Annotated in this window: 44 protein-coding genes and 1 tRNA gene (1 of these 45 cut by a window edge); 18 read left to right on the forward strand and 27 right to left on the reverse strand. The window is 69.7% G+C overall.

Features of this window, described 5'->3' with window-relative positions:
* Positions 1–1281 carry the 3' portion of a pentapeptide repeat-containing protein gene (locus tag CRT60_RS32705; RefSeq protein WP_098741151.1) on the forward strand. The gene continues 72 nt to the left of window position 1, outside the view, so only the last 1281 of its 1353 coding nucleotides appear in the window; its start codon lies off the left edge, out of view; it ends in the stop codon at positions 1279–1281.
* 25 nt (positions 1282–1306) lie between these two features.
* On the opposite strand, the gene CRT60_RS32710 is transcribed toward CRT60_RS32705, so the two are convergent.
* The 4 genes from CRT60_RS32710 to CRT60_RS32725 form a co-directional block, all read right to left on the reverse strand.
* Positions 1307–1951 (reverse strand): hypothetical protein, encoded by a 645-nt coding sequence (locus tag CRT60_RS32710; RefSeq protein ID WP_098740542.1) that lies wholly within the window; start codon positions 1949–1951, stop codon positions 1307–1309.
* A 145-nt stretch (positions 1952–2096) separates the two neighbouring features.
* Positions 2097–2729, reverse strand: a complete 633-nt coding sequence (locus CRT60_RS32715; RefSeq protein ID WP_098740543.1) for a hypothetical protein — start codon at positions 2727–2729, stop codon at positions 2097–2099.
* Positions 2730–2760: 31 nt separating this feature from the next.
* On the reverse strand, positions 2761–4089 hold the full coding sequence (locus CRT60_RS32720) for a DUF2336 domain-containing protein (protein ID WP_098740544.1): 1329 nt from the start codon (positions 4087–4089) through the stop codon (positions 2761–2763).
* Positions 4086–5813 carry a sensor domain-containing diguanylate cyclase gene (locus CRT60_RS32725; protein WP_098740545.1) on the reverse strand — a complete coding sequence of 576 codons (1728 nt, stop codon included), beginning with the start codon at positions 5811–5813 and terminating at the stop codon, positions 4086–4088. The genes CRT60_RS32720 and CRT60_RS32725 overlap by 4 nt, the downstream gene beginning before the upstream one ends.
* A gap of 235 nt (positions 5814–6048) precedes the next feature.
* Here CRT60_RS32725 and CRT60_RS32730 point away from each other — a divergent pair, with 235 nt between their 5' ends.
* The 4 genes from CRT60_RS32730 (at position 6049) to CRT60_RS32745 (ending at position 9646) form a co-directional block, all read left to right on the forward strand.
* Entirely contained in the window at positions 6049–6804 is a 756-nt protein-coding gene (locus CRT60_RS32730) for a pyrimidine 5'-nucleotidase (RefSeq protein ID WP_098741152.1), read from the forward strand.
* Positions 6805–6941: 137 nt separating this feature from the next.
* Complete coding sequence (gene dapD, locus CRT60_RS32735; RefSeq protein WP_098740546.1) at positions 6942–7784, forward strand: 2,3,4,5-tetrahydropyridine-2,6-dicarboxylate N-succinyltransferase; 843 nt, start codon at positions 6942–6944, stop codon at positions 7782–7784.
* Between the two features lie 121 nt (positions 7785–7905).
* Positions 7906–9054 carry a succinyl-diaminopimelate desuccinylase gene (dapE, locus tag CRT60_RS32740; RefSeq protein WP_098740547.1) on the forward strand — a complete coding sequence of 383 codons (1149 nt, stop codon included), beginning with the start codon at positions 7906–7908 and terminating at the stop codon, positions 9052–9054.
* 22 nt (positions 9055–9076) lie between these two features.
* Positions 9077–9646 carry a hypothetical protein gene (locus CRT60_RS32745; protein WP_098740548.1) on the forward strand — a complete coding sequence of 190 codons (570 nt, stop codon included), beginning with the start codon at positions 9077–9079 and terminating at the stop codon, positions 9644–9646.
* A 52-nt stretch (positions 9647–9698) separates the two neighbouring features.
* Here the strand turns inward: CRT60_RS32745 and cobT are convergent, their stop codons facing one another.
* Positions 9699–10724, reverse strand: coding sequence for a nicotinate-nucleotide--dimethylbenzimidazole phosphoribosyltransferase (gene cobT / locus CRT60_RS32750; RefSeq protein WP_098740549.1), 1026 nt, complete (start codon positions 10722–10724; stop codon positions 9699–9701).
* Between the two features lie 82 nt (positions 10725–10806).
* Complete coding sequence (locus CRT60_RS32755; RefSeq protein WP_098740550.1) at positions 10807–11853, reverse strand: transglycosylase SLT domain-containing protein; 1047 nt, start codon at positions 11851–11853, stop codon at positions 10807–10809.
* Positions 11854–12081: 228 nt separating this feature from the next.
* Between CRT60_RS32755 and CRT60_RS32760 the strand changes: the two genes are divergently transcribed.
* Together CRT60_RS32760 and CRT60_RS32765 are read left to right on the forward strand one after the other, a co-directional pair.
* A complete protein-coding gene (locus tag CRT60_RS32760) occupies positions 12082–13878 on the forward strand; it encodes an acyl-CoA dehydrogenase (RefSeq protein WP_098740551.1) in 1797 nt (598 codons plus the stop codon).
* A gap of 516 nt (positions 13879–14394) precedes the next feature.
* Positions 14395–14841 (forward strand): GFA family protein, encoded by a 447-nt coding sequence (locus tag CRT60_RS32765; protein ID WP_098740552.1) that lies wholly within the window; start codon positions 14395–14397, stop codon positions 14839–14841.
* A 9-nt stretch (positions 14842–14850) separates the two neighbouring features.
* On the opposite strand, the gene CRT60_RS32770 is transcribed toward CRT60_RS32765, so the two are convergent.
* From CRT60_RS32770 to ykgO, 9 genes are all read right to left on the reverse strand, one after another.
* Positions 14851–16167 carry a hydroxyacid-oxoacid transhydrogenase gene (locus CRT60_RS32770; protein WP_098740553.1) on the reverse strand — a complete coding sequence of 439 codons (1317 nt, stop codon included), beginning with the start codon at positions 16165–16167 and terminating at the stop codon, positions 14851–14853.
* A gap of 83 nt (positions 16168–16250) precedes the next feature.
* Positions 16251–19088: a DUF2339 domain-containing protein gene (locus tag CRT60_RS32775; protein ID WP_098740554.1), complete on the reverse strand. Its 2838-nt coding sequence runs from the start codon at positions 19086–19088 to the stop codon at positions 16251–16253.
* A 133-nt stretch (positions 19089–19221) separates the two neighbouring features.
* Positions 19222–19971: a DUF72 domain-containing protein gene (locus CRT60_RS32780; RefSeq protein WP_098740555.1), complete on the reverse strand. Its 750-nt coding sequence runs from the start codon at positions 19969–19971 to the stop codon at positions 19222–19224.
* Positions 19971–20933: a cation diffusion facilitator family transporter gene (locus CRT60_RS32785; protein ID WP_098740556.1), complete on the reverse strand. Its 963-nt coding sequence runs from the start codon at positions 20931–20933 to the stop codon at positions 19971–19973. Before CRT60_RS32785 ends, CRT60_RS32780 begins: the two co-directional genes overlap by 1 nt.
* Before the next feature lie 100 nt (positions 20934–21033).
* Entirely contained in the window at positions 21034–21741 is a 708-nt protein-coding gene (pcsA, locus tag CRT60_RS32790; protein WP_098740557.1) for a phosphatidylcholine synthase, read from the reverse strand.
* Between the two features lie 189 nt (positions 21742–21930).
* On the reverse strand, positions 21931–23256 hold the full coding sequence (gene glcF, locus CRT60_RS32795; RefSeq protein ID WP_098740558.1) for a glycolate oxidase subunit GlcF: 1326 nt from the start codon (positions 23254–23256) through the stop codon (positions 21931–21933).
* A 17-nt stretch (positions 23257–23273) separates the two neighbouring features.
* A complete protein-coding gene (gene glcE, locus CRT60_RS32800) occupies positions 23274–24464 on the reverse strand; it encodes a glycolate oxidase subunit GlcE (protein ID WP_098741153.1) in 1191 nt (396 codons plus the stop codon).
* A gap of 28 nt (positions 24465–24492) precedes the next feature.
* On the reverse strand, positions 24493–25980 hold the full coding sequence (locus CRT60_RS32805; RefSeq protein WP_098740559.1) for an FAD-linked oxidase C-terminal domain-containing protein: 1488 nt from the start codon (positions 25978–25980) through the stop codon (positions 24493–24495).
* A gap of 234 nt (positions 25981–26214) precedes the next feature.
* A complete protein-coding gene (ykgO, locus tag CRT60_RS32810) occupies positions 26215–26340 on the reverse strand; it encodes a type B 50S ribosomal protein L36 (RefSeq protein ID WP_012973122.1) in 126 nt (41 codons plus the stop codon).
* Between the two features lie 664 nt (positions 26341–27004).
* On the opposite strand from ykgO, the gene CRT60_RS32815 reads away from it, so the two are divergent.
* Positions 27005–27973, forward strand: a complete 969-nt coding sequence (locus CRT60_RS32815; RefSeq protein WP_098741154.1) for a tripartite tricarboxylate transporter substrate binding protein — start codon at positions 27005–27007, stop codon at positions 27971–27973.
* 88 nt (positions 27974–28061) lie between these two features.
* Here CRT60_RS32815 and CRT60_RS32820 read toward each other — a convergent pair whose 3' ends face one another.
* Positions 28062–29120 (reverse strand): tripartite tricarboxylate transporter substrate binding protein, encoded by a 1059-nt coding sequence (locus CRT60_RS32820; protein WP_098740560.1) that lies wholly within the window; start codon positions 29118–29120, stop codon positions 28062–28064.
* Positions 29121–29430: 310 nt separating this feature from the next.
* On the opposite strand from CRT60_RS32820, the gene CRT60_RS32825 reads away from it, so the two are divergent.
* From CRT60_RS32825 to tyrS, 9 genes are all read left to right on the forward strand, one after another.
* On the forward strand, positions 29431–30099 hold the full coding sequence (locus CRT60_RS32825) for a 4-carboxy-4-hydroxy-2-oxoadipate aldolase/oxaloacetate decarboxylase (RefSeq protein WP_098740561.1): 669 nt from the start codon (positions 29431–29433) through the stop codon (positions 30097–30099).
* Positions 30100–30155: 56 nt separating this feature from the next.
* Entirely contained in the window at positions 30156–31109 is a 954-nt protein-coding gene (locus CRT60_RS32830) for a hydroxyacid dehydrogenase (RefSeq protein WP_098740562.1), read from the forward strand.
* Positions 31110–31253: 144 nt separating this feature from the next.
* On the forward strand, positions 31254–31979 hold the full coding sequence (locus CRT60_RS32835; protein ID WP_098740563.1) for a response regulator transcription factor: 726 nt from the start codon (positions 31254–31256) through the stop codon (positions 31977–31979).
* On the forward strand, positions 31976–33433 hold the full coding sequence (locus tag CRT60_RS32840; protein WP_098740564.1) for a sensor histidine kinase: 1458 nt from the start codon (positions 31976–31978) through the stop codon (positions 33431–33433). Before CRT60_RS32835 ends, CRT60_RS32840 begins: the two co-directional genes overlap by 4 nt.
* A 64-nt stretch (positions 33434–33497) precedes the next feature.
* The gene (locus CRT60_RS32845; RefSeq protein ID WP_098740565.1) at positions 33498–33719 is read left to right on the forward strand and encodes a hypothetical protein; all 222 of its coding nucleotides are present in this window, start codon (positions 33498–33500) and stop codon (positions 33717–33719) included.
* Positions 33720–33736: 17 nt separating this feature from the next.
* Positions 33737–34300, forward strand: a complete 564-nt coding sequence (locus CRT60_RS32850; protein ID WP_098740566.1) for a cytochrome b — start codon at positions 33737–33739, stop codon at positions 34298–34300.
* Between the two features lie 99 nt (positions 34301–34399).
* On the forward strand, positions 34400–35326 hold the full coding sequence (gene radC / locus CRT60_RS32855; protein ID WP_098740567.1) for a RadC family protein: 927 nt from the start codon (positions 34400–34402) through the stop codon (positions 35324–35326).
* A gap of 117 nt (positions 35327–35443) precedes the next feature.
* Positions 35444–36103: a YcbK family protein gene (locus tag CRT60_RS32860; protein ID WP_098740568.1), complete on the forward strand. Its 660-nt coding sequence runs from the start codon at positions 35444–35446 to the stop codon at positions 36101–36103.
* A 218-nt stretch (positions 36104–36321) separates the two neighbouring features.
* On the forward strand, positions 36322–37569 hold the full coding sequence (gene tyrS, locus CRT60_RS32865; protein ID WP_098740569.1) for a tyrosine--tRNA ligase: 1248 nt from the start codon (positions 36322–36324) through the stop codon (positions 37567–37569).
* 16 nt (positions 37570–37585) lie between these two features.
* Here the strand turns inward: tyrS and CRT60_RS32870 are convergent, their stop codons facing one another.
* Positions 37586–38536: an MBL fold metallo-hydrolase gene (locus tag CRT60_RS32870; RefSeq protein ID WP_098740570.1), complete on the reverse strand. Its 951-nt coding sequence runs from the start codon at positions 38534–38536 to the stop codon at positions 37586–37588.
* A 189-nt stretch (positions 38537–38725) separates the two neighbouring features.
* On the opposite strand from CRT60_RS32870, the gene CRT60_RS32875 reads away from it, so the two are divergent.
* Complete coding sequence (locus tag CRT60_RS32875) at positions 38726–39214, forward strand: lytic transglycosylase domain-containing protein (protein WP_193548472.1); 489 nt, start codon at positions 38726–38728, stop codon at positions 39212–39214.
* A gap of 6 nt (positions 39215–39220) precedes the next feature.
* On the opposite strand, the gene CRT60_RS32880 is transcribed toward CRT60_RS32875, so the two are convergent.
* From CRT60_RS32880 to CRT60_RS32925, 10 genes are all read right to left on the reverse strand, one after another.
* Positions 39221–39613 (reverse strand): hypothetical protein, encoded by a 393-nt coding sequence (locus CRT60_RS32880; RefSeq protein WP_098740571.1) that lies wholly within the window; start codon positions 39611–39613, stop codon positions 39221–39223.
* A gap of 20 nt (positions 39614–39633) precedes the next feature.
* Positions 39634–40815 (reverse strand): type II secretion system F family protein, encoded by a 1182-nt coding sequence (locus CRT60_RS32885; protein WP_098740572.1) that lies wholly within the window; start codon positions 40813–40815, stop codon positions 39634–39636.
* Between the two features lie 13 nt (positions 40816–40828).
* Positions 40829–42340: a type II secretion system protein GspD gene (locus CRT60_RS32890; RefSeq protein ID WP_098740573.1), complete on the reverse strand. Its 1512-nt coding sequence runs from the start codon at positions 42338–42340 to the stop codon at positions 40829–40831.
* Positions 42328–42879 carry a hypothetical protein gene (locus CRT60_RS32895; protein ID WP_244592881.1) on the reverse strand — a complete coding sequence of 184 codons (552 nt, stop codon included), beginning with the start codon at positions 42877–42879 and terminating at the stop codon, positions 42328–42330. The genes CRT60_RS32890 and CRT60_RS32895 overlap by 13 nt, the downstream gene beginning before the upstream one ends.
* A gap of 125 nt (positions 42880–43004) precedes the next feature.
* Positions 43005–43745, reverse strand: a complete 741-nt coding sequence (locus CRT60_RS32900) for a hypothetical protein (protein WP_098741155.1) — start codon at positions 43743–43745, stop codon at positions 43005–43007.
* Positions 43746–43928: 183 nt separating this feature from the next.
* Positions 43929–44396: a hypothetical protein gene (locus CRT60_RS32905; RefSeq protein WP_098740575.1), complete on the reverse strand. Its 468-nt coding sequence runs from the start codon at positions 44394–44396 to the stop codon at positions 43929–43931.
* A 27-nt stretch (positions 44397–44423) separates the two neighbouring features.
* Positions 44424–45953, reverse strand: coding sequence for a GspE/PulE family protein (locus tag CRT60_RS32910; protein WP_098740576.1), 1530 nt, complete (start codon positions 45951–45953; stop codon positions 44424–44426).
* A complete protein-coding gene (locus CRT60_RS32915; RefSeq protein WP_098740577.1) occupies positions 45941–47578 on the reverse strand; it encodes a hypothetical protein in 1638 nt (545 codons plus the stop codon). Before CRT60_RS32915 ends, CRT60_RS32910 begins: the two co-directional genes overlap by 13 nt.
* 159 nt (positions 47579–47737) lie before the next feature.
* The gene (locus CRT60_RS32920) at positions 47738–48397 is read right to left on the reverse strand and encodes a hypothetical protein (protein WP_098740578.1); all 660 of its coding nucleotides are present in this window, start codon (positions 48395–48397) and stop codon (positions 47738–47740) included.
* A gap of 361 nt (positions 48398–48758) precedes the next feature.
* Positions 48759–48835 (reverse strand) — tRNA-Met (locus CRT60_RS32925).
* Positions 48836–48982: the final 147 nt, after the last annotated feature.

Below are 48982 nucleotides of genomic sequence, written 5' to 3' on the forward strand. Positions count from 1 at the left end.
CTGCTGCGGCACCAGGCATTCCGCAAAAGCCAGCCCGGCGGCGTGCGCGCCAACCTGAAGATGCGCGACCTGTCGCATCTCGATCTCTCCGGCATCGACCTGTCCGACGCCGACCTGTCGGGGGCGAAGCTGTTCAGCGCCCGGCTGACCGGCGCCAACCTCGCCAACGCCAACCTCTATGCCGCCGACCTGCGGCTCGCCAACCTGGAGAAGGCCGATCTGCGCCGGGCCGACCTGCGCGGCGCCTGCCTGCGCGGTGCCGTGCTGAGCGAGGCGACGCTGGTGGAGGTCGACCTGCGCGACGGCACGCTGCTGCATTACGACTCCAGCGGCGAGATGTACGCCCACGAGTATGAGGATTCCGTCCTGACGTCGGAACTGACGGCGGCGACCATCCGCGGCGCCGACCTGTCGCGGGCCAAGATCGCCAACGCCTTCGTCATGCAGACCGACCTGACCGACGCCGTCCTGCGCGGCACCAAGTTCATGCGCGCCAACCTGACCGGCTCGAACCTGACCGGCTGCGACCTGACCGACGCCGACCTGACGGAGGCGAACCTGACGGGCGCCCGGCTGTCCGGGGCGGTGATGACCGGCTGCGCCATCAACCGCACCAATTTCAGCGGCGCCACGCTGATCGGCGCCATCCTGGACGCGGCGCAGATGCGCTCGCCCAACCTGCAGGCGGCGGTGCTGGCCAAGACGCTGGAGAACCCGGAAGACGATCTGCGCGAGATGCTGATGGAGCATCTGAGCTGGATCGACAGCGGCGGCAAGGCCGGCAAGCGCGCCGACCTGTCGGCGCTGGACCTGTCGGGGCGCAAGCTGGACGGCATCAACCTGTCGGCGGCGATCCTGCAATGCATCGCGCTGCGCGGCGCCAACCTGTCGGGTGCTGCGATGGCGATAGCCGACATGTCGCTGGCCGACCTGCGCAAGGCCGACCTGTCGAAGGCCGATCTGCGCGGGGTGAATTTCGAACGCGCCACCCTGACCGGCGCCAACCTGACCGGCGCCCAGCTCGGCCCCGTCCATATCCAGACGATGAGCGGCCATGTCTGGCGCGCCAACCTGCAACGCGCCCGGCTCGGCATGGCGCTGCTGTGCAAGGCCGACCTGCGCAAGGCCAACCTCTCCGGCGCCAACCTCGCCGGGGCCGACCTGACCGGCGCCAACCTCAGCGAGGCCGACCTGACCGGCGCCGACCTGACCGGTGCGGTGCTGGACGGCGCCACGATGGATCAGGCGATCGTCGAGGAGGCGATCGGACTGGCTAGCTGAGAGGTTCTGTCGAAGCGGCCAGTTTTCAGGCGGAAGGCCCACCCCGCCGGGCCATCCAGTCGCCGGAACCGTAGACGCTGCGGACATGGCGGACCAGCAGGTTACGGGCGTCGATCAGCTGGCCCATCCGCTCGCGACAGGCGACGATACCGGTGTCAGGGTGATAGACCGGCGCCAGTTCGCGGAAGCGCCGCCGCACCTGATCCTCGTCGAAGCACCATTCATTGACGAAACCGAACAGCTGGGCGGCGTCGCGCACATGCGTGATGCGGCCGTCGAGCGGCTGGAAGGACAGGCGCTGCAGCGCGTGGGCCAGCGTCTTGTTGCGATAGCCCAGCGTCTCCACCGCGGCTTCGAGCCGGCGGACATCCTCGCCCGGCAGGATGCGCGCGCCGGGATCGGCAAGCGCCAGGGCGGCGGCCAGCGCCTTGCGGATCGCACCGTCGCTGGCGTCGGTCTCTCCCACCTCCAGCAGCGCCTCGCCCTCCGGATCGCGCAGGCCCGGATCGGTTCCCGCCTTCGGCGCCAGCAGCAGGGCGGCAGACACAAGCATCGGCACCCCCGCCCCGCGGGCGGCGGCCAGCTCCAGAACGGCGACACGGAACCGGGCGCCGCAGGGCACGGCCCGGCCGGGGTTGGGTGAGGAAGCGGTCTCTTCCGGAGCGGTCATCGTCGGCGCCAACACTTGGTGGAAGCGGGCGCGAGTCTACGCAATCGCCGGAGTCGCCGCAATCGCACCGATGGACGCGGAGCCAGGGATAAAAGAGGCTGGATAAAAGTGGGTGGATGAAGGGAATGGAGGATCCGCTTCCGGATCACTGCGCCTTCATCGCACCGGGCTTGGCCGGCAGCCGGTCGAGCAGTTCGCCGATATAGGCGGTCTCGTCCTTGCCGGCCATGGCGGCGAAGCCCTTCAGCATCTGGCTGCCGAAGGTGAAGACGCTGGCGAGGTCGATGCGCCAAGCCCCGCCCTCGCGGACGAAATCGGCAGGGACCAGCGCCGGCCGGTTGTCGACCATCAGCAGGCCCGACGCCCGGTCGCCCTTGACCCGCACCGGCCCCAGCGCGCTGCGGGAGATGACGTTGGGTCCGAGCCAGCCGGCTTTCAGCGCATGGTTGGCAATGTCTCCGACCGACATGCGCCGCAATTCCGCCGGACCGAGATAGCGGCGCAGCCCCATGGCGGCGAAACGTTCCGCCGGCTCCAGACGCTGCAAAGGCGCATCGCCGGGCTGGCGGGCGGCATCGCGCACCGACTCCAGCGCCTTGACCGAATTGCGGGTGAGCAGCGGGATCACCGCCGATCCGCGCTTCTCGGACAGCGCCGTGCGGGCGGCGTCGAACGTGGCGGCGACCTCGCGCTCCTCCGGCGTTTCGCGCGGCGGGGCGGCGAAGCTGGTGGCGGCGGCGATCAGGACGACGAAGAAGGTGAGAAAGGCGACACGCATACCGGAGAGAACCCGAACAGGAAAGAAAACGTCACGCCTTCTCCTCGACACCGAAAAATTCGAGCTGCCAGCGCATCTCTTCATCGGTCATCGGATAGTGCGTGCCGTCCCGAGCATTAAGCGCTGTTTTTGGCGGAATCTGGGCGAGCCGCAACTGCACCTGCCGGGCGAAGCGCATGGTCAGCCCGGCGCGCCACACCAGGGCGGTGACGGCGCGCGGCGCATGGGTGGCGACGATGCGGTCCACCACCGGCAGCGGGATCTGCGAAAGCTCCGCGAGCGCGGCCATGACGAAGCCGCGGTCGCCCTCCACCATCGAGCCCTCGATCAGCTTCTCGGTCAGCTTGCCTTCCTTGTTCAGGCGTGCCGCCTTGTCGGTGGGGCGCTCGACCGGCTTCTCCGGTCCGGCGGCGCCGCCGACCGCCTCCTCGCCGAAATCGACAGGGCCGAGCGGCAGGCCGGGTGCCGCGCCGGCCGCCGCCTGCCCCACCCGCTGGCGCACCGCCTCCACCAGCCCGCGCGTCGCCTCGGGATCGAGGTCGTCGCGATCCTGCAACACCTTCAGCAGCTTGTCGGCGACGAAGCTGGCCAGCCGCGCCACCGCGCGGGCCGGCAGCCGCGGGCGACGGACCAGCGGCGAATGCCAGGGCTCGTGCTGCGGCGCCTGATCGAGGATGCGGTCGAGCGTCTCTTCGCGGATCTGGGCCGATGGGTTGCCGAGCAGCGCCGTCACCGCCGCCTCGTCGTCCGAGCGCGCGATGGCGTCGGCGACGGAGGCGCTGACATTCTGCCGGCTGGCGATGGCGGTCATCGCGCCGCGCACCGGCCCCTTCATGATGATGTCGGTCAGATCCTCCTCGGTGAGGATCGGCGAATGCTGCAACACGGGCGCGCAGACCGACAGCTCGACGTCGCGGGCCAGCCGGTTGATCACGCCGTGCGGGGCGTTGGGCAGGTCCTTCAGCGCTTCGGCCAGGATGCCGCGCACCTCCGTCGCCTGATCGCGGGCCAGCGTTTCCAGGCATTCCACCGTCAGCCGCTCGATCTGCATCGCCTGGTCGGCCGACAGTTCCGGCAGCAGGCGGGCGATCTTGCGCGCCACCGCCTGCCGCACCATGACCTCGCGGTCCTTGGCCAGCAGCAGGTCGGCCTGCCGCGGGGTGCCGGCATTGGTGGCGATGGCGCGCCGCACCTCGGCCGCGGCATCGGCGGCGAGGAAATACAGCAGCTCCGGCCGGGTCTTGGGATGCTCGGCGACCTTCCGGCGAACCGCCGGATCCTCGCTCTGGACCATCCGCTTGGCGGATTCGTAGTCGGCGGGGTCGAGGGCCTCGGAACGCGGATTGGCAGGCGGGGTCACGGGATGGGCTCCGCGGCGGAAACATCGGAGGAGGGTATCTGAGCGGCCGCCCGATAGGCGGGGGCCAGGGCGAAATGGCCCTTGCCGCTCTTCTTGGCGTCGTACATGGCGGCATCGGACCGGTCGGTCAACTCCCGCACCGATTCGCCGCGGCCGGGGGTGTGGACGGCGATGCCGATCGACAGGCCCAGCGGCTTTTCGGGACTGGCCGACAGGTGGGCCAGATCGCGCATGCCGTTCAGCAGCCGTTCGGCGACGATGCGGGCCTTCGCCTCGTCGGTGCGGCCCAGCCACAGCACGAACTCGTCACCGCCCAGCCGGCCCGGCAGGTCGCCCGGCCGCACCCCGGTGCTCAGCAGCGTGCCGATGGCCTTCAGCACGGCATCGCCCTGCTGGTGTCCATGCAGGTCGTTGACCGCCTTGAAATTGTCGAGGTCGACATAGAGCAGGGCCGAGGGCCCGCTGTCCGGCCGGGAGATCGACTCCTCCAGCCGTTCGAAGAAGGTGCGGCGGTTGAACAGCCCGGTCAGCCCGTCGCGCTCCGACAGGCGGCGTAGCCGCTCCTGGTAGGCGAGGTGGGCGTGCGCGATGCCGATATGGTCGGCCACGCCCGACATCAGATGGCGGTCGTCTTCGTCCCACGGCTCGGAATCGCCGGTGCGCCAGACCAGCAGCGCGCCGTTCGCCGCCTGCCGGTACTCTGTCCGCTCGCCGATCAGCTGCACGTCGCCCAGCCGGTCGGTCACCAGCCCTTCGCTGTTGGCGATGCGGTCGAGCAGGGCGGTGCCGACCTCCGGCAATTTGGCGCCGAACTCCGCCACCAGCGACAGGACGACACGGCCGCCGGCCGCCCCCTCCTCCGCCCGATAGATGCGGCAGCCGTCGGCGCTGAGCGCCCGCGCCGTTTCGGTCGCGGCAACGGCCAGCGCCTCCGCGGCGTCGAGCCGGTCGCGCAGGGTGTGGACGATGTGGCCGAGCAGCCGTTCGCGGTTCCGGATGCGCGCCAGCTCGTTGGAGCGGAGTACCTGCTCGGTCACGTCGCGGCAGACGCCGCGGGCGCCGATCCAGTCGCCCTGCACCCCGAACAGCGGCAGGGCGGAGGCGACGACGCAGGCCGGCGTGCCGTCGGCGCTCTTCAGCCACAGCTCGGTCTGGTCGACCGCCCGGCGGCAGTCGAACGGCGTCGGCAGGTCTTCCGCCTCCTCCAGCGCCAGGCTGCGCGGGTCGCGGCCGATCAGCGCGTCGGCCGGATAGCCCAGCGCGCCCTTGTGGCTGACGAAGACGAAGGTGCCGTCCGGCCCGGTCTCCCAGGCGAAGTCGGAGGAGACCTCCACCAGATCCTTGTAGCGCCGCCGCGATTCGGTCAGCGTGTGGCGCAGCTGGCGCTCCAGGGTGTCGTCGCGGCCCAGCAGCAGGAACCCGCCGTCGGGCAGCGGCACGCCGGCCCATTCGACGATCATGATCCCGCGCAGCGATTCCACCGGCACCGACCGCAGCCCCGGCGCCACGCTGGACGCCGACAGCCAGTTGCGCAGCTCCGGCAGCCAGCGCGGATCGCTGTCCATCATGTCTTCCGCCTCGGCATTCGCTTCGGCGACGGCCAGCGCCGAATCCAGCCGCAGGGCCGGGCCGGGATACAGCGCGACCAGCGTCACGGGGCCGGTCTGGCCACCGGTGGAGGCGGAAGCGGTGGCAAAAGTACCGGTGGTCAGAAGAAGGTCCACGGCAATCCCAGAGGGCAATCCACGAGGCTTGCGGGCCACGAGGCAGGCGGAGCGGAAACCTTTGGCTGTAAACCATTACAAGGTCTGGTCCATGCTACCTCTTTAGGGGTTAATCTTCAATCAACCAACGACGCGGGGAACTCCCCATAGCGGTGGCTTGGCCAAAGGGCGGCTGCGCGCCTGCGACCATGTGAAGCGCCTTGCGGCCGGCCGGCGGCGGCCCCATTCTTGGGGGATGACCGTCCCGACCTCCCCCCAGGACAAGGCCGCCGCACCGGCGCCCAGTTCCAAGACCGGCTCCACGTCCGGCCCCGCGACCGATCCTCTCGCCACCCTGCGCGACCGCGCCGTGTGGATCTTCGACCTCGACAACACGCTCTATCCGGCGTCCTGCAACCTGTTCGCCCAGGTCGACCGCCGGATCAACGAGTTCATCGCCGACCATTTCAACATCGGCATGGACGAGGCGCGGGTGCGGCAGAAGCAGTTCTTCCGCGACTACGGCACCACGCTGCGCGGCCTGATGATGGAGCATGACGTCGATCCGGTCGCCTACATGGATTATGTCCACGACATCGACGTGACCGGGGTGCAGCCCTCCGCCCTGCTGGACGACGCGCTGGCGCGGCTGCCCGGCCGCAAGATCATCTACACCAACGGCTCGGTCCGCCATGCCGAGAACGTCGCCGGCCGGCTCGGCATCCTCGACCGGTTCGACGCCGTGTTCGACATCGCCGCCGGCGGCTTCGTGCCGAAGCCCGATCCCCGCCCCTATGCCACGCTGGTGGAGCGCCACGGCGTCGATCCGGCCGACGCCTGCATGGTGGAGGACATCGCCCGCAACCTCGCTCCCGCCCACGCGCTGGGGATGACCACCGTCTGGGTGCGCGGCGAGCAGGAGTACGAAAAGGCCGGCGTCGGCGCCGGGGTCCACATCGACCATACGGTGGACGACCTGCCCTCCTGGCTGGCGGCGGTGGCGGGGGTTTGAGGGAGGAGTTCGGGAGCTTTGTCGCAAACCGGCCGATGCCGGCCGCGGGTATGGTTGACAGCGGTATGGTTGACAGCGGCCGCGATGCGGCTCCATGGTGCCGTCCCTTGGACAATCGACAGCAGAACGACCGCGCCATGAGCCACGCCAGCCTGCAAGCCATCATCGACGACGCCTGGGAAAACCGCGCCGATCTCACCACCGCCACCACCGGTTCGGTCCGCGACGCCGTGAATTCGGCGCTCGACGCGCTGGACGCCGGTGACCTGCGCGTCGCGGAGAAGACCGCGGACGGCTGGAAGGTCAACCAGTGGCTGAAGAAGGCGGTTCTTCTGTCCTTCCGCCTGAACGCCAACGAGATGATCCCCGGCGGCCCCGGCGGCTCCTCCTGGTACGACAAGGTGCCGCCGAAGTTCGAGGGCTGGAGCGAAGGCCAGTTCCAGAACGCCGGCTTCCGCGCCCTGCCCGGCGCCATCGCCCGCAAGTCGTCCTATGTCGCCCCCGGCGTCATCCTGATGCCGAGCTTCGTCAATGTCGGCGCCTATGTCGACAGCGGCACCATGGTTGACACCTGGGTCACCGTCGGCTCCTGCGCCCAGATCGGCAAGAACGTCCACCTGTCGGGCGGCGTCGGCATCGGCGGCGTGCTGGAGCCGTTGCAGGCCGATCCGGTCATCATCGAGGACAACTGCTTCATCGGCGCCCGCTCGGAGATCGTCGAGGGCGTGATCGTCGAGGAAGGTGCGGTCATCTCCATGGGCTGCTACATCGGCGCCTCGACCAAGATCATCGACCGCCACACCGGCGAGATCTTCATGGGCCGTGTCCCGGCCTATTCGGTCGTCGTCCCCGGCTCGCTGCCCGGCAAGCCGCTGCCCGACGGCACCCCGGGCCCGAGCCTGTACTGCTGCGTCATCATCAAGCGCGTCGACGAGAAGACCCGCTCCAAGACCGCGATCAACGACCTGCTGCGGGATTGATGCACCAATAAGCCCTCTCCCGGGGCTCTCAGCAGATCTTTGATCCGCCTGACGCCGTCAGCACAAACGAAGTTTGTGCGAGAGGCGGGAGAGGGAGCACGACTTGCGAACCGGACCTTCCATGACCATCGACCCCGTCGCCCTCGCCCAGGATCTGATCCGCTGCCCCAGCGTCACGCCGCGCGACGACGGTGCGCTCGGCGTGCTGGAGGCGGCGCTGGCGCCGATGGGCTTCGCCTGCCACCGCCTGCGCTTCCAGCAGGAGGGGACCGAGCCGGTCGAGAACCTCTATGCCCGGCTCGGCACCGAGGGGCCGAACTTCTGTTTCGCCGGCCACACCGACGTGGTGCCGCCGGGCGAGCGGGGCTGGACGGTCGATCCCTTCGCCGGCGCGGTGATGGGCGGGCGCCTGTTCGGCCGCGGTGCGGTGGACATGAAGGGCGCCATCGCCGCCTTCGTCGCCGCGGTGTCGCGCCGGCTGGAGGACGGCCCGCCCGCCGGCTCGATCAGCCTGCTGATCACCGGCGACGAGGAAGGGGTGGCGATCAACGGCACCCGCAAGGTGCTGGACTGGCTGGCCGGGCGCGGCGAGCGCATCGACGCCTGCGTGGTCGGCGAGCCGACCAATCCCAAGGCGCTGGGCGACATGATCAAGATCGGCCGGCGCGGCAGCCTGACCGGCTTCCTGACCGTGTTCGGCGCGCAGGGCCACGTCGCCTATCCGCATCTGGCCGACAACCCGCTGCCGCGGCTGGTCCGCATGCTGGCCGCCATCACCGAACACCCGATGGACGACGGCACGGCGCATTTCCAGCCCTCCACCCTGGCGCTGACCACCATCGACGTCGACAACACGGCGACCAACGTCATTCCCGCCCAGGGCAAGGCGACCTTCAACATCCGCTTCAACGACGCCCACACCCCGACCGGCATCGAGGCGTGGCTGCGCCGCAGCTTCGATGCCGTCGGCGGCGCCTATGAGCTGGAGGTCTACTGCTCCGGCGACAGCTTCGTCACCCCGCCCGGCCCGCTGACCGAGCTGGTGGCCGAGGCGGTGGAGGGGGTGACCGGGCGCCGTCCGGAATACTCGACCACCGGCGGCACGTCGGATGCGCGCTTCATCAAGAACGTCTGCCCGGTGGTGGAGTTCGGGCTGGTCGGCCAGACCATGCACAAGGTGGACGAATATTGTTCGGTGGAGGATCTGCGCCAGCTGACCGCCATCTACGAGTCGATCCTGAAGGGCGTGTTCACGCGCCTTGCCGGGTGAGAGGTCTGACCGGGACACCACGATGCCGCTGACCACCCCCGCCATCCTGTCCGCCTTGACCGGCGCCTGGCGGCTGGCCCGCTTCGACCGGACGGGGATGGAGTTCTTCGACCGCACGCCGGACGGCGCGGTGAATTCCTTCTACGCCGCCCTGGTGGTGTTGCCGGCCTATGCGCTGCTGCTGGCGATCCGCCTGTGGGACCAACTTGACGGCACCCCGGTCCTGCAACTGGTGACGGTGGAAGGCATCGCCTACGTCGTCAGCTGGACCGCCTTCCCGCTCGCCCTGTTCCGCATCGCGTCTCTGCTGGGCAAGGAGCAGCTCTATCCCGGCGCCTTGACCGCCTACAACTGGTCGGCGGTGGTGCAGATGGGGATCTATCTGCCGGCCATCCTGCTGTCCGCCAGCGGCCTGCTGCCGTCCGGCGTGTCCGAAGCGCTGGTCTTCGGCGTGATGATGGCGATGCTGACCTACCAGTGGTTCGTCCTGCGCACCGCCCTGTCGCTGTCGGGTCTGGCCGCCGCGGCATTGGTGATGCTGGACCTGTTCCTGTCGGCGGCGATCAGCGACCTGGCGGACGGGATGCTCTGAAAGTGGACTGCCGTGAGGGCCAGGAAAGCCCTCACGACACCCCGCCTCATCGTTACCCCTGCGTGCTGACGCCCGCGTCGGCGAAGGTCGCCATGCCGGCGTGGCAGGCGACGGCCGACTTCACGATGTTGATCGCCAGCGCCGCACCGGACCCCTCGCCGAGACGCATGCCGAGATCGAGCAGCGGCTCCTTGCCGATCAGCTGCATCAGGCGGGTGTGCCCCGGCTCGACCGAGCGATGCGCGACCATGCAATGGTCGAGCGCCCGGCGGTCGGCCTTGTAGAGCACCGCGGCGGCGGCGGTGCAGGCGAAGCCGTCGAGCAGGACCGGAACGCGGGCGACGCGGGCGGCCAGGATGGCGCCGGCGATGGCGGCGAACTCGTAGCCGCCCAGGCAGCGCAGCGCCTCGAACGGGTCGTCCTTGGCCTGCGGGTTGGCGGCGACGCCGGCCTCGACCGCGGCGATCTTGCGGGCGAGGCCCTCGTCGTCGATGCCGGTGCCGCGGCCGGTCCAGTCGGCCGCCTCGCCGCCGAACAGCGCGAGGCAAAGCGCTGCCGCCGAGGTCGAGTTGGCGATGCCCATCTCGCCCAGCGCCAGCAGCTGGACGCCCATCTCGACCGCCATCATGCCGTAGGCCATGGTGCGGCAGCAGTCCTCCTCCCCCATGGCCGGGCCCTGGGTGAAGTCGGCGGTCGGGTTCTCCAGATCCAGCTCGTAGACGCGCAGGTCGGCGTCGGCGACCTCGCAGAGCTGGTTGACCGCCGCACCGCCGTTCTGGAAGTTGGCGACCATCTGCACCGTCACCTCGGCCGGATAGGCCGAGACGCCGCGGGCGGCCACGCCATGGTTGCCGGCGAAGACGGCGACGCGCGGACGGCGCAGGTCGGCGGGATGTTCGCCCTGCCAGGTCGCCATCCACTGCGCGATCTCCTCCAGCCGGCCGAGCGAGCCCGCCGGCTTGGTCAGCTGCCGTTCGCGCTGGAGGGCCGCGGTGCCGGCCTCCAGGTCGGGGCCGGGCAGGTTGCGCACGAGCGCGCGGATTTCCTCGAAGGTGACGGCGGGCTGCTGGTTGCTCATGATCGGTCCTGAGGGGTGAGCGCCAAAAACGGCGCGACCTTGCACCCATCCGGCCATCAAGTCAAAGCGCCAGCGTAGGGCATTATGCCGCCTTGGAGACCGCGTCGGTTCCGGCAGCGCCCGCCGTGGCGGACGCCACCGGCGTCGCCGACTCAGAGCCGACGATGCGGCCCAGACCCAGGCCGAAGCCCACGGCGACGCCGGTGCCCGACGACTGGTCGGTGCGCACCGGCTCGTCGCGCATGCGGCGATGCTCCTTGTCGCGCAGGCGGGCCGGGCGGCCGCTGACGCTGTCGACCTCGTCCGGCGTCTCCAGCGCGTTCAGCGCCAGCACCTGATAGATCGACAGCGGCGTGCCGTTCAGCGCCTTGGCCGGAGCCGTCGGCACCTGGGTGGTGAAGCCGTCCGGCATGTCCTGCTTGCGCACCGCGTCGTTCGCCACCTGGGCCGGGGCGAAATTCGCCATCGGGTTCTCGGAGAACTTGGAGGCGAAGCGGTCGTAGATCTCCTTCAGCGACTTCGCCTTGCCGGTGGCCTTGTCGTAGAAGACGTTCTTGTTGGCGGCGGCGGCGTCGGGGAAGACGTCGCGGGCAGTCCGGCCGGGGTTCTCCTGCATCGCGTTCAGGAACTTCGAGGCACCGCCGGCCCCCAGGAAATGCGCCATGTACAGCTCGGTCGAGCCGATCTTGCCGTCGACCGTCTCCTCCAGATACTCCTTGTTGTCGCGGGTGTATTCCGCGGCCATCAGGGCCGACGCGGTCGGGTCCTTGCGCAGCTCCAGGATTTCCTTCTTCATCTCCGGATCGGAGACGTAGGGCCGGCCGTCGCCGCGGGTCTGGATGGCATTGGCGTATTTGCCATAGCCATGGTCGGCGCCATGCTCCTTCATCGTCTGCAGCCAGGTGCTGTCGATGAACTGGTAGAGCCCCGTCGCCGACGAGGAGGAGGACTTTACGTCCGTACGGTACCCGCTCTCCACGGCAGCTTTTTCCATGAGGTAGGAAAAATCGACCCCCGTCTTCGCGCTGGCATTGCGCACCGCGGCCTCCACGGTGGCCGGCCCGCGCGAGGCGGCGGCGGCCTGGGCAGCGGCGTTGCTGGGATTGCCGAGGGCGGAAGCGTAGGTCATGGGTCGATCCCCGTGTGAAGGCCCCGATGGGAGGCAGCCTCTCCCATGCAGACGCCGTGCCAGTCGGGAGAAGGCTTGATGCCGGGCGGTCGCGGGCCTAGCCTCGATAATCGGGATGGACGCGGCATCCCGCCCTCTCGCCAAGCGCCATCCGATGCTGTATGTTAACCTATAGGTAAACCAAACAATCCTTCCCCTACGAATCCGCCCTGGGAGACTCGCCCCGCCATGACCTACACCGCTCCGGTCGACGATCTGCGCTTCGTCCTGAACGAGGTGGTCGGCCTCGACGCCATCGCCGCCCTGCCCCATTGCGACAGCGCCGCCCCCGATCTGGTCGACGCCATCCTGGAGGAGGCCGGAAAATTCGCTTCCGGCGTGCTCGCCCCGCTGAACCGGGTGGGTGACAAGGAAGGCGCGAAGCTGGAGAACGGCGTCGTCCGCACCGCGACCGGCTGGAAGGAGGCCTACGGCCAGTTCACCGAAGCCGGCTGGAACAGCCTGCCCTTCGAGCCGGACTATGGCGGGCAGGGCCTGCCCTGGACCGTCGCCTTCGCGGTGAACGAGATGTGGCAGGCCGCCAACCTGTCCTTCGGCCTGTGCCCGCTGCTGACCCAGGGTGCCGTCGACCTGCTGACCGAGCATGCCAGCGCCGAGCAGAAGGCGGTCTATCTGTCGAAGATGATCTCCGGCGAATGGACCGGGACGATGAACCTGACCGAGCCGCAGGCGGGCAGCGACCTCGCCGCGGTGCGGACCAGGGCGGTGCGGGCCGGCGACGGCAGCTATCGCATCACCGGGCAGAAGATCTTCATCACCTATGGCGAGCATGACCTGACGGAGAACATCGTCCATCTGGTGCTGGCCCGCCTGCCCGACGCCCCGGCCGGCATCAAGGGCATCAGCCTGTTCATCGTGCCGAAGTTCCTGCCCAACACCGACGGCACGCCCGGCCAGCGCAACGACCTGCGCTGCGCCAGCCTGGAGCACAAGCTGGGCATCATGGCCAGCCCGACCGCCGTCATGGCCTATGGCGACGACGATGGCGCCATCGGTTACCTCGTTGGCGAGGAGAACCGCGGCATCGAATACATGTTCACGATGATGAACAACGCCCGGCTCGGCGTCGGCATCCAGGGCGTGGCGATCGCCGAGCGCGCCTACCAGCAGGCCCGCGACTACGCCAAGAGCCGCGTGCAGAGCAAGGATCTGGCCGATCCGAAGGGCTCCGGCGTCGCCATCATCAAGCATCCGGACGTGCGCCGCATGCTGCTGGACATGCGCGCCAAGACGGAAGCCGCCCGCGCCCTGGCGCTCTATGCCGGCACGCAGCTCGACATCTCCCGCCACCACGCGGATCCGGCGGTGCGGGCTGCCGCCACGGCACGGGTCGATGTGCTGACCCCCATCGTCAAGGCGTGGTCGACCGACATCGGCTGCGAGGTCGCCTCCACCGGCGTGCAGATCCATGGCGGCATGGGCTTCATCGAGGAGACCGGCGCCGCCCAGCATTATCGCGACGCCCGCATCACCCCGATCTACGAGGGCACCAACGGCATCCACGGCAACGACCTGACCTTCCGCAAGACCGGCCGCGACAAGGGTGCGGCGGCGAGGGCCTTCGTCGCCGACATGCGGGCGACGGTGGAGGGGCTGGGTGCCGCCCCCGGCGACGATCTGGCGGTGATCCGGACCGAGCTGTCGGCCGGGCTCGATGCGCTGGACCGCGCCATCGACTGGATGGTCGCGACCCAGGCGGAGGGCGACCTGCAAGGCGCCGCCGCCGGCGCGGTGGCCTATCTGAAGCTGTGGGGTACTGTCGCCGGCGGCTGGATGCTCGCCCGCTCGGCGATGAAGGCGATGGCGGGCCTGCGCCAGCCCGGCGCCAACGCCTCCTTCCTGGAAACCAAGCTGATCGTCGCGCGCTTCTACGCCGAGCAGGTTCTGGCGACCGCCCCCGCCCTGCTGCCGACCATCGCCAGCGCCCGCAACACGGTGATGGCGCTGAGCGAGGAACAGTTCTGAGGTCCGCGCCCCGGTTTCGCGGGGGTGGATGGAACGTTTGAAACGCCGTGAAACGGTTTTCCGGCCCCTGTTCAACTGTTCAACGCCGCCAGCGCCATGGCGGCGTTGAACAGTGAATGGGGTGGGAAGCCGGTTGACGGGGGACATGGGGACTCCGCGGAAAGACAGGACGTTAATCCTATATCCGGCAGATGCCTCAGACAATGTTCCGCCGAAAATCCGGCCGGACGGCATTCGCCCTCAAGATGGCATCTTGCCAAAGCCAGCGCGGCTTTCCCTCTCCGGGGCGGGATATGGCGTTTGTCAGCGCGCCCAAGCCCCTCTCCCAGTGGGAGAGGGGCTTTCCCTGCGTCGCTCCCCCCTATACTTCCGTCGGCTCCCCGACAGCCCCGCTTTTTCGGGGAGCTTTGTTATCGCCTATCGAATGAGCATGGTCCTAATGGCCAACTGAACATCCTTGCTATCGGTGATAGCGTCCCATTGTTCGCGTCACCAACAAAGATGAAGTTGAAAGCCATGACAAGCACGGAGACTCAGACCAGGACTCATACGGGCAGCTGCTTCTGCGGTGCGGTGGAGGTGGAGGTCACCGGATCGCCGGAGGCCATGGGCTATTGCCATTGCCGGTCCTGCCGCTCCTGGTCCGGCGGCCCGGTCAATGCCTTCACCCTGTGGAAGCCCGACGCCGTGCGCGTGACCGCGGGCGCCGAACATCTCGCGACCTTCCAGAAGACCCCGCTCAGCCAGCGGCAATATTGCGCGAAGTGCGGCGGGCATCTGATGACCAGTCACCCGCCGCTCGGCCTCGTGGACGTTTTCTCCGCGACCCTACCGACCCTGCCCTTCGCCCCCGCCGTCCACGTCAACTATGCCGAGACCGTGCTGCCGATGCGGGACGGCCTGCCGAAGCTGAAGGACTTCCCGGCGGAGTTCGGCGGGTCCGGCGAAACGATGGCAGAGTAGCGGCTCCGCTCACCAGTAGCGCATCGCGTCCGCATACAGCCCGCGCAGGTCGTCCTCCGACACCGGGCGCGGGGCGATGGTCAGCAGGCGCTGCTGGGCGGCGGCGCCCCTGACCAGACCCGGAATGTCGGCCTCGCCATAGCCGAGCGCCGACAGCCCGTTCGGCAGGCCGGTCGCCCGCATCATCGAGATCAGCCGGGTCGCCAGCAACTCGCCGCCATCCTCCGGCGACGCGCCGCGCACATCCGCCCCCAGCGCCTCGGCGGCGCGCAGATGGGCCTCGGGTGCTGCCGGGCCGGTGAAGCGGAAGGCGGCGGGGGCGTTCAGCACCACCGAGATGCCGTGCGGCACCATCGGGTCCACCGTCTCATAGCCGGTGGCGGTGAAGCTGTGGTTCATCCCGGCCACCGAATAGGACATGGCATGCGGGATGTGCACGCCGGCATTGCCGAAGGCCAGACCGGCCAGCGTCGCCGCGAACATCAGGGCGTCGCGGGCTTCCGCACAGTCGGGATCGTTGACCGCCCGTTCCAGCCACTGCCCGCCCAGCCGGATCGCCTGGAGGCTGCCGATGTCCGACCACGGGTTGGCGCCCTGGTAGGGCGGACGCGCCGTCGGCTGGTCGGGCCGCGGGCGGGAACGGAAGGGGCGTGCGGTGTGGCTCTCGATGGCGTGGGTCAGCACATCGAAGCCGGTGGCGGCGATGGCGCCGGGCGGCAGGCTGTCGATGGTGCGCGGATCGACCACGGCAAGGCTCGGCCGCAGGTAACGCGACGAGATGCCGGTCTTCACCTGCTTTTCCACATGGTCGAAGATGGCGACGCCGGTGGTCTCGCTGCCGGTGCCGCAGGTGGTCGGGCAGGCGATGTGCGGCTTGACCGGGCCGGGAACCGGGATGCCCTCGCCCAGCGGCTTGTTGACGTAGGCGAGGAAGTCGGCCGGATATGTGGCGTAGAGGTTCGCCGCCTTGGCGGTGTCGATCACCGACCCGCCGCCGATGGAGACATAGCCGTCGAAGCCGCCGTCCCGCGCGAAGTCGGCGGCATCGAGGAAGGACGCGCTGGTCGGCTCCACCCGGCAGCGGTCGAACACCACCGGATCGACGCCTGCCCGCTTCAGCCCATCGAGCGCCATGGCGAAGGGCGCCGTCGCCGCCACACGCGGGTCGGTGAACAGCGCCACCCGCGTCATGCCCAGCGACAGCGCGTCGCCGCCCAGTTCCGCCAGCATGCCGGGGCCGAACTTCATCCGCGCCGCCTCGACGGTGAAGCCCTCCTCGCCGTCGGGCAGGATGGGATAGGCGTTGCCGTGCGTGTCGCTTGCCATGAGCGCTGCTCCTCCGGTGGCGGGGGCCGGATTTCCGCTCCGGCCCATCCTTCACCGTATGGGAGCGTCCCCCGCCCGGCCTGTCAATGCGTCCGTTGGTCCAACAGACTGTCCGTGGGCAGATCATCTGCCGTCGGCGGCCCCAATGGCGCCGACGGCTCCGGCGGCGTGCCTGCCGGCGGCGGCCGCAGCAGCCGCTGGTAGAGCCAGCCGGTGCCGACCAGACTGAGGCCGAGGCCGAGGAAGGAGGCGACGCGGTACATCCCCTCCAGGTCCGACATGTCGCTGAGGAACACCTTGGCGACCACCGCCAGCACCAGCACAAGCCCGGCATGGCGCATCCAGCCCCAGCCGAAACGGATGCCCACCACCAGCATCGCCACCGCGAACAGCAGGAAGCCGGCCGAATAGCTGTACCATTCGGCGTCCGACACCTCGTAGCCGGACAGGACCGGCCCCTGGAAGGAGCGGCGGATCTCCAGCGCCAGGTTGGTGGCGATCAGCAGCAGCGGCAGCACCGGGGCGGCACTGCGCAAGGGCGCCGACGGCGGCGGGTCGTACCACAGATAGACCAGCCCCAGCAGGGCCGGCGCGCCGTAGGCCAGCAGCAGCCGGTTGACCACCGGCAAGGTCCCCACCCACTCGTCGTTCCACAGCGGGTTCAACACCACCAGATGCAGGACCAGGGCGGTCGCGGCGGCCAGCAGCACCAGCAGGCGCCGGCCCCACACCGCGACGGGCCGCGCGCTCCACCGCCGGTCGGCCGCCAGCAGCAGGGCAAGGCCGAGCCAGGACAGGGTGTGCAGCGCCACCTCCGCCAGACTGGACGGCGCCTCCTGCAGGCTGCCGGCCATCCAGCGATGAATGCCCAGCGACAGCATCAGCGTGGTGAAGATCAGGCCGCCGGCCTCCAGCACCATCACCACCAGATCGTCGCCCTTCCCGCCGGGAGCGGTCCGCATCCAGCGCGCTGCCACGAGGAAGCCCAGCGCCGGCAGGCCATAGCCGTAGGCGATCCAGCCATAGCCCTCGTAATCCAGCACCGAGGGGTTGATCGCCAGCCGGACCAGCACCGCGACAGCCACCAGCAGGGCGACGCCGCGCAGTTCGCGCAGGCTCAGCTGCCGCTCCAGCCATGCCAGCACCGGCACCTGCATCGCCAGCGCCACCGTCAGCCACGCCTCCTGCAGGACCATGGTGGCGCCGAGCGCGATGGCGCCGGTTGCCCCGGCGGCGAAGGCGGCCAGCCCCAGCGAGGCGCCGGGCCGGTGGCGGTGACGCCCCAGCGGCGTGGTGGCGCCGACCAGCAGTGCCGCCAGCCCCAGCGCCGCCGCTGGCCAGCCGATGGCGGTCTCCGGCGGTTCCACCAGCGCATAGGCCAGCGTCAGCAGGGCGAGTGGCACCAGCGCCGAGATCGAGGCCCACAGCGCCGCCCGCCGCGCGTCCCACAGGGCGATGAAGCCGCCGATCCCGAACAGGGCGGCGAATCCGCCCGCCACCCACAGGAAATGCGCGACCGCCGCCGGATAGCCGGCCGGATCGACGACGATCAGCGGCTGGCCATCGGCATTCAGCGGCGGCGGGCTGGCCGGGACATAAGGCAGGCTCCAGGGCGCCAGCGACAGCAGCACGCCCAGCGCCGCGATCCAGGCGACGCCGGCGATCCGCTCCGTCCGCCGCCCGCCGACCATCGCCAGCAGGGCGAACAGCCCGAGGACGATCAGCGACACCGAGCCGTGCGAGTCGATCCAGGTGACGGCGGCGACCAGCACACCGAACACCACCGTCGCCGTCATCGCCAGCCGGTCGGCGGGGTGGCGCTGCTTGCGCCGGGCCCAGTCGGGCAGAGCCGTGCGCCAGCCGGTGGCGGCAACCGGCTCCGGCAGCGTCCGGTCCAGCACGCCGCGCACCGCCGGCACCAGGAACAGCGCCGTGGTCAGCAGCAGATAGAGGCCGGTCGGCAGCGCGTCGCCGCTGCGCCAGGGGTCGATCATCCACAACAGCGGCCACAGCGCGGCACCGGCCAGCGCGCCCCAGCCGAGCCAGCGCCAGCCGCGATACAGCACCACCCCCATCCCGGCGCCGTTCAGCGCCAGCAGATAGGCGAACAGGCTCCAGGCGTCCGGATTGCCGGTGGACACCAGAAGGGGCGAGACATAGCCGGCCAGCAGTCCAAGCGCAGCAATGAGCGGCCCTTGCAGCAACGACAGGCCGATGGCGGCCAGCGACAGGCCGGCCAGCAGCGTGAAGGCGACCAACGGGGCGAACAGGCCGAACAGGGCGAAGCCGCCATAGACGCTGATGAAGGCGGTGAACAGGCCGGCGGCGGTCAGGGCCGGCGGCACGTAATCCGGCTGCAAGGCGGCGACGGCGCGCTGCATCGGCCGGCGGCGCAGCCACTCGCCCCCCACCATCAGCCCCAGCCCGGCGATCAGCCCCAGCGCGACGCGGACCGACGGCCCGAGCCAGCCGTGATCGACCGACAGCTTGATGAAGAAGGCCGCCGCCAGAGCCATGGTGCCGCCACCGAGCCAGATCAGCCAGCGCGAGGCCAGCGAGTCCTCCAGCTCGCGCCACCCCGTCCGATGCGGCGGGGCCGCGGGTCGCGGAGCGGGGCTTGGGGGCGCCGCCGGCTCTTCCGTTTCCGGGGCCGTTTCCGGGGCCGTTTGCGAGGCGAAGACCGGTTCGCCGATCTCTCCGGCTTCGGGGAGCGTCTCGATCTCCGGTTCCAGCGTTTCGGCGGAAGTCCCGACGGGCGCTTCGGCAGGTCCGGCCTGCACGGCGGCGGCGGGCAAGGCCCCGGCCAGCGCCTTGTCCAGCCGGCCGCGCAGAAGGGCGATCTCCGCCGCCTGCACCTTCAGCCGCCGGTCGAGCCGGTGGGTGATGAAGCCGAAAATCAGCAGTAGGACGACGAACTCCATGACCGCACCGCCTGCACGCCGTTGCCCCGACTATGGGGACGTTTCAACGCAGGATAGCTTTGCAACAATGCACTGTCTCGGTCGTGCTGGAGGCTCCCCCAATGGAGATAGCCGCCGACGGGCGGCCGCCGTTTCAGGACTGGAGCGCTTGCAGCCGCGCCATCGTCGCCAGCGCGTCGTCGACGGCATGGAAGTCGGCGGTGTTGTCGAAGACGCACCAGACCGGCCGCAGCGCCGCCTCCGCCGCCAGCCTTTCGGCCAGCGCATCGAGCACCGCCGGTTCGTAGGCCGAGCGGTACATAACCGGCGATCCGTGCAGCCGCCAGTAGCGCAGGCCATCCCAGCCTCCCGGCTCGCCCGCTCCCGCCGCCGGGGCGGGGTCGGCGGCGACGCGGGCGACGCGGTGGGCGGCCAGCAGCGCCTCGGCCGCTTGCGTGAACCAGCTGGCGTGGCGCGGCTCGCACACCACATCGCCGTCGAATCGGGCGCGCAGCAGCGTGAAGAACTCCTCCGCCACCGCCCGGTCGAAGCGCAGGCTGGGCGGCAGCTGCACCAGCAGCGGACCGAAACGGTCACCCAGCATGCCCGCCTCGGCCAGGAAGCGGTCGAGCGCCGCCTCCACGCCGGCCAGCCGGGCCTCGTGGCTGATCGCCTTGGGCAGCTTCACCGCGAAGCGGAACCCGAGCGGGGTCGAGGCCGCCCAGCGCGCCCAGGTCTCCGGCTTGTGCGGGCGGTAGAAGCTGCTGTTCACCTCGGTCATCGGCATGACGCGGGCGGTGCGCTCCAGATGGGTGCCCTCCATGGGAAAGGCGGGGGCCGAGAGCTTCGGGATGCTCCAGCCCGCGGTGCCGATCCGGACCGGGTGCCCCGCGGATTGCGCCATCACTCGGCCGGGAGTCCCTGGGGCGGGGCGGCTCCGTCGGCGTCACGACCGCGGCGGACGCGCAGCGACTCGGCCTCGACGAAGATGCGGCGGATGATCGGGTACTGGCTGCGGATGCGGCTTTCCAGCGAACAGACGGCGTCTTCGACCTCGCGGGCGTTGAGGCTATCCTGGAACTCCACCGACAGGTTCAGCAGCACGTCGTCGGGGCCCATATGCATGGTCAGTACGTCGAGCGGCCGCTTCACCCGCGCCTCCTCGCCGACGATGCGGCGGATGCCCTCGACGACGCGGCGGTCGGCCGACTCGCCGATCAGCAGCCCCTTCGACTCGTAGGCCAGCAGCGCCGCGACGACCGCCAGCACCACGCCGATGGCGATGGAGGCATAGGCGTCGAAGATCGGGTTGCCGGTCACCTCGCCCAGCGTCAGGCCGATGCCGGCCAGCAGCAGGCCGATCAGCGCCGCGGTGTCCTCCAGCAGCACGACGAAGACCGACGGGTTCTTCGAGCGGTGGACGGCGGACAGGATGCCGACGCCGCTCTGGCCGCGGCGGAACTCGCGCAGCGCGACGACCCAGGAAAAGCCTTCGAACAGCACGGCGAAGCCCAGCACGGCGAAATTCACCCAGGGGCTTTTCACCGGCTCCGGATGGGACAGCGCGTGCCAGCCGTCATAGATGGACAGGCCGGCGCCGATGCCGAACAGCAGGACCGCGACGACGAAGGACCAGAAATAGACCTCGCGCCCATGGCCGAAGGGATGCTGGGGCGTCGGCGGGCGGCGGGCGCGGCGGATGCCGTAGAGCAGCAGAAGCTGGTTGCCGCTGTCGACGACGGAATGGATCGCCTCGCTGAACATGGCGGCGCTGCCGGTCATCGCGGCGGCGACGAACTTGGTCAGCGCGATCATCAGGTTGCCGCCGAGCGCAGCGAGCACGACCTTGGTGGAGCCTTCGGCCAAAACGGGACCCCTTCGCTGGAGCGGACGGACTTGCGCATGAGCAACGTCCATCCGCCGCGGCGGTTCCCCCAAGGAGTTCCCTATGCCCTCCGCTCAGCGATCAGGGACCGCGCAGCGTCCGCCAGGCGCAGACCGCGGCGTAATAGACCGAGGTCGCCAGCCACAGGCCGAACAGCCAGCCCGGCCGCGCCGGCTCCAGCACCACCAGCGCGATGCAGCAGAGCAGCCAGACCGTGGTCACCGCGATGTTCAGCGCCATCAGCGCCTTGACGCGGAAAGGATGCAGGAACTTGACCGTGGTGAAGGTCAGCAGCCCCAGCGCCACCACCACAGCGGCGTTGAACCAGGGATTGAGGTCGAGCAGCCAAAGATAGAGGGCCACGACGTTCCAGATCGCCGGAAAACCGACGAAATAATTGTCGCCGCTCTTCATCCCGACATTGGCGAAGCAGTAGAGGGCCGTCAGCAGGACCCAGGCGGCCAGCGCGATGCTGACCAGCCCTTCCGGCAGCAGGCCGAATCGGTGCATGAACACCGCAGGCACCACGACATAGGTCAGGTAGTCGATCACCAGATCCAGCGCCGAGCCGTCGATGCCCGGCAGCACCTGCTTGACCGAGACGCGCCGGGCCAGCGTGCCGTCGACCCCGTCGACGACCAGGGCGATGCCCAGCCACATCAGGCACAGCTTGGCATCGCCTGCCGCCGCCGCCAGCAGGCCGAGCAGCCCCAGCACGGCACCGCTGGCCGTGAAGATGTGAACGCCCCAGGCCGACAGGCGGTGGGTGATTCCGTAGGCGGCGCTCATGCCGATGTTTTCCGTGGGTGGCGAGGACAAGGCAATGACCTGAACGGGGCGGGGCTGGAACGATAAGCGGTGAGGCGGGCGGATTTTCTGACACAGATGGACGCAGATAAACACAGAATTGTGGGGGTCCGAAACCCCCCGGTTCCGCCCAGGCTGACCTGCGGGCCCCTCTTCTCCCGGCCCCGAGGCTCAGGCCGCGTGCACCCCGCCCTGCCGGAAGGCCGGGCGTCCGGCCAGCGCCTCCGGCATCGGGCCGCCCGTCGCCCAGTCCAGCAGTTCCACCGTATGGACCACCGGCAGTCCCGTCCCGCCGGCAATCTGGGTGATGCAGCCGAGATTGCCCGCCGCCACCGCCTGGGCCTGGGTGCTTTCGATGGCCGCGACCTTGCGGTCCCGCAGTTCCCCCGCCAATTCCGGCTGCAACATGTTGTAGGTGCCGGCCGACCCGCAGCAGAGATGCGCGTCGGGAATCTCCTTCACCAGGAATCCCGCGGCGCGCAGCAGGGCGCGCGGCGGCTCCTTGATGCGCTGGCCGTGCTGCATGGAACAGGCGGAGTGGTAGGCGATGGCCTGCCCCGTCTCCACCACCGGCCGGGCCAGCCCGATCTCGTCCATCAGCTCGGTGACGTCCTTGGCGAGACCGGCCACCCGCGCCGCCTTGGCGGCATAGGCGGCATCCTCGCGGAACATGTGGCCGTAATCCTTCACGCTGGTGCCGCAGCCCGACGCATTGATGACGATGGCGTCGAGCCCGCCCCCCTCCATCTCTGTCGTCCAGGCGTCGATGGTCTTCTTCGCGGCGGCGTGGGCGAGAGCCTCCTTGCCCATGTGGTGCGTCAAGGCGCCGCAGCAGTCGGCCCCCTTCGACACCACCACCTCGACCCCGTGGCGGGTCAGCAGGCGGATGGTCGCCTCGTTGATCTGCGGCGCCAGCACCTGCTGGGCGCAGCCGATCAGCAGGGCGACCCGCTTCCTGCGCGGTCCCTCCGCCCGATGCACGCCGGGCCGGTCGCTGTAGCTCGGCGCCGGGACGCTGGACGGGGTCAGCGCCAGCATGGCGGACAGCCGCCTGGGCAGCAGGACGCGGAAGGGTCGGCCGATGGATGCCCCGAGCAGGGCCATGCGGAACAGCCGCGGGTTGGGAAGCACCCGCGCGATCAGGTCGCGCACCGCCCGGTCGGCCGGCGGACGGCTGTGGGTGGCCTCGATATGGGCGCGGGCGTGATCGACCAGATGCATGTAATGGACGCCAGACGGGCAGGTCGTCATGCAGGACAGGCAGGACAGGCAGCGGTCGATGTGCTTGACCGTGGTTTCGGGCGGCGGGCCGCCCTTCTCCAGCATGTCCTTGATCTGGTAGATGCGGCCGCGCGGGCTGTCCAGCTCGTCACCCAGGATGGTGTAGGTCGGGCAGGTCGCGGTGCAGAAGCCGCAATGCACGCATTTGCGCAGGATCTGCTCCGAGTCGCGGATCGCGGCGTCGGCCAGCTGGGCCAGCGAGAAGTTGGTTTGCATCGAGATCGGTCTTCCCGTTACAGACCCGCATACATGCGGCCGGGGTTGAGGATGCCCTTGGGGTCGAAGCTCTCCTTGACCCGGCGGCTGAGCGCCATCAGCGCTTCGGGCAAGGGCTGGAACACGTCCGTCGCCGCGCGCACCGACTCGGGCGCCCGCACCAGCGTGGCATGGCCGCCGGCGGAGAGCGCGCCGCGGATCGCAGCACCCGAGTCGGGCGGTGCCGCCAGCCAGACCAGCCCGCCGCCCCAGTCGTAGAAGACCTCGACGTCGCGTGTCCGGCGGATGGCCTCGACGGTGGATGGACCGGCCGACGGGGGAACCGAGAGTTTCCAGAGGTGGGCCTCGGTCCCCGCTCCCGACAACCCTGCTCCCAGCCCCGCCCCGTCCCGCACCTCGCGCCAGACCGCCAGCGACAGGTCGCTACCGAGCACGGCGTCGGCCCGCAGCTCCTCGCGCAGCATGGTGACGCGCGCGGCGACCGACGGGCCGAACCCCTCCAGCCGCACCAGCGTCGCCGCCCCGCCCGCCCCCGACACCGCGGACACGCCCGACCGCGCGGCGATCCCCGCCGGCAGATGGGCGGCGCCCGACACCTCGTAGGGGCTGCGCAGCGCGCGGTCGAGCATCGCCACCGCCGCCGCATCGTCCAGTCCGGACAGCAGCAGGGTCGCGGTGTCCTCCGGCGCCGGCAGCACCTTCACCGTGATCTCGGTCAGCGCGGTCAGCGTACCGAACGACCCCGCCATCAGCTTCGGCATGTCGTAGCCGGTGACGTTCTTCACCACCTTGCCGCCGCCCTTGTAGGCCTCGCCCCGGCCGCTGACCCCGGCGATCCCCAGCGTGTGATCGCGGGCGGAGCCGGCGGAGATGCGGCGCGGCCCGGCCAGACCGCTGGCGACCAGCCCGCCGAGCGTCCCTCCCTCCGGCGGCTCGAAGGCCAGATGCTGCCCGCGGTCCGCAAGCATGGCGCGGATCGTCGCCATCGGCGTGCCGGCCAGTGCCGTCAGCACCAGCTCCTCCGGCTCATAGGCGATGACGCCGGACAGGCCGGACAGGTCGAGCGCGTGGCCGGCCTGCACCGGGCGCCCCAGCCCGCGGCGGCTGCCGCTGCCGAGAATCTCCAGCGGCTCACCGGCCGACAGCGCCCAGCGCACCGCGTCGGTAACCTGTGCTGTGGTTTCCGGCTTCAAGGTGGTGATGGTCATGGCGGAGGTCATGGCGAGCGGCGGCCCCTCAGAAGCGCGGGATCTCGGGGAAGCGCAGCTCCCCCTGGTGGACGTGCAGCCGGCCGAGTTCGGCGCAACGGTGCAGAGTCGGGAAGACCTTGCCGGGGTTCAGCAGGCCGTCGGGGTCGAAAGCGCATTTCAGCCGCTGCTGCTGCTGCAAATCGGCCTCGTCGAACTGGTCGGTCATCAGGTCGCGCTTCTCGACGCCGACGCCATGCTCGCCGGTCAGCACGCCGCCGACCTCGACGCACAGGCGCAGGATGTCGTTGCCGAAAGCTTCCGCCGCCTCCAGCTCGCCCGGCTTGTTGGCATCGTAGAGGATCAGCGGGTGCAGGTTGCCGTCGCCGGCATGGAAGACGTTGGCGACGCGCAGGCCGCAGCGGTCCGACATCTCCTGCATCCGTTGCAGCACCAGCGGCAGCGCCTTGCGCGGGATGGTGCCGTCCATGCAGTAGTAATCGGGACTGATCCGCCCCACCGCCGGGAAGGCGGCCTTGCGCCCGGCCCAGAAGGCCAGCCGCTCCTCCTCGCTCTTCGACACGCGGGCGTAGCAGGCGCCCTTGTCGCGCGCGATGGCCTCGACCCGGTCGATCAGATGGTCGACCTCCGCCGCCGGGCCGTCCAGCTCGACGATCAGCAGCGCCTCGACGTCCAGCGGGTAGCCGGCATGGACGAAGGCCTCCGCCGCATGGATGGCCGGGCGGTCCATCATCTCCATGCCGCCGGGAATGATGCCGGCGGCGATGATCGCCGCCACGCAGTCGCCGCCCTGTTCGCTGCTGGGAAAGCCGAGCAGCACCGCGCGGGCGGTCGCCGGCTTCTTCAGGATGCGCACGGTGACCTCGGTCACCACGCCGAGCAGCCCCTCCGACCCGGTGACGATGCCCATCAGGTCGTAGCCGCCGGCGTCCAGATGCTTGCCGCCCAGCCGCAGGATGGTGCCGTCGATCAGCACCATCTCCAGCCCCAGCACGTTGTTGGTGGTCAGCCCGTATTTCAGGCAGTGCACGCCGCCGGAATTCTCGGCGATGTTGCCGCCGATGGTGCAGGCGATCTGGCTGGACGGATCGGGGGCGTAATAGAAACCCTCATGCGCGACCGCGTTGGAAATGCCGAGGTTGGTCACCCCCGGCTGCACGGTGACGCACCGATTCGCATAGTCGATGTCGAGGATGCGCTTGAACTTGCCCATGCCGAGCAGCACGCCGTCGGCCAGCGGCAGGGCGCCGCCCGACAGCGAGGTGCCGGCGCCGCGCGGCACCACCTTCACCCCCATCGCCTTGCAGGCTTTGAGGACCTGCGACACCTGCTCCACCGTGCTGGGCAGCACGGCGACCATCGGCAGCTGGCGGTAGGCGGTCAGCCCGTCGCACTCGTAGGCGCGCAGTTCGTTCTCGTCGACGATCACGCCTTCGCCGGGAACGATGGCGCGCAACGCCTCCACGATCTCCCGGCGGCGGGCGATCACCCCGCTGTCCGGCACCGGCATCTTCATGGCGGGCGGTCCTTATCCCGTTGCGGCGAACTCGTCCGCCACACGTACCATCCGCCGCAACCTTAAGACAAGACGATGCCGCTCCCGACCCGTCCGGCCGGAACCGTCCTGCGGAAAGCACAGGCCACAAAACGCAAGAGCCGCACCCGAAGGCGCGGCTCTTGCGTAAACACCCGATGACGGGAGGCTGGGCGCGATGCCCGGCCTCGCAGTCGATCGACCCTTGCGGATCGATCAGCCCTGGCGGGCCTTGAAACGGGGGTTCTGCTTGTTGATGACGTAGACGCGGCCCTTGCGGCGGATCACGCGGCAGGCCTTATGGCGCGTCTTCATCGACTTCAGGGAGTTGACGATTTTCATGATGCTGTTCCTGAACGCTCGGCGGCTCGATTGAAGGCGCGCACCATAGTGCGGTGCCCACCGACTGTCAACGCTCGGGAACGCTCCGAAAAACACCTCCCTGCCGCCCGGCATTTCCCACCCCATCCGCCCCGCCGGAACGACAGATGCGGGAAGGCGGATGGGCAGAGAATATTTCCGGGACATAATGCGGGGACTATCTCTCCAATAAAGAGAAATCCGCGGGGAGTTCCGGTAAATTGTATGGAAGATATACAACTTCGCGTTAGACGGTGCCGAGGGGCGCCGGGCCGGAGATGACTGTCCGCCCACGATTCTCGACTTTCCCCTCCCTAAAAAATCCCAACAAGAACCGCCACGCAATCGAGCCGATACACAGTATTTACTTATGACATCCTGATAGCTTCATCAATCCTTCTCAATATTCTGCGGTGTATTGACGCGACGATCCGAAATCGTATGCTGCGGAGTTGAAGGGATGTTCTTGCTGATGTAGGAACATCCTCAGATATTCAGCGGCATCCGGACCGCCATCGCGCACGATTACAGCCGATCCCACCGGAAAGGTTGTCGATTCGTGCCGGATCGGCCCGGACACCGTCCCGTTCCGCGCATGGCACGCCGCATGCGGCCGCCTGCGCAGCGCATCATCGATGGGGGGATCATGAAGTTCTGGAAAGCTCTCTCTCTGGCAGCCGCGGCCGGCGCGCTGTTCATGTCGGCCACGAACGCCGAGGCGGCCTATCCGGAGAAGCCGGTCACGATGATCGTGGCCTTCGGCGCCGGCGGCGGCACCGACCTGCTGATTCGCGCCCTGGCACCCTTCCTGGAAAAGCAGCTGGGTGAGGGCAGCCGGGTCGAGGTGGTGAACAAGCCCGGCGCCGGCGGCGAGATCGGCTTTGCCGGCATCGCCGACGCCGCCCCCGACGGCTACACCATCGGCGCCATCAACTCGCCGAACGTCAACGCCATCCCGATCGAGCGCCAGGCCCGCTATTCGCTGGACCGCCTCGACCCGCTCTACAATCTGGTCGACGACCCCAGCTCCTTCGCGGTCAACAACGAAGGTCAGTTCAAGACGCTGACCGACGTCGTCACCTTCGCCAAGGCCAACCCGAACAGCGTGACGGTCGGCACCACCGGCATCGGCTCCGACGACCATCTGGCGATGCTGGTGTTCCAGCGCCAGGCCGGCGTGACCTTCACCCATGTGCCCTTCCAGGGCTCCGCCGCCAACGAGGCGGCGCTGGCCAACAAGAAGATCATGCTGAGCGCCGTGAACATCGGCGAGGCGATGCAGTACAAGCAGAAGGACCCGATCACCGTCCTGGGCGTGATGGCCGAGAAGAAGGTGGAGCAGGCCCCCGGCGTCGGCACCTTCAAGGAGCAGGGCTTCAACGCCCTGATGTCGTCGCTGCGCGGCATCGCGGCGCCGAAGGGTCTGCCGCCGGAGGTGCGGACCAAGCTGGTCGACGCGCTGGGCAAGGCCGCCAACGATCCGGGCTTCCAGGCCAAGGCGAAGGAGCTGTACCAGCCGATCCGCCTGCTGGCGCCGGACCAGTACGCCGCCGAGCTGGCCGAGTCGACCAAGGAACTGCGCGAGCTGTGGGCCACCAACCCGTGGCTGAAGTAAGACCCGCCGCAGGGATCGGACGATAAGGAAAGGGCGCCGGCTTGCACCGGCGCCCTTTTTCCGTCCACCCATCCCTCTGGTCAGCCCCTCATTTCAGCCAGGGCGTCTCCTTCCAGATGGTGCGGAAGGTCGCCTCCTGGGTCTTCAGCTCCGCCGCATACTGGTCGGAGGGCAGCAGGCGCAGCGGCTGGTAGGCCTTGCGGGCGATGTCCTGGAACTCCGGATGCTGGACCGCCTTGGCGATGGCGTCGACCAGCCTGGTCCGCACCTCCGGCGGGAGACCCATCGGGGCGGCGAGGCCGCGCAGCGACGACATCTTCACGTCGAAGCCGAGTTCCTTGAAGGTCGGCACGTCGGCGGCCTGCTCCGACCGCTTTTCCGTCATCACGCCCAGGATGCGGATCGGGTCGCCTTCGCGGGCCCGCGCCGATTCGCCGATGTTCATCGAGGTGACCTGGATGTGCCGGCCCAGCAGGGCGCGGTGGGCGTCGGCGCTGCCCGGGAAGGGCACATGGGTCAGCTGGGTCTGGGTCAGCCGCTGGAACATCAGCATCGCCAGATGGTCGTCGGAACCGATGCCGGTGGTGCCGACCGTCACATTGTTGGGGTTGGCCTTGGCGAAGGCGGCGACGTCGGCCAGCGTCTGGAACGGGCTGTCCTTGTGGACGACGAAGGAGCCGGGATCGTCGACCAGATTGTAGAGCGGGTCGAGCCGGTCGAGCGAGAAGCGCGCATGCCGCTCGATGGGGATGGTCACGACGTTGGGCGAGTTGATGAGGCCGATGGTGTAGCCGTCGGGGGTGGCGTCGGCGATGGCGGCGAAGCCGATCTCGCCGCCGGCACCCGGACGGTTCATCACGATCACCCGGGCGCTGCCGCCCAGTTCCTTCTCGATGAAGGGGGCGAGCGAACGGACGATGAAATCGGACCCGCCGCCGGCGGCATAGCCGACGATCAGGCTGATCGGCTTCTCCGGATAGGCGGCCAGGGCCGTGCCCGGCGCCGCCAGCGCGATGGCCGCCGACAGTCGCACCAATCCTCCCAACAGGATCCGTCGCGACAAGGCGCCGAACCGGCCGATCCCGGCCGCAGGGGCGGCGGGGCCTGTCGATCCATCCTGAACGGTGGAATGCGCCTTCATATCCATACATCGCCTCCTTCGGTTCGCATCCGCGCCATGGCCGGGACCACGATCCAGCGTTGTACCCGGAGCCGCCATGCCTGCGGATGCGGCATCTTTCAATTGCTTTTTATCGACCGGCAGACGCCATTACGGCGCCTTCTTGCGGCAGGCTCCATCGTAGAGGCGATTTTCCAGCAATCAACCTCCGTTTCGATGTTTTCAGTTACCTCCAAATATTCTAATACTTGTTCATCTGTCGTGATTCACCCGTCATAAGGATCATCCGGCGCACGTCGCACCGGATGCCGTTCATTCGCGAAAGGCTGTTCCCGGCATGACCGTTCACAAGGATTTCGCCCGCCCCGACGCCGCCACGCTGGAGGCGCTGCGTGCCCAGTCTCCCGCCACCCTGCACGAGGCGATGGGCAAGAAGGGCGCCATGGGCTACCCGATCAAGCCGCTGTTCCCCGGCATGCGGCTTTGCGGTCCGGCGCTGACCGTGTCCTGCGGGCCGACCGACAACCTGATGATCCACATCGCGGTGGCGCTGGCCAAGCCGGGCGACGTGCTGGTGGTGGATTTCAAGGGCATGACCGATGCCGGCCCCTGGGGCGACATCCTGACCGCGTCGGCCATCGCGCGCGGACTGGGCGGGCTGGTGATCGACGGCTGCGTGCGCGACGCCACCGCCATCCGCGACATGGGCTTCCCGGTCTTCTGCCGCGGCACCAACATGAAGGGCACCAACAAGACCGACGCCAAGGGCGACGTCAACACGACGGTCGTGGTCGGCGGCGTGATGGTCTCGCCGGGCGACATCGTGGTCGCCGACGACGACGGCGTGGTGGTGGTGCCGCAGGGTCTGGCCGCCGACACGCTTGCGAAGGCCGCCGCCCGCGAGGCCGCGGAAGAGGCCTACCGCCACAAGCTGGAGGCCGGCGAGACGACCATCGAGCTTCTGAACCTGAAGCCCTATCTCGACGCCGCCAACATCGCGCTCTGATCCGGACCACCCGGATCGCTGCCCGCCGACCGCCCCCTCCAGCGAAGTCCCCCGCCATGCCCGACATCATCATTTCCGAATTCATGCAGCCCAGCGCCGTGGACGATCTGCGCCGCGACTTCGACGTCCATTACGACGAGACCCTCTACAAGCGCCTGGACGAGCTGTATGCGATGGGCCGCGACGCGCGGGCCATCTGCATCCGCAACGAGACGGAGATCCGCGGCGCCTTCTTCGACGCCTTCCCCAACCTGAAGGCGGTGGGCCGGCTGGGCGTCGGGCTGGACAACATCGACGTGCCGGCCTGCCAACAGCGCGGCATCGCCGTCCTGCCGGCCACCGGCGCCAACGAGGTGTCGGTCGCGGAGCTGGCGATTGCCGGCCTGATGATGCTGGTGCGCGGCACCACCTATTTCGCGACGCCGGACGTGGCCGCCGGCAAATGGCCGCGAGGCCGGCTGATCGGGCGCGAGGTGTCGGGCAAGACGCTCGGCATCGTCGGTTTCGGCCGCATCGGCCGCCACGTCGCCCGCCGCGCCCAGGGGCTGGACATGACGGTGATCGCCGCCGACCCGCATGTACCGGCCGACGATCCGGTCTGGGCCCGCATGGGCGTGGAGAAGGTGTCGTTCGACCGCATCTGGGACAGTGCCGACGCGCTGTCGCTCCACCTGCCCTACACGCCCGACACCCACAATCTGGTCAGCGCCGAGGTGATCGCCCGGCTGAAGCCCGGCACCATCCTGGTCAACGTCGCCCGCGGCGGCATCGTCGACGAATCGGCGTTGGCGGCGGCGCTGACGAGCGGCCATCTCGGCGGCGCCCTGCTGGACGTCTATGCGACGGAGCCGCTGCCGGCGGACAACCCGTTCCAGGGCGTGCCGAACCTGATCCTGACCCCGCACATCGGCGCCACCACCGACGAGGCGCGCGTCCGCACCGGCCACATGATCGCCGACAACGTCCGCGCCGTGCTGACCGGCACCATCCCGGACACCGCCATCGTCTGAAGATCAGCGTTCCTGGCGATGCAGGACTGAATCCCCTCTCCCCCCGGGGAGAGGGAGATTTTCCCGAACGCTGCCCGGCTTGCAGCCGCGCGGCAAAAGGCGGAGAGTCGCGGCCACCCGCCCACCGGTCCCGGAAACCCTCCCTTGCGGCTGCTGCTGATCGAAGACAACCGCCGGCTGGCCGCCCTGACCGCCGAAGGGCTGGGCAAGGCCGGCTTCGCCGTCGACCTCGTCCACAGCGCGGAGGATGCGTCGGCCGCCCTGGCCGTCGCCGGCTTCGATGCCGTGCTGCTCGATCTCGGGCTGCCCGATGCCGACGGGCTGACACTGCTGTCGGCCCTGCGCGCCCGCGCCGACGCCACCCCGGTGCTGATCCTGACCGCCCGCGACGGGGTCGATGACCGGGTCAGGGGACTGAACCTGGGGGCCGACGACTATCTGGTGAAGCCCTTCGCGCTGGAGGAGCTGGTCGCCCGCATCCGCGCCCTGCTGCGCCGGCCGGGGGCGGCGCTGGGCATGGTGCTGCAACAGGGGAACCTCGCCTTCGATTCGGCGGCCCGGCTGGCCAGCGTCGCCGGCAGGCCGCTGGACCTCAGCCGGCGCGAGCTGGACGCGCTGGAACTGCTGCTGCGCCGCGCCGGCCGGGTGGTGTCGAAGGCGGCGCTGGAGAACGGCCTCTACGGCTTCGGCGAGGAGGTCGGGTCGAACGCGGTCGAGGTGCTGATCCACCGGCTGCGCAAGCGGCTGCTTGCCGCGGGCGCCACCGCCGGCGTCCAGACCCTGCGCGGCATCGGCTATATCCTGACCGAAGTGCCAGCGGAGAAGGGGGCGGAGAAGGGGGCGGAGGCCGGCGCGGAGGGCGGGCAATGAGCGGCGGCACGGACAAGGGGCGCCCGCCGTCGCTGCTGGCGTCCATCGCGCGCTGGCTGGTGCTGGTCACGCTGCTGGCGGTCGCCACCACGGCGCTGCTGCTCTATGTCGAGTTCAAGGGCACCCACGACCGGATGCGCCAGCGCACCCTGTCCGGCGTCGTCCGCGTGATCGAGAAGGCGGTGCGCGGCCCGAACGACACGGTGAACACCGCCCTGTCCGAGCCGGTCCAGGCGATGCTGCGGGTGAATGCCGCCTCCTTCGCCCTGGTCGATGGCGAGGGCCGGCTGCTGCTCGGCTCCGGCGGAGTCGGCGGTCCGCTCGACCCGACGGCGACCGAACGGCCGCGCAGCGTCTTCCGCGTGCCGGCGCAGAACGGCGAGCCGCCGCTCTACGGCCTCAGCCACCGCATCGAGATCGGCGGGCGGCCCTATTGGATCCAGGTGGCCTCCGGCGAGGAGGAACTGCACATCGAATGGCTGCTGGAGGAGTTCATCGAGCATTTCGGCTGGATCTGGCTGCCCTTCGCCCTGGTGCTGATCCTGGTCAATCTGGTCATCATCCACCGCGGCCTGCGCCCGCTGCGCCGCGCCTCGGCCCGCGCCGCGGAGATCGGACCCGACAGCGTGTCGGAACGGCTGCCGGAACAGGGCATGCCGCGCGAGGTGCTGCCGCTGGTCCGCGCGGTCAATCAGGCGCTCGACCGGCTGGAGGCCGGTTACGAGGCGCAGCGCGGCTTCATCGCCGACGCCGCGCACGAGCTGCGCACGCCGCTGGCGGTGCTGGACACCCATCTGGCGCTGATCGGCACCGCGGGCGCCCCGATTCGCGCGGATGTCGCCGGCATGGCCCGGCTGGTCGACCAGCTGCTCGATCTGGCGCGGCTGGACGCGCTGCGCATCGCTCCCGACGAGTCGCTCGACCTGTCCCGGCTTGCGGTGGAGGCCGCCGCCCATCTGGCCCCGCTGGCGCTCGGCAAGGGCCGCCTGATCGAGGTGATCGGCGACGACCGGCCGCTGCCGGTGCGCGGCGCCCATGACCCGCTGTTCCGCGCCCTGCGCAATCTGGTGGAGAACGCCGTCTGCCATGCCCCGGCCGGCAGCACGGTCAGCCTGGAGCTGGCGCAGTCCGCCGACGGCGGGCCGCTGCTGCGGGTGATCGACCGCGGCCCCGGCATCCCGCCGGACCAGCGCACCCGCGTGTTCGAACGCTTCTGGCAGGGCGGGCGCGACAGCCGCCGTGGCGCCGGAACGGATGGGAGCGGAACCGGCGGGGCCGGGCTGGGCCTGTCCATCGTCGCCCGCACCATGAAGGCGCATGGCGGCAGCATCGCGGTCGAGGACACCCCCGGCGGCGGCGCCACCTTCACCCTGCGCTTCCCGCCCATGCCGCGGCGAAGCGACGCAGTGCGGCCGATTCCGGCTGCCACCGGCCTGCCGCAACCCGCCCCGTAAGCGCCCTGTAAGCTGGGCAGTCTAGACCGGTGGGGACTCTTCGCCCCTGCCAGGATGACCGCCCATGCTGTCCGCCACCTCCCCGACCGCCCTGCCGACGATGCCGTCACCGCTCCAGAGCCGCCCGTCCGCAACGGCGACGGCCACGGCCGGGATCGACAGCGACGGCGACCGCGACAACGACAGCCGCGAGAGCCCCGCCGCCCAGGCCGCCGAGCAGCGCAGCACCACCCCCAGCCTGCCGGCGGACCCCAACCGCGGCCGCACGCTCAACATCACCGCCTGACCGGAGGCGCGTTCCAGATGCCCACCACCTACAGCACCACCCAGAAGACCCTGCACTGGCTGATCGCCCTGCTGATCGTCGGCCTCTATCTGCTGACCTTCGGCGAGGATTTCTACGAGCGCGGGCACCCGATGCGGGCGACGATCTGGTGGCTGCACATCTCCTTCGGCCTGGGCCTGCTCGGGCTGGTGCTGGCGCGGATCGTGCTGCGCCTGACCCGCGGCACCCCCGCCCTGCCGCCGGAGATGACGCCGGCCGAACGCGGCGCCTCGCACCTCGTCCATTTCGGCCTCTACGCCCTGATGCTGGCGATCCCGCTGGTGGGCGTGGTGCTGACCTGGCTGCGCGGCGACACGCTGACCTTCTTCGGCCTGTTCACCATCCCCTCCCCCGTCGAGACCGACCGCACGCTTGGCCGCTCGGTAAAGGAAATCCACGAGCTTGGCGCCAACCTGATCCTCGCCCTTGCCGCCCTGCATGCGGCGGCGGCGCTGTGGCACCATTTCATCCGCCGCGACGGCGTGCTGGCCCGCATGCTGCCGGGCCGCCATGGACGCAGCCAGCCCGGCCTCGCCGACTGATCCCGCAATCTTCTTTCTCCACCCATGCGAGCGCCGCCCCTGTGCGCTCGCGCATCCAGACGCTATAGTCATCGCCATACATATGCATGGCGATGGGCGATGGCAGAACGCAAGACGACAGGACGCGGCCGGAAGACCGGACGTGCGGCAGGCGGAGCGGAAATGGACGATGCCGGCCAAAGCGCCGGCCTCCTGCCCTTCTCCGACCTGTTGCCCTCAAGCACCGGTCCTGGCGTTACCATGGCGGACCGGGCCGGCGACACCGCCGCCCCCAACGACACCGCTCCCGACTCCGCCCCCGAACCCGCTGGCGATGCCGACGATGAGGCCGCCGAGGATCCCCATTACCTCGACCATCGCGAACGGCTGCGCCGCCGCTTCCTCGACCGCGGCCCGGACGCGCTGGAGGATTACGAACTGCTGGAGATGGTGCTGTTCACCATCAGCCCGCGGCGCGACGTGAAGCCGTTGGCCAAGCTGCTGATTCGCACCTTCGGCGACCTGTGGGGGGTGGTCAACGCCCCGCCGGAACGGCTGCGCGGCCTGAAGGCCGAACGTGTGTCGCTCGGCACCGACAACGCCGTCGCCACCGTGCGCATCGTCGGGGCGGCGGCACTGCGCGCCTTGCAGCAGCGGGTGATCGACCGGCCGGTGCTGGCCTCGTGGCAGGCGCTGATCGACTATTGCGCCGCCGCCATGGCGCATGAGCCGACGGAGCAGTTCCGCCTGCTGTTCCTCGACCGCAAGAACAAGCTGATCGCCGACGAGGTGCAGCAGCGCGGCACCATCGACCACACCCCGGTCTACCCGCGCGAGGTGGTGAAGCGCGCGCTGGAACTGTCGGCCGCCGCCGTGATCCTCGTCCACAACCACCCCTCCGGCGACCCCACCCCCAGCCGCGCCGACATCGAGATGACCAAGGAGATCGTCCGCGCCGCCAACGCCGTGGGGCTGGTCGTGCACGACCATCTGGTGATCGGCAAGGGCGGCCGGCACACCAGCTTCAAGGCGCAGCGCCTGCTGTAGCCCGCTCCTCATCCCCTGCTTGCCATGCAGCCGCGCCATGCGCCGCCACTTTGCATTTGCGAATCGGTCGCCATTTTGTTGACCTGACGATGCCCCGCCGAAAGATCGACCGACCGCATGTCCTCCTCGCCCCTCTCCCTGAAGCGCCGCAGCCTGCTGATCGGGTGCGGAGCCCTGGTGCTGATGTCCGACCGCGCGATGGCCGCCCCGGCCGCCCCGCGCCGCCTCACCCTGACGAACCAGCACACCGGGGAGACCTTCGACGGTCCCTACCGCGACGCCGACGGCCCGCTGCCCGACGCGATGGCCGACCTCGGCAAGTTCCTGCGCGACCACCGTGCCAACAAGGAGGGGCCGGTCGACGTCGGCACGCTCGATTTCCTGGCCGATATCCTGGAGGCGGTCGGCCAGTCCAAGGCGACCATCCTGTCGGCCTTCCGCACGCCGGAAACCAACGCCATGCTCGCCGCCCGCAGCCTGGGCGTGGCGGAGCACAGCCAGCACCTGCTGGGCCGCGCGCTGGACGTCACCCTGCCGTCGCGCCTGCCCGACGCGCACCGCAGCGCGCTCGACCTGAAGCGCGGCGGGGTGGGCTGGTATCCGCGCTCCCACTTCCTGCACATCGACACCGGCCCGCTGCGCAGCTGGGAAATGTTCGGCCAGAATTTGGATGGGCTGTTCGCCCCCGGCGCCCGCAGCACCCGCCTGCGCACGGTGTCGCAGCGCATGCAGCTGCACCGGGCCATCGCCCGCCGCCAGATGCTTGGGCGGAAGTGACCGTCCAAGGCTGGATCTTTCCCTCACACCGGTGTAGGGAGTGCGCCATGACCGACCGCATCGCCCTCACTGCCCCGATGTATTATCCGCCGCTTCCATAGCGCGGCGTCGATCGGTCATACCCGAAACCATGCCGTCGCAAGTCCGGCGGCCATGGTTCTCTCCCCCATACGAGAGACAGTCTCCGGACGGCCCGGCCAACCGTAGAGACGTCTTTCATGCCTACTCATTCAAATGCAGCCGACTTCCTGCGCATCCTGCGCGAGCGCGGCTTCCTCCATCACTGCAGCGATCCGGCTGGCGACCTGTCGGGTCTCGCCGCCGCGGCACCGGGCGGGGCGCTGACCGCCTATGTCGGCTACGACGCCACGGCGGCCAGCCTGCATGTCGGGCATCTGCTGTCGATCATGGCGCTGCGCTGGCTTCAGCGCACCGGCAACCGCCCCATCGTCTTGATCGGCGGCGGCACCACCCGGATCGGCGATCCCAGCTTCCGCGACACCAGCCGCCCGATGCTGGACGAGGCGCAGATCGCCGCGAACGCCGCCGGCCTGCGCAGCGTCTTCGGCCAATACCTGACCTTCGGGGATGGCCCGGCCGATGCCGTCATGGTGGACAATGCCGACTGGCTGGACGGGCTGGACTACATGCCCTTCCTGCGCGACGTCGGCCGCCATTTCACCATCAACCGCATGCTGAGCTTCGAGTCGGTGCGCCAGCGGATGGAGCGCGAGCAGCCGCTGACCTTCCTTGAATTCAACTACATGATCCTCCAGGCCTATGATTTCCTGGAGCTGTCGCGCCGCCACGGCTGCCTGTTGCAGATGGGCGGGTCGGACCAGTGGGGCAACATCGTCAACGGCATCGAGCTGGCCCGCCGGGTCGAGCGGCGCGAGCTGTTCGGCCTGACCACGCCGCTGCTGACCACGGCGTCGGGCACCAAGATGGGCAAGACCGCCGGCGGTGCGGTGTGGCTGAACGCCGACGCGCGCAGCCCCTTCGACTTCTGGCAGTTCTGGCGCAACACCGAGGACGCCGATGTCGGCCGCTTCCTGCGCCTGTTCACCGAACTGCCGCTCGACGAGATCGCCCGGCTGGAGCGGCTGGGGGGTGCGGAGATCAACGAGGCGAAGATCGTCCTGGCGACGGAGGCGACCCGCCTCTGCCATGGCGCCGTGGAGGCGGAACGGGCGGCGGCGGCGGCCGGCAGCCCCTTCGCCCCCAGCGGCGACGGACTGCCGGAGGTTACATTGCGGCTTGCGGAGGGGACAGCCGGCGTGCCGCTGGTCGATGCGCTGGTGGCCGCCGGCCTGTCGGCCTCCAAGGGGGCGGCGCGCCGCCTGATCCGCGAGGGCGGCGCCCGGCTGGACGGCCGGCCGGTGACCGACGAGGCGGCGACGCTGACCGCGCCGGCCGTGCTGTCGGCCGGCCGCAAGCGTCATGTCCGCCTGATCGTCTCCGCCTGATGGGGAGAGGGTGGCGTCAGCCCTCCAACTGGCGCCACATCTCCATGTCGCGCTCGGCGGTCCAGATGCGCGGATCGACATGGCCGGTCGCCTCGTCATAGGCGCGGGTGACGTTGAACGGCATGCAATGGTCGAAGATCACCCAGTGGCTGAATTTCGGCTTCAGCGCGGCATAGGTGTCCTTGTAGATGGCGCGCAGGTCCTTCCCCGCCGCGACCCCCTGCTTGACCAGCTCGAACAGTTCAGCGGTGAAGGCGCGGGTGCCGCGCAGCCCCTCCTGCACCTGTTCCGCCGTGGTCAGGGCGGCACCGCGGCCGGGCACCAGCTTTTCCGGCTTCAGCGCGGCGAGGGCATCCAGCGTCGCCGGCCAGTCGGTGAAATAGGCGTCGCCGCAATAGGGGGTGGCGCCATATTCGACGAGGTCGCCGGAGAACAGGATCTTCTGCTGCGGCAGCCACACCACCGTGTCGCCCTTGCTGTGGCCACGGCCGAGTTGCAGCAACTGCACCTCCAGCGAGCCCAGCCACATCGTCATGTGGCCGCGGAAGGTGATGGTCGGCCAGGTCAGGCCGGGAACGGACTCGACGGCACGGAACAGGCGCGGGAAACGGCCGATCTCGCTCGCCATGTCGGCCTCGCCGCGCTCGACGATCAGGTCGCGGGTGTCCTCGCTGGCGATGATCTGCTCCGGCGCATAGCCCGAGGCGCCCAGCACGCGCACCGCATGGTAATGCGACAGCACCACATGGCGGATCGGCTTGTCGGTGACCTCGCGGATGCGGCGGATGACGTCCTGCGCCATCACCGGCGTCGCCTGGGTGTCGATCACCATCACCGCATCGTCGCCGATGACGATGCCGGTGTTGGGATCGCCCTCCGCCGTGTAGGCATAGGCGTTGTCCGACAGCTTGTCGAAACTGACGGTCTTCTCGTCCAGGTCGGCGTGCGAAGCGAAGTTCTTGGACATCCGTTTTCTCCACAGGCGCGGCCGATACCCCCGACCCTCCAGGGAAGCACGGCCGTCATTGATCGGTTGGGCAAACCATATCGTTTCACTTGAAACCATGCAACGCGTTTGAATTAACCGGTTGTTAGCGGGCCGGGCCGCTTCCTTTCTGCGTCGGGTCGCCGGGGGAGGCATCGGGTGAAGCGGTGGGTGCGTTTCGATTTTGCGGGAATACTGGCCGCGCTGCTGGTTGCCGCAACCCCGGCCCTGGCCGACCGCGCGCCGAAGGGCATCGCCGCCGTCCCGCCGCACTGCCTGGACATGGCGGCGGTCGAATGGCAGGTGCCGGCCGACGCGCTGCGGCTGATCCTGGCGGTGGAACAGGGCACGCCCGGCGCCTGCTCCGCCAACAGCAACGGCACCAAGGATTGCGGGCCGGGGCAGATCAACAGCATCTGGTTCCCGGTGATCGCCGCCGGCCGCGTCCCGCCGGAGGTGGTGCAGCAGGCGCTGACCTTCGACCCCTGCTACAACATCCGGGTCACCGCCTGGATCCTGCGGCGGGAGATCGACGCCGTCGGCTGGGAGAATTTCTGGACCGCCGTCGGCAACTATCACAGCCGCACGCCGGAGTTCCACGCCCGCTACCTGCGGCGCGTGATCGAAGCCGCGAAGTCGCTGTCCAGCCAGCCCAAATAAGCCCGACTACAGCGCCTTGCGCGTCAACTCCACCTGCATGCCGACCTTTCCATTCGGGCCGCCGGGACCACAGGACAGCCCCATGCAGAAATAGGACAGCGTCATATCCGGGCAGAAGGCCAGCAGGCCCGACGCGTCGGTCAGCGAGGTCCGCTGGTCGACCGCGTCCGGCAGCGTGACGCGCAGCCCCTCCGGCGTCACCGTCAGTTCCCCGCCCATCCGGCGGGCGGCGCCCAGGCAGACACCATCCGACCGGCTGCCGCCCTCGGCCACCGCCTCGCCCAGCAAATAGCTGCGGACATGCAGGGCGGCCCCGACCCCGGCGAACAGGACGCCGCAGGCCGACAGGGCGATGCAGACGGTGCGGGCCGATCCGGGGGCGAAGAGGGGGCCGGGCATGGCGGTGGTGTTTCCTCGGCTTAAAAGGGCTGCCGCGCGATGTGCTCGGCGAGTTGCAGGATCGGCACGATGGTCAGGCCGAACATGACGATGCCGGCCACCCCGACCACCACGACGGACAGGCCGCGCAGCACCGGTTCCGCCACCGCGACGGCGTGCAGATAGAGGTCGCGGTACTGCTCCGCCAGCGCCGACAGGCTCTGCGCCAGTTCCACCCGGTTCTCCGCCGCGGCGATGGAGGCGCGGTCGGTGCCGGGCAGCGCCCGCATGGCGTCGGTCCAGGGCAGCCCGGCGGCGACCGCCCGCGTCGCATCAATGAGGTCGGCGGCCAGCGCGCCGGCCGGGGCGCCGTCGGCGGTCAGCCGCAGCGCCCGGTCGATCGGCACGCCGCCGGCCACCAGCAGCGACAGCTCGCGGAAGATCACATGGTGCTGGATGCCCAGCGCGATGTCGCGGTAGAGCGGGATCCCCATCACCAGCCGGTCGACCTGTTCCGGTGCGGCCCGCCGGCCGACGGTCGCCAGCCCGCCCAGCATGGCGAGCACGGCCAGCACAATCGCGACCAGCCCGGTGGTCAGGTTCGACAGCAGATAGACCCAGTCGACATTCACCTCTTCCCCCGCCCGCCGGAACACCTCGGTCTCGAGCAGGAGCGGCGTCAGGACGAAGGAGGTGCCGACCATCACCACGCCCGACGTCACGACATAGAGCACCGCCAGCGCCAGCCCGGAGCGGAAGCCCTGGCGCGCGCCGGCGAGCTGCCGTTCGAACTCGGCGGCGGTGCGGAGTGCCGTCGGCGTGCCCTCGCCGAAGCCGCCGGCCCGCACCAGCGCCACCAGCACCGGCGGGAAGCTGCGCGGCTGGCGCAGCATGGCGTCGGCAAGGTCGTCGCCCAGCTCCACCGCGTCGGCCATGCGCTCGGCCGTGCGGCGGATGCGCCCGCGGAAGGCGGCGGCGATGCGGCGCAGCGCCTCGGCCAGCCCGACCCGCGAGTCGAGCATCGCCGCCAGCCGGATGAACAGGATGTGCCGCTCGTTGCGGTCGAGCGGCCGGCCCCAGCCGCCGACCTTGAGCCGGCGGCGGATCGACAGCACGCGGCCCCGGCCGCTGATGGCGTCGCGGGCGTGGCGTTCGTCGGCCGCCTCCACCTCGATGGAGCGGGCGCGGCCGCCGGCGAGCAGCCTGACCTCGAACCACGCCATCGCCGCCGTCCCGTCAGCGCGCCGCCGGACGGAAGACCGTCACGGTCGGCCGCAGGATCAGGAAAAGCGCGTCCTTGCTGATGTCCTGCGCCTGCTTGCCGATCACCCCCTTGTCGATCGCCCCGCGCGTCATCGTCGGCTGGTTGCCGCTGAAGCCGCGGCTGTCGGTCTGCAAGCCGCCCAGCACCACCGTGTTGCCGGCCACCACCCGGACGATGTCGTTCAGCGCCTGCTCCTGCGTCACCGGCTGGGTCAGGATGCCCACCTGGTTGCCGGCATTCAGGTCGCGGAACTCGATCAGGTTGTTCAACAGCAGGTTCAGGTCGATGGTGACGATCTGGTTGTCGGCGTCGAAATGCGGCGTCAGCTTGATGGTCAGCCCGGTCTGGACCGTGCCGGTCTGCGCCGACCCCACCACGCCCGGCGAGTTCAGCGCGGCGTTGCCGGTCGCGGCGGTCGTGGTGCCGAGCCCGCCGACGGCGGTGACGCCGACCCCGGTGACATAGGGGATGGTCTGGCCGCTGCGCAGCGTCACCTCCGCCCCCGACAGGGTGTGCACCTCGACATTCTGGCGGGTGTCGGTGTTGCCGAACTTCGACAGGAAGGAGATGGCGCCGGCGACATTGAACACGCCGCTGACCCCCAGCAGCGTGCCGGGGTTGGAGATGTTGACGGAGATCGGCGCCTGGGCCGTCGACACGGTACCGGTGCTGGTGGTCGTCGTCCCGTTGGTGGTCGTCGTGGTGGCACCCGATTGCAGCCGGTTGAACTGCAAGGCCAGCGCGTTCCAGTCGAAGCCGCTGGCCGACTGGTCGGTCAGTCCCAGGCTGACCACCGCCAGCTGGATGCGCACCATCGCCATGTTGCGGTGCAGCCGGTCGATGTAGGGCTGGATCACCTCGCTGTAGACGGTCGGCGATGCGGAGAAGACCACCTGTCCGCCGCGCAGCGACTGGGTGATGTCGGTGGCGCCCAGCGTCTTCAGGTCGGTCATCACCGAATCGATGACGGCCTGGTTCTGCGGCACGGTGAAGGCGAAGCGGTCGCGGTTACTGAGGAACAGCGTGCCGTTCTGCCACCACGCCACCACGCCCATGCCGGTCTCCAGCACGCCTGCCAGATCGGTGAAGCTGCCGGTGAAGGCGCGGATCGGCAGGGTCTGGCGCAGCATCGCCGCCCCGTCGGTGCCCTCGAACCGGGTGGCGACCGGCACGCCGGAATAGGTCATCATGCTGGTCAGCCGGTCCAGCGTGTTCTCGCCCGACGGGAAGCTGACCGAGATCTGGCGCGCCGCGAGGCTGGCCGGCAGCGGCTGGCGCAGGGATTGGGCGACCAGCATGCCGCGGCCCACCGGCACCTCGGTCACGGCCGGCGAATTATCCTCGGTCAGGCGCTGCTCGGCGGCGGCGACCACCGTCTCGCGCTTCGGCAGCTCGGCCACCTCCGGCAGCGAACAGCCGGCCAAGAGGCCCAGCACGGCCGGCATCAGGAAGCCGCTCTTGCGGGCAACGGTCATCTTGCGCATGTGGCTGGTCCCCCGCCCGTCGCCGGGAAGGCGCGCGGGTCGATCAGGAACGGCGTGCCGGCGCGGTCCTGGAAAAAGGCGCGGCCGTCGAGACAGCCGACGAAGGTGGCGCCCGACGGCACCAGATCGGCGGCCGACATGCCGGCCCCCGGCATGTTGGGCAACGGCGGCAACGGCGGCGCCCCCGGCGGGCTTCCGGCCAGGGCCGCCCCCTGGCGGCGTCCACCCGGCGCCATCGCTCCGGCGGAGGCACCACCGGGCAAGGCCCCGCCCGGCGCCGCCATCCGGCGGGCCAGCGCATCCTCGACCGCCCGCGGCAGGGCGCCGTCGCGCGCCCGCCCGTCGAGCGCATCGATCATCGCCTTGGCGACCCGCTCCTCCAGCCCGGACACCGCGCTGTCGATGCGCTGTTGCAGGCGCCGCTCCAGAGTGTCCTGGCGCGCCGATGGCGGCAGGAACGGGCTCTCCTCCGCCAATGCCGCGGCAGGGAGCAGCGGGCCGGTCGCCAGCGACGCCGCCAGCAAGGCCGCTCCCGCCATCCGCCTCATCATCCCGGAAACCCGGTCCGCCATCGTTCCCGCCCGCCGGTTGCGACCATCAGGTCCGGCGGCAATAGTCCCAGCGCTATGCTTGAGAATGGGTAAATCGGCGACCGTCAGCGCCATCAACGGGCACCCGCGGTCTGGCCTGCGCTTGGAGCCGCAATCGGGCCCGCAATCGGGCCGGCAACCTCGATGGTCCATTTGCCGTCGCGGTATTCCAGCTTGCTGACATAATTGTCCGGACCGATGGCGGCCAGCGCCGCCTCCCACTGCCGGTGGGGCATCTGTTCCAGCGTCAGGGCCTGCGGCTGCGGCACGCGATGCGGCGACCAGTAATACAGCCCGCCGCCGGTGGTCAGCAGCCCCAGCCCGGCGGCGAAACCGACCGACGACAGCGCCAGCGGCACCGAGACCGGCGCCGCCACCCGCCGCATCCGGCGCGTCGCCCGGATGGTGCGCAGCCTGACCTGATCGGCGGTCACCCAGGGCGGGATCACCACGCCATAGGCCTTGCCGTCGACCGGCACCGTCGGCCGGATCGCCGCCATCTGAAGCTGAACCTGCCGGCTCTTGGCCTCGGGCAGCAGCCCGCCGACCGGACGGCCGTTGCGCACCGTCAGCTCGAACACCCGGCGCCCCGACGGCACCAGCGCGATGCCGCCGGGATTGGCGTCGAGCTCCGTCACCAGATCGGGCAGGAAGGACCTGCCGGGGCCGCCCTCGTGGATTTCATAGAGGAAGCCGGTCCACAGCGGTTCGACGGCATACCAGCAGCGTTCGGAGCTTCCCACCGTGCGCCGCGCGAACGAGCGCGCATAGGCGAGGGCGTCGCGGCGCTCCACACCTTCCAGGAAGCCGTACATGACATTGGTCGCGAGACCGCCGCTGCCCAAGAACGCCCCTGCCTTCCCGACTCGACCGAAAGAGGTGGCGACAGTCCGTCCAAGTTACCACGTGCGGACAGGGCGCCGCAGCATCTCTATGCCCGCCGACGCCCCGCGGTCAATGGCCGGGGCTGAAACAACGTCATGACCACGGCCAGCCCCCTATCGCGCCGTCCGCTGCATCCACAGGGTGGCGGCGACGGTTCCCGCCGGCTCTCCCCCCGCCCCGCCGCAGGTGCGCGTCACCTCGTACAGCCCCTCCGGCCGCCGGGTGGCGAGCGAAGTCAGCGCCCCTGTCACCGGATCGCCGGCCGCCCCGCCGGACAGCGGTCCGGACAGGCAGAACCAAGTCCCCTCCGCCTGCACGCCATAGGACCAGGACAGCCCAGACACCGCCGCCGGCATCGTGCCGAAGGCCGGGAACAGCGCCGCCTGCCACCCATCGGCGGCCGGCACCGCGGCACCGCTGGCCTGCCGGCTGCGGTAGGCGCCCTCCAGCACGGAAAAGCCGGAATCGGCCTGCGAAGCAACGCGGCTTTTCGCCATGGCCGACGGGTTCACGTACTGGATGCCCCCCGCCACCACCATGCCCATCAGGGCAAGGGCGAAGATCGCCTGGATGATGTTCATCGCCGCGGACGCCTCATGTCTTCGGCCTCACTTTTTAGGCCGCGGCGCCGGCATGCGCTGCTCCACACCCTTGGCCTCGCTGCCGAAGACGCGGCGCAGTTCGGCCGCGGTGGTGACGCCGGCGTGGAATTTGGCAACCGCATCCTCATACAGCGACCGCCAGTTCCTTGCACCCTTGGCCGCGGCGACCACGGCGGCGGGCTCGTCGAACACCGCGCATTCGCTGACCGCCGTCCGCCCGGCATAGCCGGCATTGCCGCAAGCCGCGCAACCGGCGCCATGGCAGGCCCGGCAGATGGTGCGGACCAGCGACTGGACCAGAACGCCGCGCAGCAGCGACTTGATGTCGTGGGCCGGCACGCCGAGATGGCGCAGCCGGTCGATCGCCCCGTTCACCGACCCGGTGTGCAGGGTGGTCAGCACCATATGGCCGGTGTCGGCGGCGCGCACCGCGATCTGCGCCGTCTCCTCGTCGCGCACCTCGCCCAGCACGATCACGTCGGGATCGGCGCGCATGAAGGTGCGGACCACCCGCGCGAAGTCCAGCTTCACCGCCGGGTTGACGTTGACCTGCCCGGTATAGGCCATGCGGTATTCCACCGGATCCTCGATGCTGTAGATGGCGCGGCCCAGCCGGTCCATCTCGCGCACGGTCGCGGTCAGGGTGGTGGACTTGCCGGACCCGGTCGGTCCGCAGACCAGGCACAGCCCATGGCGCCGGTCCACCGCGCGGCGCCAGTCGCCGACTTGGCTGATGCCCAGCCGGTCCAGGTTCGGCTGCACCCGCTCCACATCGAGGATACGCATGACGATGATCTCGCCATCCACCGACGGCACGGTGGTCACGCGCAAATCGACCGGCCGCCCGCGATGCTCGATCTCGAACCGCCCTTCCTGCGGCAGCCGCCGTTCCGCCAGATCCATGCCGGAGCGGTCCTTGATCCGGGCGACGATGGTGGCGGCGGTGGCCGCCGCCGTCTCGTCCATCAGGCGGCGGATGCCGTCCACCCGCAGGAAGATGCTGCAGGTCTTGCGGCGCGGCAGGATGTGGATGTCCGACGCCCCGGCCTCCACCGCGCGCGACACCAGCTGTTCCACCGGGTCGCTGTCCTCCAGCCCCGACTGGGCGCGGCGGACGCGGTCGAGGAACTCGTCGAACTGGTCGGGGACGAAGCTGCTGAAGCGCACTGTCCGGCCGGGGTAGTAGCGGGCGGCCACCCGGCCGGCCACCGATTCGTCGTGCAGCGTCGCCACATGCACCGCGTCGTCGCTGAGCCCGGTGACGATGATCGCGTGCCGCTCCAGCAGCGGCAGCGGGATCGGCGTGCCGCCCATCGCCTCCGGCGTTTCCAGGGCGGTCTCATGGCTGATCTTCGCCTCGTCCAGGTCGGCGCGGGCAAGGAAGCCGTTGCGCACCAGGATGGCGCCCAGCGATTCGCCGGTCACCCGCTGCTCCGCCATCGCGGCGTCGAGGATGCCGCGCGTCACCAGCCCCTTGCGCAGCAAATAGCCGGCAAGCTCCTCGCGGAACGCCGCGGACGGCTTCAGGACCGGCATGTCCAGCTCGCCCGGTTGGCGACCGACGGCAGGACCGCGCCCGATGCGGCGGCCCCGGAAACGGCGCGCGCCCCCTCCCCCGCGACAGGCTGCTGGGAAAACAGCGCCCCCTGGGCGCACCGGCCGCCGGGCGCCGACCAGATGTGGCTGTTGGGATCCGCCACCGCATGCGACCCGCCGAGGTCGAGGACACCGGCACTGCCCGGCCGCGCCGCCGGCCCGCCGATGACGGAGGACCTCATCTCCAGTTGCCCGTTCTCGATGACGATGCCGAAGGGCGTGCCGTTGTCGACGGCAACGTCGGTCCGGTCGAGGATGGCTTGGCCGCCGCCGCTGCGCAGCGCCGCCATCGGCAGGCCCCTGCCATGGACCTGCAAAGACGGGCGACGCGACTCGGCCGTGAAGGTGACGCCGGCCCCCAGCGAGGACACCAGCGCACTGCGCCCGGCCCCCACCGTGACCTCGACGGCGGCATCGCGGAACAGGGCGGTGCCGCCATCGACCAGCACCCCGTCGCCGCCGGGCGCCGTCACCGTCAGTTTTCCGCCCGCGACGTCCAGCCGCGCATGCGCCACCCGCAGCCCGGCGGCGCGGTTGGTGGAGATGGCGTTGTTGCCGATGAAGGTCAGCCGGGTGCCGGGAAGCGCCTCGACCGGCATCTCGAAGCCGATATTCTCGATCCGGGTATCGGTCGGCAGCCGCAGCGCCACGTCCGGCGGGTTGGTCGACACCACGACTCCGGGGGCCTCCGCCTTCAGCACCAGCCGCACCGCCCGGCCACCGTCCTGATCGGCGGCCAATGCCTGCACCTGCGCCGCCGGAAGCTCGTGCCGGCCGGGGGCAAGACGCAGGACCATGGTCGAGGGCCGGGTCGCCTGCCAATGGCCGAGAGCGGCCGACAGGGTCATGGCATCGGCCGGGCTGGTTCCGGTCGCATCGCCCTGCGCGGTCGGTGCCACATGGCGCGTGACGGTCGCCGAGGCGGCCAGTGCTGCGAGATCGGCCGAGGCCCCGCGGGTGACGGCGACGGCACTGCCCTCGGCAACCTCGATGCGGCCGTCGCGGAAGGTCAGGGCCGTGCAGTCCGGCAGAGCGGTCGAACCGATGGGCGGCGCCACGATTGCGGCGATCACCCCGGCACGGGCCAGCTCGGTTGGAGCCGCGGGTGCGGCCGCCACGTAGCTGCGCCCACCGCTGGCCGCCCCCGCCGGCCAGGACGCCGTACGGAGCTGCGCCGCCGCCCGGTCCGATGCCGGAGCGAACACGCAATAGCCGTAGACCGCTCCCCAGGGTGTCCGGGTGCCCGGCATCAGCCAGCGCGGCAGGGTGCCGGCCGGCTGCACCGGCTCCTTGGCCGCGGCCTTGCCGGTCGACGCCTGCCCTTTCGAGGACGCGGCGCTTGCCGGACGGGGCGGCGGATCCTCGGGCGCCGGTGGGCTGGCGACTCCGTCATTGTCGAGAACCCGCAGGTTCGCCTCGACCAGTGCCGCCAGCCGATGCATGTCGGCGGCACTTCGCTGCGCCTGACTGATCCGGTTCGAGGCGTCGACCATGGTGTAGGCGGTGTAGCCGGTCGTCGCCACCAGCGAGATGGCCATGATCGTCATCAGGATCAGCGATGTCATGGCATGGCCTCCAAATCAGGCCCACTCTATCTTGCAGCCCGGTCGCGGACCAATCCCGTTGCCGCGCTTTCCGGAAAAAGACCCGGAAAATCACAAGAAAACGCCCCGGCCGCAGGGGCCGGGGCGCTTCGGTCAGCAACAGGGCGTTTCGGACGACGCTTAGAACTTGTAGTAGGCGACGTACTTGTTGTTGTCACCGGCGATGCCGGTCACGTTGTTGAAGGTCAGCGCCGTCGCCGTGGTGATCTGGACGCAGCCGAACTTGTAGCCGGTGAAGGCGGTGTTGAAGGCGGCCGGGGTGGCGACGGTCAGCGTCAGGCCGGTGCCGGGAACGGCCAGCGTGCCGGTGGCAGAGATCTGGCCGCCGGCACGGGCGATTTCCGTGCACTGCGACAGGGCCGTGGTGCCCAGCACCAGGAAGATGCCGCCGTTGGCAAAGCTGCCGAACTGGGTGACGCCGGTGGCCGTCGCCGTGTTGGTCAGGTCGAGCGTGTAGGCGCCGGCGACGCCGTTCCAGGTGGCGGAAATCGTCGGGGCGGTCGGCACGGCGGCGAGATAGCCGGTGTTGATCAAGTCGGTCTGCGTCGCCGCGCCGGACATGGTCGGGAACGTCGACCCGGCGGCACCCAGGGTCGTGGTGTTGCCGTTACTGCCATACAGCGTCCAGGCCGCATCGACCTGCGACAGCGCCTGGATGATGCCGACGGCGGCGGCCTTCGGACCGGCGGTGGTGAAGGCGCTACCCACGTAGAACACGCCGGCGGCTCCCATCACCGCCGTAAGGGCGACCGAAATAATAACGGTCAAAATATTGAACATTTATGTCTCCTGGGGAGGCCGGCACACGGCTGGTGGTCGCGCGACAGGAGATCGGCCCACCAGCCCCTTCCCGGCCCGGCGACCTTCCCTCTGCTTTGCTTTTGTCTAAAATAGATTCGTCGGCAAGGCGTTTATGAGAGGTTAATTTCGCGCGGGCGTTGATTTGCACGCTGGCCGTAAAGCCTCAGCTTTGCCGTGCTGCACAGCCTTTTTGAAGAGCGCGGCGTCCGCACAGCGCGACAACCCACCGCACTCTCTCGTCAAAGCCGTCCATTCTGCGGATGAAGGGGCGCGGAAAGCAAAAGGACCGGAAACAGCAAGAAGCCCGCCGTGCGTGAGCGCGGCAGGCTTCTTGTCGATTTGGTTGCGGGGGCAGGATTTGAACCTGCGGCCTTCAGGTTATGAGCCTGACGAGCTACCGGGCTGCTCCACCCCGCGGATGTCTGTCATGTGGGAGGATGGATGTCGTGAAGATGCAAGCATGCGTGCTTTGGTTTGAAGCGTCTCCTGTGCCTGAGCGACCTGGCGGCGACCTACTCTCCCACGTCTTAAGACGCAGTACCATTGGCGCGGAGGCTTTTCACG

The organism is Azospirillum palustre, from assembly GCF_002573965.1.
Classification (GTDB): domain Bacteria; phylum Pseudomonadota; class Alphaproteobacteria; order Azospirillales; family Azospirillaceae; genus Azospirillum; species Azospirillum palustre.

Coding starts and splice junctions, on each gene's coding strand:
- CRT60_RS32775 (WP_098740554.1), bottom strand. CDS start 19,088: ATGGAGTTCGTCGTCCTACTGCTGATTTTCGGCTTCATCACCCACCGG.
- CRT60_RS32765 (WP_098740552.1), top strand. CDS start 14,395: ATGACAAGCACGGAGACTCAGACCAGGACTCATACGGGCAGCTGCTTC.
- CRT60_RS32880 (WP_098740571.1), bottom strand. CDS start 39,613: ATGCCCGGCCCCCTCTTCGCCCCCGGATCGGCCCGCACCGTCTGCATC.
- CRT60_RS32805 (WP_098740559.1), bottom strand. CDS start 25,980: ATGAAGATGCCGGTGCCGGACAGCGGGGTGATCGCCCGCCGCCGGGAG.
- CRT60_RS32900 (WP_098741155.1), bottom strand. CDS start 43,745: ATGTACGGCTTCCTGGAAGGTGTGGAGCGCCGCGACGCCCTCGCCTAT.
- CRT60_RS32850 (WP_098740566.1), top strand. CDS start 33,737: ATGCCCACCACCTACAGCACCACCCAGAAGACCCTGCACTGGCTGATC.
- CRT60_RS32745 (WP_098740548.1), top strand. CDS start 9,077: ATGCCGCTGACCACCCCCGCCATCCTGTCCGCCTTGACCGGCGCCTGG.
- CRT60_RS32825 (WP_098740561.1), top strand. CDS start 29,431: ATGACCGTTCACAAGGATTTCGCCCGCCCCGACGCCGCCACGCTGGAG.
- CRT60_RS32920 (WP_098740578.1), bottom strand. CDS start 48,397: ATGTTCAATATTTTGACCGTTATTATTTCGGTCGCCCTTACGGCGGTG.
- cobT (WP_098740549.1), bottom strand. CDS start 10,724: ATGAGCAACCAGCAGCCCGCCGTCACCTTCGAGGAAATCCGCGCGCTC.
- CRT60_RS32715 (WP_098740543.1), bottom strand. CDS start 2,729: ATGCGTGTCGCCTTTCTCACCTTCTTCGTCGTCCTGATCGCCGCCGCC.
- glcF (WP_098740558.1), bottom strand. CDS start 23,256: ATGCAAACCAACTTCTCGCTGGCCCAGCTGGCCGACGCCGCGATCCGC.
- dapD (WP_098740546.1), top strand. CDS start 6,942: ATGAGCCACGCCAGCCTGCAAGCCATCATCGACGACGCCTGGGAAAAC.
- CRT60_RS32840 (WP_098740564.1), top strand. CDS start 31,976: ATGAGCGGCGGCACGGACAAGGGGCGCCCGCCGTCGCTGCTGGCGTCC.
- CRT60_RS32770 (WP_098740553.1), bottom strand. CDS start 16,167: ATGGCAAGCGACACGCACGGCAACGCCTATCCCATCCTGCCCGACGGC.
- CRT60_RS32815 (WP_098741154.1), top strand. CDS start 27,005: ATGAAGTTCTGGAAAGCTCTCTCTCTGGCAGCCGCGGCCGGCGCGCTG.
- CRT60_RS32870 (WP_098740570.1), bottom strand. CDS start 38,536: ATGTCCAAGAACTTCGCTTCGCACGCCGACCTGGACGAGAAGACCGTC.
- ykgO (WP_012973122.1), bottom strand. CDS start 26,340: ATGAAAATCGTCAACTCCCTGAAGTCGATGAAGACGCGCCATAAGGCC.
- CRT60_RS32860 (WP_098740568.1), top strand. CDS start 35,444: ATGTCCTCCTCGCCCCTCTCCCTGAAGCGCCGCAGCCTGCTGATCGGG.
- CRT60_RS32915 (WP_098740577.1), bottom strand. CDS start 47,578: ATGACATCGCTGATCCTGATGACGATCATGGCCATCTCGCTGGTGGCG.
- CRT60_RS32845 (WP_098740565.1), top strand. CDS start 33,498: ATGCTGTCCGCCACCTCCCCGACCGCCCTGCCGACGATGCCGTCACCG.
- CRT60_RS32780 (WP_098740555.1), bottom strand. CDS start 19,971: ATGGCGCAATCCGCGGGGCACCCGGTCCGGATCGGCACCGCGGGCTGG.
- CRT60_RS32820 (WP_098740560.1), bottom strand. CDS start 29,120: ATGGATATGAAGGCGCATTCCACCGTTCAGGATGGATCGACAGGCCCC.
- CRT60_RS32830 (WP_098740562.1), top strand. CDS start 30,156: ATGCCCGACATCATCATTTCCGAATTCATGCAGCCCAGCGCCGTGGAC.
- glcE (WP_098741153.1), bottom strand. CDS start 24,464: ATGACCATCACCACCTTGAAGCCGGAAACCACAGCACAGGTTACCGAC.
- CRT60_RS32885 (WP_098740572.1), bottom strand. CDS start 40,815: ATGGCGTGGTTCGAGGTCAGGCTGCTCGCCGGCGGCCGCGCCCGCTCC.
- radC (WP_098740567.1), top strand. CDS start 34,400: ATGGCAGAACGCAAGACGACAGGACGCGGCCGGAAGACCGGACGTGCG.
- tyrS (WP_098740569.1), top strand. CDS start 36,322: ATGCCTACTCATTCAAATGCAGCCGACTTCCTGCGCATCCTGCGCGAG.
- CRT60_RS32895 (WP_244592881.1), bottom strand. CDS start 42,879: ATGGCGGGAGCGGCCTTGCTGGCGGCGTCGCTGGCGACCGGCCCGCTG.
- CRT60_RS32905 (WP_098740575.1), bottom strand. CDS start 44,396: ATGAACATCATCCAGGCGATCTTCGCCCTTGCCCTGATGGGCATGGTG.
- CRT60_RS32910 (WP_098740576.1), bottom strand. CDS start 45,953: ATGCCGGTCCTGAAGCCGTCCGCGGCGTTCCGCGAGGAGCTTGCCGGC.
- dapE (WP_098740547.1), top strand. CDS start 7,906: ATGACCATCGACCCCGTCGCCCTCGCCCAGGATCTGATCCGCTGCCCC.
- CRT60_RS32710 (WP_098740542.1), bottom strand. CDS start 1,951: ATGACCGCTCCGGAAGAGACCGCTTCCTCACCCAACCCCGGCCGGGCC.
- CRT60_RS32755 (WP_098740550.1), bottom strand. CDS start 11,853: ATGACCTACGCTTCCGCCCTCGGCAATCCCAGCAACGCCGCTGCCCAG.
- pcsA (WP_098740557.1), bottom strand. CDS start 21,741: ATGAGCGCCGCCTACGGAATCACCCACCGCCTGTCGGCCTGGGGCGTT.
- CRT60_RS32890 (WP_098740573.1), bottom strand. CDS start 42,340: ATGCGCAAGATGACCGTTGCCCGCAAGAGCGGCTTCCTGATGCCGGCC.
- CRT60_RS32730 (WP_098741152.1), top strand. CDS start 6,049: ATGACCGTCCCGACCTCCCCCCAGGACAAGGCCGCCGCACCGGCGCCC.
- CRT60_RS32760 (WP_098740551.1), top strand. CDS start 12,082: ATGACCTACACCGCTCCGGTCGACGATCTGCGCTTCGTCCTGAACGAG.